The 57,671-nt window shown below is 37.9% G+C and carries 53 protein-coding genes (2 of these 53 only partly in view); 20 read left to right on the top strand and 33 right to left on the bottom strand.

Annotated elements, in window-relative coordinates; translation table 11 throughout:
* The 3 genes from AC106K_RS16550 to AC106K_RS16540 all read left to right on the top strand — a co-directional run.
* A protein-coding gene (locus AC106K_RS16550; protein WP_482446573.1) for a DUF6909 family protein crosses the window boundary here: on the top strand, positions 1–1,436 show its 3' portion. The gene continues 256 nt to the left of window position 1, outside the view; 1,436 of the gene's 1,692 nt are visible here — the last part of the coding sequence; its start codon lies off the left edge, out of view; the stop codon is at positions 1,434–1,436.
* A 78-nt stretch (positions 1,437–1,514) separates the two neighbouring features.
* Complete coding sequence (locus tag AC106K_RS16545) at positions 1,515–1,985, top strand: DUF1572 domain-containing protein (RefSeq protein ID WP_482446572.1); 471 nt, start codon at positions 1,515–1,517, stop codon at positions 1,983–1,985.
* Positions 1,986–2,214: 229 nt separating this feature from the next.
* The gene (locus AC106K_RS16540) at positions 2,215–4,053 is read left to right on the top strand and encodes a M1 family metallopeptidase (RefSeq protein ID WP_482446571.1); all 1,839 of its coding nucleotides are present in this window, start codon (positions 2,215–2,217) and stop codon (positions 4,051–4,053) included.
* Positions 4,054–4,105: 52 nt separating this feature from the next.
* Here AC106K_RS16540 and AC106K_RS16535 read toward each other — a convergent pair whose 3' ends face one another.
* The 3 genes from AC106K_RS16535 to AC106K_RS16525 all read right to left on the bottom strand — a co-directional run bounded on the left by AC106K_RS16535 (position 4,106) and on the right by AC106K_RS16525 (position 5,496).
* A complete protein-coding gene (locus tag AC106K_RS16535) occupies positions 4,106–4,288 on the bottom strand; it encodes a bacteriocin-like protein (RefSeq protein WP_482446570.1) in 183 nt (60 codons plus the stop codon).
* 67 nt (positions 4,289–4,355) lie between these two features.
* Positions 4,356–4,544, bottom strand: a complete 189-nt coding sequence (locus AC106K_RS16530; RefSeq protein ID WP_482446569.1) for a bacteriocin-like protein — start codon at positions 4,542–4,544, stop codon at positions 4,356–4,358.
* 349 nt (positions 4,545–4,893) lie between these two features.
* Entirely contained in the window at positions 4,894–5,496 is a 603-nt protein-coding gene (locus AC106K_RS16525; RefSeq protein WP_482446568.1) for a hypothetical protein, read from the bottom strand.
* A gap of 198 nt (positions 5,497–5,694) precedes the next feature.
* On the opposite strand from AC106K_RS16525, the gene AC106K_RS16520 reads away from it, so the two are divergent.
* Together AC106K_RS16520 and AC106K_RS16515 are read left to right on the top strand one after the other, a co-directional pair.
* Positions 5,695–6,453 carry a type III pantothenate kinase gene (locus AC106K_RS16520; RefSeq protein ID WP_482446567.1) on the top strand — a complete coding sequence of 253 codons (759 nt, stop codon included), beginning with the start codon at positions 5,695–5,697 and terminating at the stop codon, positions 6,451–6,453.
* A 63-nt stretch (positions 6,454–6,516) separates the two neighbouring features.
* Positions 6,517–7,053 carry a GNAT family N-acetyltransferase gene (locus AC106K_RS16515; RefSeq protein ID WP_482446566.1) on the top strand — a complete coding sequence of 179 codons (537 nt, stop codon included), beginning with the start codon at positions 6,517–6,519 and terminating at the stop codon, positions 7,051–7,053.
* Positions 7,054–7,134: 81 nt separating this feature from the next.
* Here the strand turns inward: AC106K_RS16515 and AC106K_RS16510 are convergent, their stop codons facing one another.
* The 19 genes from AC106K_RS16510 to AC106K_RS16420 all read right to left on the bottom strand — a co-directional run bounded on the left by AC106K_RS16510 (position 7,135) and on the right by AC106K_RS16420 (position 24,273).
* Positions 7,135–7,323, bottom strand: a complete 189-nt coding sequence (locus AC106K_RS16510) for a hypothetical protein (protein WP_482446565.1) — start codon at positions 7,321–7,323, stop codon at positions 7,135–7,137.
* Between the two features lie 99 nt (positions 7,324–7,422).
* Positions 7,423–7,854 carry a nucleoside deaminase gene (locus AC106K_RS16505; protein WP_185290655.1) on the bottom strand — a complete coding sequence of 144 codons (432 nt, stop codon included), beginning with the start codon at positions 7,852–7,854 and terminating at the stop codon, positions 7,423–7,425.
* Between the two features lies 1 nt (position 7,855).
* A complete protein-coding gene (locus AC106K_RS16500) occupies positions 7,856–8,455 on the bottom strand; it encodes an energy transducer TonB (RefSeq protein ID WP_482446564.1) in 600 nt (199 codons plus the stop codon).
* Positions 8,455–9,072 (bottom strand): hypothetical protein, encoded by a 618-nt coding sequence (locus tag AC106K_RS16495; protein WP_482446563.1) that lies wholly within the window; start codon positions 9,070–9,072, stop codon positions 8,455–8,457. Before AC106K_RS16495 ends, AC106K_RS16500 begins: the two co-directional genes overlap by 1 nt.
* Before the next feature lie 55 nt (positions 9,073–9,127).
* Positions 9,128–10,048, bottom strand: coding sequence for a helix-turn-helix transcriptional regulator (locus AC106K_RS16490; protein ID WP_482446562.1), 921 nt, complete (start codon positions 10,046–10,048; stop codon positions 9,128–9,130).
* 180 nt (positions 10,049–10,228) lie between these two features.
* Positions 10,229–10,624, bottom strand: coding sequence for a hypothetical protein (locus AC106K_RS16485; RefSeq protein ID WP_482446561.1), 396 nt, complete (start codon positions 10,622–10,624; stop codon positions 10,229–10,231).
* Positions 10,625–10,662: 38 nt separating this feature from the next.
* Positions 10,663–11,247, bottom strand: coding sequence for a hypothetical protein (locus tag AC106K_RS16480; RefSeq protein ID WP_482446560.1), 585 nt, complete (start codon positions 11,245–11,247; stop codon positions 10,663–10,665).
* A 26-nt stretch (positions 11,248–11,273) separates the two neighbouring features.
* Complete coding sequence (locus AC106K_RS16475) at positions 11,274–11,765, bottom strand: hypothetical protein (protein WP_482446559.1); 492 nt, start codon at positions 11,763–11,765, stop codon at positions 11,274–11,276.
* A gap of 78 nt (positions 11,766–11,843) precedes the next feature.
* Complete coding sequence (locus AC106K_RS16470; protein WP_482446558.1) at positions 11,844–12,200, bottom strand: hypothetical protein; 357 nt, start codon at positions 12,198–12,200, stop codon at positions 11,844–11,846.
* A 196-nt stretch (positions 12,201–12,396) separates the two neighbouring features.
* Positions 12,397–12,708, bottom strand: a complete 312-nt coding sequence (locus tag AC106K_RS16465) for a hypothetical protein (protein ID WP_482446557.1) — start codon at positions 12,706–12,708, stop codon at positions 12,397–12,399.
* Between the two features lie 138 nt (positions 12,709–12,846).
* On the bottom strand, positions 12,847–13,452 hold the full coding sequence (locus tag AC106K_RS16460; RefSeq protein WP_482446556.1) for a hypothetical protein: 606 nt from the start codon (positions 13,450–13,452) through the stop codon (positions 12,847–12,849).
* 85 nt (positions 13,453–13,537) lie between these two features.
* A complete protein-coding gene (locus AC106K_RS16455) occupies positions 13,538–13,999 on the bottom strand; it encodes a hypothetical protein (protein ID WP_482446555.1) in 462 nt (153 codons plus the stop codon).
* Entirely contained in the window at positions 13,999–15,060 is a 1,062-nt protein-coding gene (locus tag AC106K_RS16450) for a hypothetical protein (RefSeq protein ID WP_482446554.1), read from the bottom strand. The genes AC106K_RS16455 and AC106K_RS16450 overlap by 1 nt, the downstream gene beginning before the upstream one ends.
* Before the next feature lie 52 nt (positions 15,061–15,112).
* The gene (locus tag AC106K_RS16445) at positions 15,113–18,901 is read right to left on the bottom strand and encodes a hypothetical protein (protein ID WP_482446553.1); all 3,789 of its coding nucleotides are present in this window, start codon (positions 18,899–18,901) and stop codon (positions 15,113–15,115) included.
* A 7-nt stretch (positions 18,902–18,908) separates the two neighbouring features.
* A complete protein-coding gene (locus AC106K_RS16440) occupies positions 18,909–21,092 on the bottom strand; it encodes a hypothetical protein (protein ID WP_482446552.1) in 2,184 nt (727 codons plus the stop codon).
* 15 nt (positions 21,093–21,107) lie between these two features.
* Entirely contained in the window at positions 21,108–21,749 is a 642-nt protein-coding gene (locus AC106K_RS16435; RefSeq protein WP_482446551.1) for a leucine-rich repeat domain-containing protein, read from the bottom strand.
* Between the two features lie 250 nt (positions 21,750–21,999).
* Complete coding sequence (locus AC106K_RS16430) at positions 22,000–22,245, bottom strand: hypothetical protein (RefSeq protein ID WP_482446550.1); 246 nt, start codon at positions 22,243–22,245, stop codon at positions 22,000–22,002.
* A gap of 159 nt (positions 22,246–22,404) precedes the next feature.
* Positions 22,405–23,442 (bottom strand): patatin-like phospholipase family protein, encoded by a 1,038-nt coding sequence (locus tag AC106K_RS16425; protein WP_482446549.1) that lies wholly within the window; start codon positions 23,440–23,442, stop codon positions 22,405–22,407.
* Positions 23,443–23,772: 330 nt separating this feature from the next.
* On the bottom strand, positions 23,773–24,273 hold the full coding sequence (locus AC106K_RS16420; RefSeq protein WP_482446548.1) for a M15 family metallopeptidase: 501 nt from the start codon (positions 24,271–24,273) through the stop codon (positions 23,773–23,775).
* Between the two features lie 181 nt (positions 24,274–24,454).
* Between AC106K_RS16420 and AC106K_RS16415 the strand changes: the two genes are divergently transcribed.
* The 3 genes from AC106K_RS16415 (at position 24,455) to AC106K_RS16405 (ending at position 28,111) form a co-directional block, all read left to right on the top strand.
* Positions 24,455–26,038: a Na+/H+ antiporter gene (locus tag AC106K_RS16415; protein ID WP_482446547.1), complete on the top strand. Its 1,584-nt coding sequence runs from the start codon at positions 24,455–24,457 to the stop codon at positions 26,036–26,038.
* A gap of 182 nt (positions 26,039–26,220) precedes the next feature.
* Positions 26,221–27,492 carry a Y-family DNA polymerase gene (locus AC106K_RS16410; RefSeq protein WP_482446546.1) on the top strand — a complete coding sequence of 424 codons (1,272 nt, stop codon included), beginning with the start codon at positions 26,221–26,223 and terminating at the stop codon, positions 27,490–27,492.
* A 307-nt stretch (positions 27,493–27,799) separates the two neighbouring features.
* Positions 27,800–28,111 carry a hypothetical protein gene (locus AC106K_RS16405; protein ID WP_482446545.1) on the top strand — a complete coding sequence of 104 codons (312 nt, stop codon included), beginning with the start codon at positions 27,800–27,802 and terminating at the stop codon, positions 28,109–28,111.
* 85 nt (positions 28,112–28,196) lie between these two features.
* Here the strand turns inward: AC106K_RS16405 and AC106K_RS16400 are convergent, their stop codons facing one another.
* From AC106K_RS16400 to AC106K_RS16385, 4 genes are all read right to left on the bottom strand, one after another.
* Complete coding sequence (locus AC106K_RS16400) at positions 28,197–28,808, bottom strand: YdeI/OmpD-associated family protein (protein WP_482446544.1); 612 nt, start codon at positions 28,806–28,808, stop codon at positions 28,197–28,199.
* 5 nt (positions 28,809–28,813) lie between these two features.
* Positions 28,814–29,947, bottom strand: coding sequence for a serine hydrolase domain-containing protein (locus AC106K_RS16395; protein WP_482446543.1), 1,134 nt, complete (start codon positions 29,945–29,947; stop codon positions 28,814–28,816).
* Between the two features lie 215 nt (positions 29,948–30,162).
* Positions 30,163–30,984, bottom strand: coding sequence for a hypothetical protein (locus tag AC106K_RS16390; protein ID WP_482446542.1), 822 nt, complete (start codon positions 30,982–30,984; stop codon positions 30,163–30,165).
* 112 nt (positions 30,985–31,096) lie between these two features.
* Positions 31,097–32,638 carry a glycine--tRNA ligase gene (locus AC106K_RS16385; protein ID WP_482446541.1) on the bottom strand — a complete coding sequence of 514 codons (1,542 nt, stop codon included), beginning with the start codon at positions 32,636–32,638 and terminating at the stop codon, positions 31,097–31,099.
* 305 nt (positions 32,639–32,943) lie between these two features.
* Between AC106K_RS16385 and AC106K_RS16380 the strand changes: the two genes are divergently transcribed.
* Together AC106K_RS16380 and AC106K_RS16375 are read left to right on the top strand one after the other, a co-directional pair.
* Positions 32,944–33,660 (top strand): pseudouridine synthase, encoded by a 717-nt coding sequence (locus AC106K_RS16380; protein ID WP_482446540.1) that lies wholly within the window; start codon positions 32,944–32,946, stop codon positions 33,658–33,660.
* Between the two features lie 227 nt (positions 33,661–33,887).
* Positions 33,888–34,925: a quinone-dependent dihydroorotate dehydrogenase gene (locus AC106K_RS16375; protein WP_482446539.1), complete on the top strand. Its 1,038-nt coding sequence runs from the start codon at positions 33,888–33,890 to the stop codon at positions 34,923–34,925.
* 33 nt (positions 34,926–34,958) lie between these two features.
* Here the strand turns inward: AC106K_RS16375 and AC106K_RS16370 are convergent, their stop codons facing one another.
* Together AC106K_RS16370 and AC106K_RS16365 are read right to left on the bottom strand one after the other, a co-directional pair.
* Complete coding sequence (locus tag AC106K_RS16370; protein ID WP_482446538.1) at positions 34,959–35,849, bottom strand: hypothetical protein; 891 nt, start codon at positions 35,847–35,849, stop codon at positions 34,959–34,961.
* Positions 35,850–35,870: 21 nt separating this feature from the next.
* On the bottom strand, positions 35,871–37,115 hold the full coding sequence (locus AC106K_RS16365) for a DUF445 domain-containing protein (RefSeq protein ID WP_482446537.1): 1,245 nt from the start codon (positions 37,113–37,115) through the stop codon (positions 35,871–35,873).
* A gap of 264 nt (positions 37,116–37,379) precedes the next feature.
* Here AC106K_RS16365 and msrB point away from each other — a divergent pair, with 264 nt between their 5' ends.
* Positions 37,380–37,826 (top strand): peptide-methionine (R)-S-oxide reductase MsrB, encoded by a 447-nt coding sequence (gene msrB / locus AC106K_RS16360; RefSeq protein WP_482446536.1) that lies wholly within the window; start codon positions 37,380–37,382, stop codon positions 37,824–37,826.
* Between the two features lie 126 nt (positions 37,827–37,952).
* Positions 37,953–38,723 (top strand): murein L,D-transpeptidase catalytic domain family protein, encoded by a 771-nt coding sequence (locus AC106K_RS16355; protein ID WP_482446535.1) that lies wholly within the window; start codon positions 37,953–37,955, stop codon positions 38,721–38,723.
* Positions 38,724–38,982: 259 nt separating this feature from the next.
* Here AC106K_RS16355 and fabF read toward each other — a convergent pair whose 3' ends face one another.
* The 5 genes from fabF to AC106K_RS16330 all read right to left on the bottom strand — a co-directional run bounded on the left by fabF (position 38,983) and on the right by AC106K_RS16330 (position 43,795).
* Positions 38,983–40,224 (bottom strand): beta-ketoacyl-ACP synthase II, encoded by a 1,242-nt coding sequence (gene fabF, locus AC106K_RS16350; RefSeq protein ID WP_482446534.1) that lies wholly within the window; start codon positions 40,222–40,224, stop codon positions 38,983–38,985.
* 204 nt (positions 40,225–40,428) lie between these two features.
* Positions 40,429–41,697 (bottom strand): acetyl-CoA C-acetyltransferase, encoded by a 1,269-nt coding sequence (locus AC106K_RS16345; protein WP_482446533.1) that lies wholly within the window; start codon positions 41,695–41,697, stop codon positions 40,429–40,431.
* A 10-nt stretch (positions 41,698–41,707) separates the two neighbouring features.
* Positions 41,708–42,313: a TetR/AcrR family transcriptional regulator gene (locus AC106K_RS16340; protein WP_482446532.1), complete on the bottom strand. Its 606-nt coding sequence runs from the start codon at positions 42,311–42,313 to the stop codon at positions 41,708–41,710.
* 107 nt (positions 42,314–42,420) lie between these two features.
* Positions 42,421–42,840 carry an OsmC family protein gene (locus AC106K_RS16335; RefSeq protein WP_167027353.1) on the bottom strand — a complete coding sequence of 140 codons (420 nt, stop codon included), beginning with the start codon at positions 42,838–42,840 and terminating at the stop codon, positions 42,421–42,423.
* Between the two features lie 88 nt (positions 42,841–42,928).
* Positions 42,929–43,795, bottom strand: coding sequence for a helix-turn-helix domain-containing protein (locus AC106K_RS16330; protein WP_482446531.1), 867 nt, complete (start codon positions 43,793–43,795; stop codon positions 42,929–42,931).
* Between the two features lie 200 nt (positions 43,796–43,995).
* Between AC106K_RS16330 and AC106K_RS16325 the strand changes: the two genes are divergently transcribed.
* From AC106K_RS16325 to AC106K_RS16290, 8 genes are all read left to right on the top strand, one after another.
* Positions 43,996–44,874, top strand: coding sequence for an AraC family transcriptional regulator (locus tag AC106K_RS16325; protein WP_482446530.1), 879 nt, complete (start codon positions 43,996–43,998; stop codon positions 44,872–44,874).
* Between the two features lie 368 nt (positions 44,875–45,242).
* Positions 45,243–48,203, top strand: a complete 2,961-nt coding sequence (locus AC106K_RS16320; protein WP_482446529.1) for a SusC/RagA family TonB-linked outer membrane protein — start codon at positions 45,243–45,245, stop codon at positions 48,201–48,203.
* Positions 48,204–48,220: 17 nt separating this feature from the next.
* Positions 48,221–49,846, top strand: coding sequence for a SusD/RagB family nutrient-binding outer membrane lipoprotein (locus tag AC106K_RS16315; protein WP_482446528.1), 1,626 nt, complete (start codon positions 48,221–48,223; stop codon positions 49,844–49,846).
* A gap of 171 nt (positions 49,847–50,017) precedes the next feature.
* A complete protein-coding gene (locus AC106K_RS16310; protein WP_482446527.1) occupies positions 50,018–51,313 on the top strand; it encodes an MFS transporter in 1,296 nt (431 codons plus the stop codon).
* A 71-nt stretch (positions 51,314–51,384) separates the two neighbouring features.
* A complete protein-coding gene (locus tag AC106K_RS16305; protein ID WP_482446526.1) occupies positions 51,385–52,356 on the top strand; it encodes a glycoside hydrolase family 130 protein in 972 nt (323 codons plus the stop codon).
* A 123-nt stretch (positions 52,357–52,479) separates the two neighbouring features.
* Positions 52,480–54,711, top strand: a complete 2,232-nt coding sequence (locus AC106K_RS16300; RefSeq protein ID WP_482446525.1) for a GH92 family glycosyl hydrolase — start codon at positions 52,480–52,482, stop codon at positions 54,709–54,711.
* A 31-nt stretch (positions 54,712–54,742) separates the two neighbouring features.
* Positions 54,743–56,170 carry a glycoside hydrolase family 125 protein gene (locus AC106K_RS16295; protein ID WP_482446524.1) on the top strand — a complete coding sequence of 476 codons (1,428 nt, stop codon included), beginning with the start codon at positions 54,743–54,745 and terminating at the stop codon, positions 56,168–56,170.
* A gap of 108 nt (positions 56,171–56,278) precedes the next feature.
* A protein-coding gene (locus tag AC106K_RS16290; protein ID WP_482446523.1) for an endo-beta-N-acetylglucosaminidase H crosses the window boundary here: on the top strand, positions 56,279–57,671 show its 5' portion. It continues 764 nt past the right edge of the window; 1,393 of the gene's 2,157 nt are visible here — the first part of the coding sequence; its start codon is at positions 56,279–56,281; the stop codon falls past the right edge of the window.

The following is a 57,671-nucleotide window of genomic DNA, read 5'->3' as shown; positions in this document are numbered from 1 at the left end:
CAGATGAAGGGTTTGATAAAGGAAGTTTCGAACCTATTGTTCCAAAGAAAAGAAGAAGAAACTGTTATAGAATAGACGAACACCAGATGAATATTGAGGTTCTTTTGGGCCGTTCCGAAATTTATGACATTCTTACCCACCTTACCTTCCTATTTATAGAAGCTGATAAAATCCGCAATCTGGCTTTCATCCAGGATGAAAACTGGAAGCCGACCCGCGCCTTTAAGATTATCGAAGAGGTAGTGAAAGGAGAAAAGAAATTCAGCAGAAGAGAAAAAGAGGTGGCATTGATTCATCTTTCTTCTCTGATAGGAAGATCTTTTGACGAGACATTGAGAGCGTATAATACTTTTGGGGACGATCATAACCCTGACCGTTTGTTCAAAATCATCTACAATCTTGGAAAAGTAAGTCTTGAAGATGCTAAAAGCAGTAGAGAAAGAGAAATTCATTTCAGTGCGATTTTAAAAGAAAGAGTAGGACACCACTATTTTGGTGAGAAATGGGCGAATAAAGTAAAAGAGGTTTTATTTGAAAACAACCTGCATATGCGTCCGTTACATATTATCTCTGCCAATATGCACTCAGTAAAAAATATGCTGTATGCTAATAATGCGCTTAAAAAGAAGCAGAATAATGAGGTAGATTATACATTGTACGAAGAGATTTCTAACAAGAAAGAACTTCGTGATAAAGTGTTGAAATATGCTTTGGATGAAGGGATGATTCATATTGCAGACAAAAGTGGAAGTAATATTGATGTTCAGATCATCGACCTCAGCAAAACAGACCTGAAAAATACACCGTTTGCAGATGCCAAGTTTTCCGGAGATGATGTTGTAATGGTATTCGACTATGCCTTCGGTGAGCAGGCTTTTGAGGTAATGGATGAGCTGTTGAAGCCTTTCGAGCACAAAGGAGAAGTATATATGATGCATGTGAAATCTGTTTCCATTATGGGGAAAGCAGGGATCCTTACCGGAGAGAAAGGAGATATTATGATTCCAACCTCCCATATTTTTGAAGGAACTGCAGACAATTATCCTTTTGAAAATGCATTAAAACTTGATGATTTCAAAGATGATGAGCTGAAAGCATTTGAAGGACCTATGATTACGGTGTTAGGAACATCCCTTCAGAATAAGGATATTCTTTCTTACTTTATGAACACTTCGTGGAAGGCTATCGGTCTTGAAATGGAAGGTGCACATTATCAGAAAGCGATTCAGGTAGCTTCGAAGATCAGACATCATATTTCACCGGATCTTTTTGTATGCTATGCTTACTATGCATCGGATAATCCGCTGGAAACAGGAAGTACATTATCTTCTGGAGGTTTAGGACTTACAGGAGTAAAACCTACTTACCTGATCACGTTGAGAATCCTTGAAAAGATTTTAAGAAACGGAAAGAAAGAAGTTTCGGCAAAAAAATAAGGATAATCTAAAATTATCATATAACCTCAGGCGTATTTTGCATCTGAGGTTTTTTTTGAAAAATAAAAAAACGTGTCTATGAGTTCAGTATCAGAGTTATCGAAAAGATTTCGGGAGGTCTTATTAAATGGTCTCTGGATCGCCAACACCAATTTTAAGGACCAGCTTTCAGGTGTGAGCTGGGAGCAGGCAGTAACGAAGGTAGGTTCTTTGAATACCATTGCCATGCTTACTTTTCATATCGATTATTATATTGCAGGGATTGTGAATGTTTTTGAAGGCGGATCTCTTGATATAAAAGACCAATATAGTTTTGATCTTCCGCCCATAGAATCTCAGAAACAATGGGAAGACTTACTGAATAAACTCTGGACAGATTCTGAAAGATTTGCCGCACTATTGGAAAAGCTACCGGATTCTAAACTTGATGAGGTTTTCGTTGATGAAAAATATGGAACCTACAGAAGAAATATTGACGGAATGATCGAGCACTGCTATTATCATCTGGGTCAGATTACTTTAATCAGAAAACTGTTGAAAAATCGATAAATTGGTTGATAATAGATGATCTTAAAGAGCCTGTGCAGATCTTTTAAGGCACCTCAAATAGATAAGTAAATTGTTTGTGAAAACCGGCGGTACAAAACCATCGTATTTACCATTTAACAACTCGGAAAAAAAACCATCTAAAATCATATTAAAAAGAGAAAAACCTCAAAATAACTCCATTTTGAGGGTGTTTTTAAATTACCTACCTTTAGAAAAAATAAAATTTTAAATGAGAAAATCGGCTGCAATCATTTTTGCGTTTATCATTTCACAATTTCAGGCTCAGCAAGGAGCTTATTATCAGCAGGCTGCAAAGTACAGGATGGATATAGATGTCAATGCTGAAAAATTTACTTACCAGGGAAAACAGACTTTAGAATACACCAATAACTCACCGGATGAGTTGAATGTGGTATATTTCCACTTGTATTGGAATGCTTTCAAACCCAATTCCATGATGGATCAGAGAGTTGCCTCTCAGGGAAAAAATGGAGACTCAAGATTGCAAAAAGACGGAATCTCAAGACTGGCTTCTATTCCTAAAGATCAGGAAGGAGCTCAGAATATTCACTGGATCAGGCAGAATGGTAAAGACCTGAAATTTGAAGTTCAGGAAACCATTATGAAAGTATATCTGACAGAACCTATCAAACCGAATTCCACAACGACTTTTACAATGGATTGGGATGCTGTGATTCCACAACAGATCAGAAGAAGCGGAAGAAACAACAGAGAAGGTGTAGACATGACCATGACGCAGTGGTATCCGAAAATTGCGGAATATGACTATGATGGCTGGGCTACATTTGACTATCTTGGAAGAGAGTTCCATGCGCCGTTTTCCGATTTTGATGTTACCATTAAAATCAACAAAGATTATGTTGTAGGAGCGGGCGGTATTCTTGAAAACCCAACGGAAGTAAAAGGATATGATGCTGCGGCTAAGATCAAAACTGAAAAAGATAAAAAAGCAACATGGAAATGGACTGCTAAAAATATTCTTGACTTCGCATGGAGTGCAGACAGAGATTATTCTGTAGAAAGCTTTAATGTTCCGGAAGGTCCTCAGGTATATTTAGTGTATCAGAAAAACGATAAAACGAAGGTATGGGGAGAAGCTCAGCCTTATATTACCAAGTATTTCCAGATTATGAATTCTCATTTCGGGAAATATGTATATCCAACATATGCTTTCATTCAAGGAGGTGATGGCGGAATGGAGTACGGTATGTGTACCATGATCCTTGGAGAAGCTAAAAATATTAAAGACTTAATGGGCTTAATGGCGCATGAAGGTTCTCACTCATGGTACCAGCAGATGCTTGCTACCAATGAATCTGTTCGTCCGTGGATGGATGAAGGTTTTACAAGCTATGCAGAAGGATATACGATGTATCAGTTATTTCCTGAGCAGTTACCTAATCCTTTTGTTGAAAGACTGGATGCTTACAGAAAGTTTATTAAAAAAGGAATTGAAGAACCGGCTGTATGGTTAGGAGATCATCATGATAACGGAACAGCTTACACCTATGCTTCTTATGTGAAAGGAGAATTGTATCTGGTCCAATTGGGATACATCATGGGAGAGCAAAACCTTGCAGAAACATTAAAACAATATTACGATCAGTGGAGCATGAAGCATCCTTCAGACAGGGATTTCCTGCATATTGCTCAAAAGGTTTCCGGAATGGATCTGAAGTGGTTCCACAATTACTGGATCAATACAACTAAAACTATTGATTATGGAATTAAGGATGTAAAATATGATGAAAAATCTACGACGATTACTTTGATCAATAACGGGCAGGTTCCAATGCCGATTGATTTTAGTGTAATGACTAAGGATAAAAAAGTAGTGACTTACCAGATCCCATTGAACATGACCCATACCTGGAAAACAAAGGATGTATATGGTGAGTTTAAAACAATGCCTTACTGGCCTTGGACTCAGAAAGAATATACTCTTACGGTTCCTTACACAAAATCTCAATTGTCTGTACTGGGAATTGATTTCAGCCAGAGAATTGCTGATGTGAATATGGAAGATAACTTCGTAGAAGTAAAATAAAGAAAGAGGGGTATTTTTATACTCCTCTTTCTTTTTAATATCCCGGGAAATATTACCAGATAACCGGAGATCCGCAATCTTTAACAGAAACCCTGCAGGTAAGTACAAGACATGGATTAGGTGGACATACGGTTCCTGGACAAAGTGCATAAACTCCGCTTGGCATAGGACATCTTACATCTCCGCCTATGACAAATTTTAATGATTCTCTTGAGATTTTTTTCAAATTTTTCATGGTGATCTGATATTTTATTTTTAATTAAATAATATTCATGACAACATTTTCAGCCTGATGTTTTTAGCTACCAGGGGCTAGATGTACCACAGTCATCAGAAGATCTTAAGCATAAAGGGACCGCTTTACACGGATCATGAGGACACACGGTTCCCGGACATAATGCCGGAGTTCCGCTTGGCATAGGACAGGATACATAACCTCCTCCTTTGATGGATTTTAATCCGTTTCTTGAGAGCTTTTTTAAATTTTTCATATGAGATGAATTGATTGGTTGCCCCAAATGTAATCCGAATCTCCTATGATGGGTAGAATGAACTAATAAGTGTGATTTCTTATTTAATAAATGTGTCAGGTATACAGTTAAGTGAGATAAAGATTTGAATTCTATTTAAATTGATCTAAGTTTTTATTAAACTTTTTGGTAGGAAAGGGTTGTACACGATTTGTACCTAAGCAGAAAGACGTTATTTTAATGATTCTTTAAGCGGAATTTCAATTGTCTGCAGTCATAGAATTGCCGATGTGGAGATCGAGAGAAGCTTTACAAAATAATATACTATTCTATAAAAAATGAATCCCACAGATCAATCTGCGGGATTTTTTTATTTTATCTCAAACTGTTGTACCATCCAGTGATTAGCGTGGTTCTTTATCAGGTCATTTTTTAAAGCTTCATCTTTAGTATTTAAATAGCTATAGACTTTTAACGGAACTGAGTCCGGATATTCCTTGAGCCCTTTTGCAACGGTCAATTTTACTTCTTCTTTATTCTGGGCACCATCCAGTGCTTCTGCTTTATAAATGTATATAATAGCCGGAATTTTCCCATAAATATCTTTAGTCTCGTTCTCCAAAAGATTGATGGTTTCGATTTGAAATTTAGGATCAGGAGCCTTTTTTGAAGCAACTGTCCGGCTGAGATATTGCTGATACATCAGAAACAGCATCAGGATATGAAGATTTTTGGTATTGGGATCCGAAGCCAGCTTTTCAATCTGTTGTACAGTTTCGGGAGTCATTTCATCATTTTCAGCCTGCAGACTCTTCTGATAAAACTCGTCCAGCAAATTGTAAACGGCTTTATCATTAGGGTCAGTTTTTGATTGACTTTTTATTTTCAGAAATGTTTCTTTTACGGACGGGCCCGACTGTGCAAAAGCATGAAAGCCAAAACATAAGAACATGGCCAGAATCATTTTTTTCATAAGGGTTTCAACAGTTTATAGCTTAAATATACTCAATTGTTTTAAAAGAGAAAAAAGAAATGAGCGGGACATCGTAATTTAGCAGATAATGGCAGATTATTTTTCGCAAAATGATTAATTTTAGAGCTGCAAATTAACATAGAATTTCTTTTCTTTCTATTGTAGAAAGATCAGGAATATCTTTTGAAAAATAGGTCAATGAATTCAATTGTAATAAACGTAGGAAACAGTAATATCAGATTTGGTCTTTTTAATGGTGATAACTGTGATATTTCATGGGTGATCAATACCAAACCTTACAGAACGGCAGATGAACTGTATGTACAGATGCTGATGCTTTATCAGACGTATAAGATAGAACCTAAAGATATTGATAAGGTAATTATAGGCTCAGTAGTCCCTCAGCTTACCAAAGTAATGAGTTCGGGGATCAAAAAAATTCATGGCATTACTCCTGTGATTGTTGACCGGGCGACTCCTTCCGGGGTTCAGGCAAAATCTAAGCAGATGGGAACAGATATTTATGCGAATCTTGTAGCAGCACACAATTTATATCCGAACAGAAAGAAAATTGTCATAGACTTCGGAACGGCTCTTACGGCAAGCTGTGTGGCAGAAACAGGAGAGACATTGGGGGTAATTATTGCTCCGGGTATTGTAACTTCTCTCAACTCTCTAATCAACCAGACTGCTCAGCTTCCGGATATTGAACTGAAAAAACCAAAATCCGTACTGGGGCTTGATACCGTAACCTGTATGCAGAGTGGTATGGTATATGGTTTTCTGGGAATGGTAGAAGGCTTTATCAACCGGATCAATGATGAGGTAAATGATGATTGTTTTGTAGTGGCTACCGGCGGTGTTTCACATGTATACAAGCCTCTCACAGATAAGATTCATGTGATGGACAGACTTCATACTCTAAAAGGACTTTACTTCCTAGGAAAAGATTTATAAAAATATAATCCGGAACATCTGAGTGAAGCTTATATCTTAGTCTCAAAAAGTAGCTGAAAACCAATGAAAGAATTAAGAGAATTTCCAAGATTAGAAACCGAAAGATTGATCCTCTCCCAATTGGAAGAGAAGGATATTCCTTTTATTGTAGAGTTTCTTAAACATAGAATTTATTCAGATCTTACCTCTAATATACCTTATCCCTATACCGAAAATGATGCAAAGTTCTGGTTGAAAATATCTAAAGAAGCCTTTGAAAATAAGACGGGCTATACCTTTGGGATCCGAAATAAGGAAGAGGAACTGATTGGTGCCATAGGGCTTCATGACAGAGATGATGATAAAGCTGAACTGGGATATTGGATCGGAATTCCGTACTGGAATAAAGGTTACGTTACGGAAGCTGCAAGAGCTATTGTAGATTTCGGTTTTAAAGAATTAGAGCTCAATAAGATTTATGCAACCCATTTCCTTCATAATCCTGCTTCAGGTAAAATTATGGAGAAAATAGGAATGAAGCAGGAGGCGATCCTGAAGCAACATGCCAAAAAAGATGAAGAATATTTTGATCTTGCAATGTATTCTATCTTTAAAGATTAATCTGACGATCACTTAATAAAGCAAAACCGGAGAATAGTATCATATTCTCCGGTTTTATTATTTTCTGAATGATTATAAATTTTACATCTCTTCCGCAGTATCACATGGCGCACAGCTAATGATGGGATATACCCAGTTCCCACTCGCATCCTGAAAAGGGAGGCGTCTGCATCCGATTCTTTTTACTCCATTACTGTCAGTGTAAAAACATTGGTCAGGAGTGATTCCGCCATTAATTTTTGCGGTTTCTTTTCTTGATAATTTTCTCATGGTATTTTAGTTTTGATTTTATCAAATATAACTAATTATTCCATTGATTATATGTTTTTTATGAAAAATATTCAGGGTTTTCTGACAGCCCTGGAAAAGTTACCTTTTGCTCTTAAAAAAGTCTTTAACGATGGTAGAACATTCATTTTCCATAATCCCTGTGATAATCTCTGTTTTCGGGTGCAGGGAAAGATGCTTGTTGATAAATCCTCTCTGTTCGTCTCTGGCTCCTATCACTACTTTTGAAATCTGTGACCAGGATAGGGCACCGGAACACATGACACAAGGTTCCATCGTTACATAAAGTGTACAGTCTTTTAAATATTTACCACCAAGAAAATTGGCGGCAGAGGTTATGGCCTGCATCTCTGCATGGGCAGTCACGTCATTGAGCGTTTCGGTAAGGTTGTGGGCCCTTGCAATAATACGGTTATTGGAAACCACTACGCATCCGATAGGTACCTCATCTTTTTCTAAAGCGGCTTCTGCTTCCTGCAGGGCCATTTTCATATAATATTCGTCAGTAAACATTTTAGTCAAAATTTATTGCTACGGGAAAACTCATATAAGAAACTTCCGGTTGATTATTTTTTGTGGCCGGCTCCCATTTTTCAGGAGTAAGGAGTACCGCAAGCTCGGCCTGTCTGTTAAAAACTTCGTTTTTACCTATGGCTTTTACTGAAAGAATCCTGCCATCTTTTTCAACAACAAAATAGACTTTGCATTCAATTCTTCCTGTTCCGGAAATGATGTCTGTATAAAAATTATCTCCAATTTCACTTTTAAAAAATTCAAGACCTTTAGGGTGTATAGGAGAAGTTACAATTTCATTTTTCTGATCACCGGTTCCAGACTGAGAAAAGGAAGGTTTATAAGCTGCTTTTATTCTGTCCATTTCTTCCAGGTATTCAGTATTTCGCTTAAATTTTAAACTAGCGATATGACTGTCTTTCTTCAGTGTAATCTTGGAAAGTTTTTTAATTGAAACTTTTTTTACAGCCTCTGCATAATTATGGTGTATGGTCTGAACCTTTGCATCATATTTTTCTTTAATGAGTCTAAGGCCATCTGTTTGTTGAGAAAAATAAAAATTAAGAGTCAAAAGCAGTAAAAAACTGCAGTATTTCTTCATTATTCAGTCAAGGTTAATGTTAGTGGAATTTTAAAACGGTATACGGTGGGATCCCCTTTGAAGGTTGCCGGAGAGAATTTTTCGGCCAGAGAGTAAAGAGCAATTTCAGCCTGTCTGTTGAAAGTGAAATTATCGCCCTGTGCATGCACATTACTGATACTTCCATCTTTTTCCACAATAAAGGCAACATCGGTCTTTACCGTTTTCTGTTCAGAATATACCCCATCAATATATAACAGATCTGCCACTTCCTGTCTCAATGTATTAAGTCCGCCGGGATAATCGGCCACCTTTTCCACCTGAAAAGAATTTTCAGAAAAAGGTTCCTTTGGTTGTTTGATTTTCTGAAGATCTTCAAGATTTCTTACCCTTAGCAAAGCTCCTATCAGCGCTGTATTTTCAATGCTGTCCATCTTTTTCATGAAAAAAAGAAAATCACCCTTTATAGCATCTTTTTTTAAAACATTGGATTCTGCATCAAATTTTTTCTTAAACTCTTTATTCAGCATGCTTCTGTGCTGATTATAATAGTTTTTTACAAGTTTAAATTCTTCTTTCTGCTGTGACAGGAAAAAGGAAGAAATAAAACAGCTGAGACAAATAAATACAGTTCTCAATAGGGGTATATTTATGTAAATATAACCAAAAAATATGAGATTGAGCTATGATGAGTTAACTCTCAAGATAGCGGTTCAGAGACTCCTGCAGATGGTTGCGGATGTCATCAACTAAACATTTCGGTTCCAGAACGGTAACCTCTTTTCCGTAAGACAATATTTCCTGCATAAAGTCGTAAGTAGGATGGAGGAAGAACTCAAAATAGATCTCTTCCGGTGTTTCTTTGGTCTCCTTCTGCGACTGATGAAGCGGAAAACTTTTGATATATTCTCCCTGATGGCGACTGCATTTAAGAATGATTTTTTCAGGCTTTTGTTCAGTCAGGTTCATCACCCCGAATGCATTTTTAAAATGCTCTCTGAAATTGTATTTATATTTTTCTCTGAACTGATTCTTTGCCACATCCAGATAATTGATCCTGTCAAGACCAAATGATTTTAAAATTTTGTCTTTGGTATCGATGGCGATGAGGTACCAGCGGTCTTTAGATTCTTTCAACGCCAATGGATGTACCTTTCTGGAGGTCATCAGTTTATTCTTGTAGTTGTAATGTTCGAAAGTCACCACTCTCTTATTACGGATGGCAAAGAACAAATCATAAAAATGTTCCACTCCTGTTGGCTTTCTGCTTTCGAAGAAAATAAAATCGGAGAAATCCGGGTGAAGATTCAGGGCGTTGCTTACCTGAAAAGACTCTAGTAATTTCTGGTTGTACTCGTCCACTTCCATGATCGGGCGGCTCTCAATATAATAGCGGTTATCTCCTTTTTTCTTATTGTGAATGGAAAGATTAAAAAGATCGGAAATCTCACGAATATCTCTCTGCAGGGTACGGATAGAGTAGCTCTTGATCTCCGCATCCTGAAATTCAAAAGAGTTCAGAAGGTAATGTTCCAGCTGCGAATAGGTAGCGGGAGAACTTTCTAATCTTTTGATAATTAAGGCATATCGGGTAAGATAAAAATCTTTCTTCATTTCAATATATTTATGTTATTAATTTGGGTGTTCAGTAGCCTGAAACACCTGCTTTTCATAGTAAAGTTTTGTACCACAAATATATGTGCTTAATGCGACAAAACGTGTCGTGTTTTATTTTTTGTGATCAAAAAAGCAGACATATCTTTTTTGAGGAGTAATAAAATTCTGAAAAACAATCTATGTTTTAAAGCCTGGTATTAATCTTTCAAAATCATGTTTCTGTATCCTGTGAATCTCGTCGGCGGATCTGGTGAAAAAATAGTCGTTATGGTCGCTCTGTAATGAAAATATTGTGATCTGATCAATATTTTTATCATACAATGAAAGAACATTGTGAATATATATTGTTTCTTCCACAATGGGGATCAGATCAATATGATCAAGATAGTATTCGCCATCAATATGAAAGTGATTCTCAATTTTCAGAATATCTAAGCCTTTCTGGGTTGTCAGAAGCTGAAAAGTTTCATGGCCTTTTAAAATGATAGAATCTTCAAGAATAAAGAGATTACCGTCTTCCCATATGGAGATTCTATAGATCCCATTGAACGTTTTATTTTTTAATTGATCCATGTCTCAAAAGTTGATATAAGATTTTGGAATAAGTTGCATTATACATCTATTTTTCTCTCATAGGATTCTATACGAGGGTTGCCAGACTCGAAATCTGTGGTTGTTGTGAAAATTGTTTTTGTAAAAGGCAGAAATTCTCCGGTTTCTACATCCAGATAACGCAATTGTGAAATCCCAAAATCATGATAGTTATTTTCATATTTGGATACTTTTACTGTTAAATATCTTTTACTATTGTATTCAAAATAGTCATCAAAACAGTCAAAAATTGAAGGGAATTTGAAAAAACTAGCATGGAAATCTCTTTTCTCATACTCTTCTGATTGGATGAAATCCGGAGGTCGGATGATGAATCTTTCTGTACCATCGGGATTACAGATAATCAGCCTGGTTGTATCTTCCCTGCCAATAAAAGCAATTCCATTAAAGTCAGGAAAAGGCATGTGCCGGACCAATTCTTTGGTATACATATGTTTTCTATCATTATTCTTCCATGTAACAACAGACTGGTAGTTATAAAAATATCCTGGAAATATATGGTGATTCTTTTTAGGATTTTCATAGAAATCTCTGTTGAAGAGAAAGTAATCGTATTTTGAAGAAAAGCATTCAATATAATCCATGGTCTATATAATATGTTTAGTTATTTTTAAGATGAGTATTTTGTAATGTGTAGGGTATCAATTATTTCACCGTTTTTATAGATAAAGACACCTCCTATTTCATTCCATACTCCGTCTTTTTTATGCTCCTTATTGAAGACTCCGGATCCTATTCCATACTCCAGCTTAGGTTTTACCGGGATGCTTCTGCTGTTGAGTAACTTGTCGTTATTATCCCATTCTTTTAAAACATATCTCCCAACAGGTAAATTATTTGTATAAGTACAATAAAAAAGCGTGTCATTTTTCTCTCCGAAAATTTCAAAAACACCATTAAACTTACCTCGTTTCATAGTGTATCGGGTCTTTAAATTGGGATAAATAAAAGTTCCGGTCTTTTCATAAGCTCTGTTTTTTCGAATATCCCTTTCTATCACCCAGCTTCCCTCCGAAATAGGACTGTTGTTGACAATTGTTTTAGAAGAACAGCTTGTCAAAATAGAGAAGATGATTATAATATAAATTCTTAAACAGGTCATTGCTATGAAGGTGTTGTTATTTAATTTTATTTAGAATAAAAATTTGAAAACTGATTGAATTTTCTTTGAATTTGTCCATTATCGGCCATTCTCCTCCAAAAAATCTTTAAACTCATTCATAAACTGAATAAACCTTGGGGTTGTCCATATAATATCTGCTCTTGTTTGAGATTCATTAAGAAGATTAAATAAATGAGTTTCTTCCCTATCTACTACGATCAGTAAGTGCCCTCCTTCAACAGAGTATTTAAAATCATCATCTGGAGTGAGTGAGTTTACCTCATTAATTATATTCTGTACTTCTTCCGATGTCCAGCACCAGGATTCTATTTGCTCCAGAGCAGAAATTGAATGATAGGACGTTTCTACTCCAAATTGCCATAAAGGCTCAATATGAGAGGGACTATAGCTTATTTTTCTGAATGTATATGCCATTTTGTAGATTTAGATTACCTTTCTTTGAAGCAAATAAATGGAAATAATAAAGTTATTGTAAAAAATAGATATATTTCCATTCCAATATGCCGGGAAAATAGACATTTTTATAACTTTCCGGAAGCTCCAGTCTCAAAAATTGCTCTTTCTGAGTCCGTGATTAGTTGTTCGGTTAAAATAAAATGTTTTTTTTGTATTATTCATTTCCATAATAAGCTTCAACAGCGTCCTGAACATCACTTTTTAAAGTTACATTCTCAGGGAATCTGACCAGGATGTCTTTCAGACATTCAATAAATTTTTTATTTTGAAGTTGGTAGGAGATTTCCTCAAACCGGGAAGAGATCCATTCTAAAGAATCTTCATCAAGACTATTAATGGCAAGAATAGATTCCTCTACATTGTGCAGTATCATTTCTGTGATTTGATCTTTGTCCTCTGAAACAGTGGGATCATTCACGTGTTTATTTTTAATTCTCTGAATTATTTCTGTAATTTTTGTTTTCATGGTATTGTTTTCAGATCTATTCAGCTTCAAGGAAAACTGAATGGTCCTATCAAATATAGGCTTTATAGCGATAATAATGCCTGTATTTAAAAAATAAAAACTGCAAAACTCTGACGCTTTGCGGGGTGTGAATTTCGTTTATTGTATTTGGTATACGGTCATTTTTCCGTATGCCAGATCTTCCCGACCATTATAGGATTCGGTGAATATAAAAAGTTCAGGAATGTTGTCGTTGTTGATGTCCATACTGTTGAAGGTAATCCAATCCATAGATTCATAATGACGGACGGGTAATTTCAGGTCATTATATCCTTTTTTAGAGAGGAAATAATCTTCTCCTTTTTTTCGGATCTGATAGTCTTTGGTATCCCGGTTGACCGTTTTACTGGAATATTTTTTGAAATCCAGATTCATAAGTTCCGATTGAAACTTATATGTTCGGAACACTTTGGTTGAATCATTATTTTTAATCAAAGGAAGAATTTCTTTAGGCTCCTTCAGGGCAAAACCGTTTTTCCAGACTTTAATATGGTGATCATCAGAATAGATGCAAAATAAGCTGTCATTGGTGTAGACCATTGCAGTATCATCATGAGTGTCTTCTGAGAAAATTTTATTTATTTTCAATGGCTTGGGAGCTTCTGAAGCTTTCTCTTTCTGGCAGGAAAATAGGATGAGAAAAAGAAGACCTGATAAAATCAGATGATTCAGTTTCGATAGGGAATACTTTTTTGAAGCTGACATACACATTGAACTCAAATTTAGTTTTTTCTAAATACCAAAAGACATAAAAAAATCAGCAGCAATTTGCTGCTGACTATGAATAGTACTAATTTTTAGAATTTTCTAAGATTTTTTTACTGATGCCTGAAAGGACAATCATTACTAAGACCATTATTGACATTGGCCATAAGAAAAAGAGCTGATACATCGGAAGTGTTCCTAAACCAAGGCCTCCTATGTATAAAACCCCTAGTAGGATTACATTAATCAATAAAAAAGTAAGGATCAGCCTGAAGCATGTTTTTAAAAAGCTTTCTTTTAAAAGCCATTTATAGGAAGCTAAGAATAAAATAAAACTTATAATAGAATTGAACATAAAAACTAATAAATCTTTTATATCAAAATTATAATAGATATTCTGGTGCAAAATAAACTTTCTGAAAATACGTCCTAAAGGAGTATAAAGGTTATCATATTTTAAACCAAAAAAATTGATTAAGCACTCAAAAACAATATGATACAATATGAAATAAATGATTATATTTTTTATCAGCAATTCTTTTTTCATTATACTGTTTTAAATTGTTCTACATTTCCAACAAAGTTCACGGGCTTATCAGATCTGAATTTTTTAAAGAAAATATTAAAATTAATTCGTTTTTTTTCTGCAGGCATAATGGTTGTTTTTCCCCCGTTATCATTAATAAATTTGGATACATTTCTTATTAAATTCTCCCAGGTAGCATCTGCTATTGTTAAATAATCCAGTACAGTACATTCTTTTCCATTTACTCTGGAAATAAGATTTGCTGGCCAGATTCTATCAATAGCACGGGCATAAAATCTATAATGTCCATCTTCATCTTTATGAATACCAAACTGCCTATGACCTGAAAAAGGCTGTGTATCACTTGCTGGAGTAAATATTGTTGTAAATATCCAGCTATTTTGAGATGTTTCACTTTCTAGTACCGCTCCATGATCACCTAGTGCAGTTTCCACAAGCCCTCCTCCTGCTTTAATTTCAAAAATAGAAAAACCTGATTGTTTCTCCCATCGTTTGAGCTCTTCTTTATAATTTTTTGGATAAGGAATAAATTCCCAACTTCCTTTTACTGTATTGGAAAGGAAGCAATTGGATTCGAAAGTTACCTTTCCTTTTGAAAGAGTCAAAAAATTGTCACGGATTTTTTTATACAGCATTCCTGCATCAAACGGATACAAAGCAAAGTTAGGCATTTCATCAATACGAACAGAAAAATAATCCATATTCACATTTTTACTTTGCCTCTCATCATTACCTCTGATATACTGTACACTTCCATCTATCTCCTTCAAACGGTCAATTCCTTTTTGTGGGACCTTAAAATTCAGTAATTTTACATAAATCTGTTTAGTCTTTTCATCAACGTTCAGAAGCTCTTTATCATCCTTAATAATTTGATCATAGAATTCTTTTAAGCGGGCAGACTTTATATTAGGGTTTTCTTTTACAATGGTGTTGGCCAATTGTGAGAAAGATCTTTCAGTTCCATAGATATGATTTTCTCTCTCTTTTTCCCGTTTTTCTCTTTCCTCGTCTGCCAGTGTTTTGGCCGAATATATTCCTACTGGTGTGTAATTATACATGATTTTGGATGTGTTAAAATCAGGCGGCTATAAGTGCCGCCTAATTTTGTTATTATTTAAAAATTGATGTTAATTCTCTAGGAAGTGTCGTGGTTTCTCTTCCTCCCTGAAGCCTTGCTTTATCATCCATATCGAAACTTGTTTCAAACTCAAGTTCTGATGGGTTTTCGCAATTCTTAGGATCATTTTCCGGGAAGATTGGTAAAGGTTCTTTCACTGGAAGTCCTGTAGATTTATCCTGAAGAATCGTAAGGGTAGTAGGGATTCTGGTAATCCAGTATTTCCCCTGAGGTTCGCCTGTAGGCTGTCTCATTTCGTCTACGATACTCATGTACATTGGATCTCCGATCACAGGAACAGAACCTCCATTCCAGATCAATCCTGTTTCAAGGAAGAACTGAACGGCAGCTTCAAAGCCAGGTCTTACTGTAACGATGATTCTTGCCATACCTGCCTGAAGGAAGCTTCTGAACAAAGGATCGATACTTTCGCTCAGGTAGAACTCCTGCCAGCTCTTACGGTTTGCCCAATAATAAGGGTAGAAGGTATAATCCATGATTTCCCATTCAAATGCCTGTTCCATAAACTTGGCAAGAGCAGTATATTTATCCAGTTCATCTCTGAGATATACCTGGAAGTTATCCATCGTTGTTTTGTCATCGGCCCCATTGGTTGTTTCCTGGCCTAATGTATAAAGGTAGTCCTGCAGTAAATAGGCGATACAGTTATGCTTTAGAACATCATGTTCCATATAACGGTAGAAATTCCCTTGTCTTTCTTTAAGCTGTTCTTCTTTTTCCTTTTGCTCTGCATCCAATCTTGCCTGGTCTTCCTGGAATTTTACATAAGCAGCTTCATAGGCTTTGATGATAGCATTGAAATTCTCGGTTTTCCATTTTTGAATAAATGCATCAGAGAGTCTGCAGTGTAAGTTTAGGTTGATAGAAACCAGATTCAGATAATTTCCATTATAAGGTACTTTTACAGAATTCTCTAATAAGAATCCGGATGCTCCGATTGGCCCGTCAGGATCACTGTTGTAATAGATTGTACTGCTGTTGGTAGGGTGATACACCCAAATTTTAGCATTATGCCATCCTTTGCTACGTTCATAATGTACCCCTCCATCAAAAGAATAACAAGCATAGTTTTGCGGAACAGAATATTCAAAGACTCCGTCTTCACCACCGGATCTTGTATCTGAAACCGTTTTGTTCATTTCAGGCAATTCGGTTAAATCTACTCCGTAAATTTGTGCCCAATGCTGGATCTGCTCTATAGTTGCAGACTTTGGATCCGGCATTGTCCAGGCTCTGTCGGGTGCTGTTCTAGGATCTACAGGAGCGGTAAGTACTTGAGCTTTGGCAACATGAAGAGCCAAACGGTGCAGCCTTGAAGGTTCAGGAACCATAAATTCAAACATGGTACGTTTTCCATAGTTGTAGATCTGGTTCTTCATTTTCTTATCAATCCATCGGTAAACACCTGTAATATGCTTAGGCTGTGCTGCATCAGGATTCTCAGTGCTGGTTACTTTTCCTCTGTTATCATATTCATGAACATTCGTTTCCGTATATTCTTTGATGATTTTCTGTACCCTTTCTTCCGAAATTTTGGTAAGAACTCTTTCCATAGCTTTTTCCGTAATTTCCTGAGATTTCATTATAGCTTGCCTTGTGCTGTCATGTTGTGCCGTATTGTTAGCATAATCTGCCCCGATTTCAAATTTCATGGCGTTATCATTTCCATAGCTGAATCTTGTATAGGCGGTGATATTTTGCTGTTTTTCAATTTCTTTAGCAACCTCAGTCTGCATATCCGTTCTGGAAGTTTTTGAAGTGTCAGACATCTTCTCGGTTTCCTGGGACTTAGAGGTGGTATCTGTAACTTCAGAATATTCTCTGGCTACGGAAGATTTATGTCTCAACTCACTTGCCATAACATTTTCAATATTGGAAACCTCTCCAGGAACATAAGCATGAACACTTTGTACTACTTTGAGATAATCTGCAACTCCAAGTCTTTTTATTCCGAAATTTTTACGTTTCTGAATGGTTCCCGGTTCAGATGTCCCCGGATTTTCAACAGCACGTTTCAGGGTGAGCATTCCTGTGAGACTAATATCAGTATTCATAAACTGAACCACAGTATCTCCATATGCCTGGCTGCCATTATCAAAAATAATCTCTATTCTAAAGGTGAAATTATTCCGGAACTTATTGACTAAGCATGTTGGTAAAGTAATTTTATTATCTACAACACTCATATTGCTGTAGTTTTCTTCAATATTTCCGGCAGTATCTGTAGTCGCAATAATCTTAGCATTGGTAACACTCCATGAGACATCCTCTACCTCAAAAGAAAAATTAGCAAATCCTCTGCTTCCCCCTAATCTTGAAGATCTGTGGGCTTGTAGATTATATGCCATTGGAGTTCTGTCAGTATTTTGCATAAGAGGGACTGAAGCTCCGCCAAGATTGGCATACTGCTGCTGTTGAAGAGGGCTGCTCTGTAAAGCGGTTTCCATGGATGAAGAAACATTGTTTTGTACAATCACCAGGGCGTCAGCATAGGTTTGTATTTCATCATCAAGAACAATGGTCTCTGCACCCATTCTCAACGTAGTCTCTGAAATGACCTCAGGTACTTCTGTGGGAGCCGTTTTGGAGTTTACTTCAGTAGCCGATTCGCCGAAAAGTTCCACAAAAAGATCGAAAGATTCCGGAGAAAGCTTTGTCTGCAAATCTTGTAAATTAATTTCGTTTTTGTAAGTAAATACAAAAGTGGGTACTTCATATTCTTTTAAACTGTTATAAAGACGTTCTTTTTCTTCTTCCGTGGTTTCCGGAGTGATTTTGCTCTCTACTTCAGCCAGCTTTCTGTCGTAGAGGGCAATACGCTCTCTATTTTCATTCATATACTTTGAGTAGGACTCCTGATATGTCTGATAACGTGATTTATGGTATTTTTTCTGAAGCTTTTCCAGCTCAGCATTCAGTTTTTCCAAAGCTTCTTTCTTTTGAATTGCTTTGTTGGTAACCAATGCAACTCTTGCTTCTGCTTCCAACCTTTGAATGGTTTTTGTACTCAGAGTAGGTTCAGAAGCTTCAGCGGCTCTGGAGGATACTGAAGAAACCGTTTCTACACTCTCAGAGAATAGAGTGGGTGGCAAGATGATCTTTCCATCCAATGCTTTTTCTAATGGCTTTTCACCATTGATCCTGATGATTTCCTGATCAGTAAGGTCCTGAACACTGGCAAAACCAAGCTGGATAGCCATCAGTACGTGGCTGATCGCCTCTTTGGTATAGAAATCTCCCTGAGTAACGACCTGATAAATAAAGTTATTCCAAAGAAGGGAAAATGTTGCAATCCCTTGTGGATTAAGTTGTTTGTTGGAGTTGATAAGACTTTTGTAATATTCTGTAACGTAAGTCCAGTCATTATTTTCTAAGGCCTCTTTCTTAGAAACTTTTCTTCCGATGGTAAGAAGATCTTTGAAGGCTCCTTCTTCAATCTTCTTTTCAGTTTCGAATCCCGCATTGCTAAACTCACCGGCAGCCCTTTTCATTGCTGCAAATTTTAATGTTTTGGCAGGTCTTCCGTTAACTGCATTATCAAAAACACCCGTTACGCCTTGAGGCCTGTGGATAAATCCTAAATTTTTATCTTTAGTTTCTGTTAATTGTGGGTTTCTTAAACTCACAAATCTGAATAATGATTGTGCAGCATTGCTTGTTGTACTCATGGAATTTGTTTCTTTATAGTTAATAATACCTTCTCCTACTAAGGATTTTCCGACCGTAAATGCGGATTTTGTTGTTGTATTGTTTGTTGGCATTTTGTATTTATTTTTTTGTGTACTCAAGAGTAAGAGTAAATGAGTTGATAAGAGAATAATCATAATCAGGAACATTCATCAGCTCTATTCTGGCCATGTCTCTTTCGATGGTGATGTAGGCCTTAGTACGCCATTGATTGCCTGCAAATGCAGCTTTCAGATCATACCATTCTGTAAACATCTCGTTGGAAATAATGGTCTCAAGTTCCGGGAATTCCGGTCTTAGATCAATTTCCCCTGTTCTTGGAATCTGGTTTAAATACAGTGTCTTTTTGTAAACAGGCTTACCGTCGATCCAGGTTCCTCCTGTTAGTTCTTCTTTGGTCGTATAAGAATGCTGCCTGTCAGCATACTTTTTCTGGATATAATCATTTTCCTGGGCATAATCTCCAAAATACGTTTCAGAGCTTAAACCTCTTGCGTTGGGTGATTGGTGCTCAACCATAACTGGTTCATCAGAATGGTTGCTGACACTAATTCCTTTCCTTGTCGCACGATCTGAAAAATTCATTAAAGAAGCCTCCGTATTGTTTAAACTCAGTTTTGCACCATAAGCTGACGCCAATACCCCGGTATCATTGCTCACATCAACAGTTGACCGTATGGAATGGTCTAAAGTACTTGATGTAATCAAAACACCACCCGGGAAAAAGCCTACCTGGTTTTGAATTCCGTCTACTGTATTGGTTTTGTACAATAGGGATTCAAATTCTTCTCCTTCAGCATGCTCAAACTGAATATGTCCTGAAAAAGGTTTGTTGACTTCTGTCCCTGTAATAGGAAGATAATTCTGAAAATCAGAAAGGTTTTTGTAACCAATCGTATTATTGGCATTCATTACGGCTACCTTCGAATAAGTTCCATCTGCCAGAGGGGTTCTTTTGGCACTGATTACAGCATCAAAATTCAAAGTCCTTGCAGCAAAATCACCCAGAATAAAAGGAGTTACCTGATCATGTCTTTGAGGAGTTGTATAAGAATCAATAACCAGCTTATTGAATGTAGAACCTCCTAATGGAGCGTTACAGCCGATAACGACGTTATTGTCTCCCCAGACTCCCATAGCATGGGTCGTTGAGGCCGCATTATACCCTACAAAAGTATTGTAACCCCATGCTCCTGATCCTGTTGCCTTACCATGAATATTTCCGGCAAAAGCTCCCAGGAAAGTATTTTTAGTCCCGTTTGTTAAAGAATATCCTGCTCCAATACCAAGAGCGGTATTATGAGTTCCTGTGATATTTTTATTCCCGGATTCATCTCCGATGTAAGTATTTCCGATTCCGGTTGTTGTTTCAGTTCCTGCCTGGGTTCCGAAAAAAGCATTGAAATCTCCGGTTGTTAGTTTGGTTCCACTTGAAACACCGGTTGCCGTATTCCATCTTCCTGTGGTTGTTTCATTTAAGGCATAAGAACCCACTGCAACATTATTTGAACCTGTGGTGAGCTTTGATAAGGCATTATAACCGATTCCTAAAGCATAATCTCCGGTATGAGCATTATTTAGATTTCCCCAATAATATGAATAGGTACTTTTGTTAAAACCCAATTCACCGGCTCTGCCTTCAGAAGGGCTGAATACAATAGGTTTGGTAGTCGAGTTGCCTCTGTCAATAACAGTCTGTAAAGTATCATTACCTGTAAAAGAAGGCTTGTCTTTCAGATCATTGTAACTTCCGGAAACAGCCACTTTGTGTAAGATCACTTTATCCTGGCCTTCCTGAGCCAATGTCACACTTCCGTCAGCATTGGTGGTTGAAATAATACTGAATTCCGAAAGATTAATATGAAAGGCAGATCCGTTAGTCTGGGTAATTGTAATAATATTCTGAGAAGCATCATATACTGCATTTTCAATGCTGATGTCCCGGGTAACCAGATTGCTGAGGTCTATCGATTTGCTTTGCTGAACTCCATTCTCACCTGTATAAAATACGGTTAGGATATTTCCATTCAGTTGAGGATTCTGAATAGAGGTCTGAGTTTCGATTTTATCTTTCCAAAGCTGTACATTTTGCGGATTCAAATTCGATGCATTGGTATTGGCCTTTTGGGAAAAATCATAATCGATATTGTCCAGAGGAAGTTTTTCGCCCTTATGCCAATAGGACTCCTGCCACTCCCAGAATTCTTCCTGTACCGGGATGTCTCCGTTTTCGAAATAAGTTCTTAGTTCTTGTTTTGTTTTCATTTGTTGGATTTAGATTTACATGTCAGCGATAAGAGTTCCTCCGGTAACCTGTGTGCCGGGATCAAATGCATCTGCATAATATTGGGTATACTTGTCCAGTTTTACGGCTGTCAGATTCGGATTATGGCTGAATGCCTTAGGGTAGATTTTTGAAACGGTAGGCGGAATGTACAATGACGTAATCTGGTTGTATTCGAAAGCTGAGTCTTTGATTTCTTTCACACCGTCAGGAATGACCACCGAAGACAGGTTGTTGACCATGAAAGCACGCTCGCTGATCGTTTTCAATTGCTTGGGAAGCGTAATGTTTTTTATGACATTGTTGCTGAAAGCATCTATACCTATGCTAATGATACTGTCTACCAGATATACTTCAGACATATACATATTGAAGGCAAAGCGCTCCGGAATATATAATGTTCCGGCTTGAATAAATATTTTTTTGATCTGTAAATGTGCAAAAGAGGCATTTCCAGCTTCATCTATTCCTGCATAAAAGTCATTAAAACGGGGAAGTCCATTCTCCAGGCCGGCAATTTTCGTCATCTCAATTTTTTCGTCTTTATGCCAGTACGAATTCTGCCATTCCCAGAAATCTTCCTGTGTTGGGGTATCTCCATTTTCAAAAAGGAGTTTTAATTCTTCTTTTGTTTTCATAAAAGGTTGTGATTAATAATAAGTTAATAGCTGAAGCTTGATAAGACCGCTTCTTTAGTCTTTTAAAAGAAAAGTATAGTGTGTTGTGATTGGATCCGGGATTTTTAAACACAGTTCTGGCTGTCCAACATTTTGTGAATGGTGAATTCAAAGGATTTGAGAAAGGATAATGAGACTGCGGTATGCAGATTATGGAAATGTCATGGTTATTAGATGGACAGCCAGAACGTGTTGTGTTTAAAGTTTTATTTTAAAATGAGTCTTCTTCAAGGATGTCGTCTTCAAAATCCTCTCGGAAGAAATTTTCAATATCATCGAGATAGTTTTCATAGTCTATCTCTGCATGTTCAATGTCGCTCCATTCTATCGTATAGAGATCTTCATTGAAGACTGGGTCTATGTTGTGATGGGTTGCTTCCATGTTTTGTGAGGTAAGGTTTTGGTGATATTGTGAACATATTTCGGGCTGTTCAGCACGGACGAATGTTGAATTCAAAGGCTTTTTAAAGTTTTATGGGTTACTGTTTTGTTGCTTTGTTTTATACTCCAAAAGTAGTGGGGCGAAGCGACAAAACTTGACGTGTTATAAAAATATTTTTACTTTTTTTCGATATAATCTCACAAGCTTATATGAGCTGATTATAAGGTTAAAAGCTTATATTTTGTTTTTAATAAGTTTCTGAACAATCTGGTTCAGAGTTTCTCTGTTATCATCAATATAGCTCAGTCCGGCCTGGATCAGATTCTCAATATTGGATCTTTTTACATTATCCATTGCCGGTGAAGCGTTTTTCAGTGACGGATTCAGGCGGTAATAGTTTTTTTGATTTCTTAATCCTAAAGTCTGGAACATCTGGCAGAGCTGATAATCTACAGTTTCTGCATTGGCAGACATCAGAATGTCGATAATAGGGCTTACCCAGCCTATTTTTCCTGCTTTTTCAAGCTTTCTGAACGGATAAGGTCGAGCTTCAATTCCTGTTCCGATCGAAATAATGATCATATCATTCACCGCAGGATGATTGGCTTTCTGATGATTTTTCAAAACCTCTGCAAAAGGAATTTTTCTGGCTTCTGCATATGCACAAAGGGCCGGGTTATTGGCAAACATTCCGCCATCGATCAGGCTGAAGATCTGTCCATACATCGATTTAATCTGTACGGGACTGAAATAGGTAGGGGCCGCGGAAGTTGCTCTGCAGACATCTTTCACATAGAAATTATCCGTGCTGAGGTGCGCTTCCCACGAATTGAAAAGTTTTGCCCTTCTGTTTTCTATATCATAACTTGTTATTAAACATGGTTTTATTAATTCTTTTAACTCTAAATTTCCAAAAAAATCATTCAAATTTTTCTCAAGCGCTTCCTGAGAAATTCTTTCATTCAATAATCCAAAAGGATTCACCAGTTTTTCCCAAAAGGAAACCTGGAAGATGTCTCCGCCCTTTTCAGCATACAATTCCAATCCTTTCCGAATAGAATATTTTGCTTTCCGGGTTTCATCGGGGCATAGAATAATAGAAGCAATCAGACCTCCTGTGCTGCTGCCTGCCACCAGATCAAAATAATCTCCGAGTTTTGCGCCCGGTTTATCATAATGCTGTAGCTGCTCTTCTATGTAGCGTAGAATAATACAGGTGATGATTCCTCTTATTCCGCCCCCGTCCAAAGAAAGAATGGTTGTTTTTTTCATGTGATATTTTTAAGTTTTTTTTTAAAAGGACACATGCAATCTTAAATCTGCGGAACCATTTGTTTTTGTAAGAAAACCGGGTGTTCCGTATTTAGATTTTACTGCTTTTTCGTTGTTTTCTTGTAAAGTAAAGGTAGGGCGGAGAAGCGACAGAACTTGTCGTATTATAATTATTTCGATCAATTTTAATGAAAAAATACAATTGTAAATCAGTGGGTTGTAAGTTTTTTTAAGAATGGTATTTTGAGAGTATTATTAAAAAATCAAGTGGTTTTTCTTCAGAATTTTTGTGAAATTTACATGCTGATGATGTTAAAATAGTTTTATCATTTACAGTTTAACATAGCCCTCCTTATCTCTCGGCATTTTTAAAAGCGTTCTCCAGCTGGTTTTAATGGATCCTTTTTCCGACGGAATTTCCTTCTTTTCGAAGTGAGGAAGGTCTTTAAAGGTTTTCCAGTTTCCGCCCCAGTCCCAGCCGTGTCTGGCAAAGATTTTTACACATTCGTACCAATCGGCAACTTTATCATTGTCCCAGTCTTTTGCCGTGTCCCAGCTTGCAGTTTTTCTATCGATGATCAGGCATATATCTACCGCAAGGCCATAATTGTGAATACTTTGTCCCGCCTTGGCATTTGTCACTTTTTTTCCTGAAGTAAGCCTTCCGATAGCATAGAGCCTTTCCTGTTCCTCGAATGATCTCAGTCCCTGGGTAATTCTTATTCTGGCTCTTCCTGTAAGTGCTTCGTCACATTCTTTAATAATCTGTTTCACTTCATCTCTTACCAACGGGTGAAGTTTCTGAATTCGATCTGATGTTACTTTATCCATAATATTTTTCTTCTGTATAACAAAAGTATAGCACAGATGCGACGAAACTTGACGTATTTTAATTAAAATTTTAAAGTAGTACAGAGTGGTGTTTCATTAAAAAAATAATAAAAAAGTGGCTTTAAATTTTTAAAAATCAAATAGAAGTAGTAAATATGATTGATAAAAAACACATGATTAAATGCATACGATTTTACCTTTCTTTCTGGCAATGATAGCGGCCATTGTGCTCCTGAATATGTGGGCTACCAAATTGAAAATTGCTTACCCTATTTTATTGGTTGTATTTGGACTGCTTGTGAGCTTTGTTCCCGGCCTTCCAACAGTAAAGATCAACCCTGATCTTATCTTTTTTATCTTTTTGCCTCCCTTATTATTTGAAGCTGCATGGTCTATTTCTTTTAAGGAAATGAAGAGATGGTGGCGCATTATTGGAAGTTTTGCCTTTTTGGTAGTCTTTTTTACAGCGCTGGCTGTTGCGGTAACGGCCAATTACTTTATTCCCGGATTTACTATTGCATTAGGATTTCTGTTGGGTGGAATTGTCTCTCCTCCAGATGCGGTAAGTACGGGAGCCATTATGAAATTTGTCAAGATCCCGGCAACCACATCTGCCATTCTTGAAGGAGAAAGTTTACTGAATGATGCCTCTTCACTGATCATTTTTCGTTTTGCCCTGATTGCGGTGGGAACCGGACAGTTTGTGTGGCAGGAAGCCTCCTTGAATTTCTTATGGATGATCATTGGGGGCGCCGGAATAGGTTTCTTGCTTGCCTGGATTTTCGTACAGGCTCATAAACGCCTGCCTACGGATGCTTCTTCAGATATTGCTCTGACGCTCATTGAGCCTTATCTGATGTATTGGGTGGCAGAGCAGTTTCATTGCTCCGGGGTATTGGCGGTTGTATTTGGCGGTTTATACATGTCGAATAAACGGATGATTTTTTTAAACAGCACTAGCCGTATAAGAGGATATAGCGTTTGGGAGAGTTTTGTATTTATCCTGAATGGAATTGTATTTCTGATCATCGGTCTGGAACTTCCTGAGATTGTAGGCGGATTACGTTCGGAAGGTATTCCTCTGGGGACGGCCATCCGGTATGGAGTCTGGGTAACGGTTATTCTCATTGCTGCAAGAATCGTGAGCTCATATGCGGCGATGATCGCAACGATTGTCTTCCGTCCAACCGTAGCGCCCAGGGCTTCTTCAACGAGGAGGCGCCTTATGATGCCGCTATTGCTTGGATGGACAGGTATGAGGGGTGTGGTGTCATTGGCTGCGGCATTAGCGATTCCCGTAACCCTTGAAAATGGAAATCCTTTTCCCTACAGGAATCTTATCTTGTTTATTACTTTTGTGGTCATTCTGCTTACTCTTTTGGTACAGGGACTTACGTTGCCTTATTTTATAAAATATGGGCATGCATTTGATGATTTTATAGACGAAGAAAGTGACCAGAAGGCAAGACAGGAAGTTAAGCAGAAGTTGAAACAGCATGTTTATCATTTTCTAAAAAGCAAACACGAAAGTGAGCGGCACAGCCATGCAGGGATTGAAAGGATATTGAAACATTGGGAAGAAAAAAATCAGGATAATAATACAGACTGGATGGATGACAAGATTAAAGCCGTTCTTTTTGAAATGCTGGAAAGCCAGCGGCAGTTCCTTACAGATCTTAATAAAGATATTTCGGTCAATGAAGAGATTATACGACACCAGCTGTACCAGATCGACCTGGAAGAAGAGCGTTTAAGGATGATTTGAGAGCATTCATAAAATGTTTTTGAAAACAAAGTTACCAGCCTGATGCGACAAAACGTGTCGTATTAAAAAAATATTATTTATTTGTTTTTCAGAATGTTAAATATGGTGTTAATTCTAGTCTAAAAGATTATTTTATTCTTTAAAAACAATAATTTTGTGTAGATATTTACTATACAATTGCTATGTATGCGCTGGTAGATTGCAATAATTTTTTTGTTTCCTGCGAGAGGACTTTAGATCCCGATCTTGAAGGCAAACCCGTTGTGGTTCTTTCCAACAACGATGGATGTGTTGTATCCCGCAGCAAAGAAGCAAAAGATTTGGGCATTCCTATGGCTGCTCCGGCATTCAAATATAAAGAGCTGTTTCAAAAACATGATGTAAAGAGTTTTTCTGCAAAATTTGAATTGTATAATTACAAAAGCCAGCAGGTCATCAACATTGCAAGTTCATATGTTTTGGAATATGAGGTCTACAGTATTGATGAACTGTTTTTGGATCTGACAGGTTTTAAATATATTGATATTCACGAATATTGCCTTAAAATCAAAGTAGAGATCCAGGAGAGAGAAAATATTCCTGTAAGTATCGGTATTGCTCCAAGCAAGACCTTATGTAAAGTGGCCAACAGGATCGTAAAAGAATTCCCGGAGAAATTTAATGGAGTTTATATTATGGATACTCCTGAAAAAATAGAAAAAGCATTGAAATGGCTTAATATAGGAGACGTTTGGGGAATAGGAAGAAAGCTGGCTGCCAAAATGAATGACAGCGGAGTCTACAAAGCCTGGGATCTTCTTCAGAAACCCGAAATGTGGGTTCGGAAAGTGATGGGCATTCATGGAGTAAGGATGATCAATGAACTGAGAGGGATTCGACAATTGGAACTGGATGCTCCTTCACCCAAAAAATCTATAGCAGTTACCAGAAGCTTTATGCAGATGCTGACGAAAAAAGAAGAGATCCGGGAACGGGTGGAAACCTTTGGAATGTATTGTTCAGAAAGACTGAGGAAGCAAAATACCTGCTGCAAAATGATTACCGTATTTGTGCAGACGAACCGTTTCAGAAAAGATCTCCCTGAGTACAGAAATGCAATGACCCAGATCCTTCCCAATCCTACCAATTCTTCCATATTGATAGGAAGAGTGGTGAATGAGCTTTTTGAAGCTATTTACAGAGACGGATTTCATTATAAAAGAGCAGGCGTGATGGTGAATGACTTTGTTCCTGAAGATCAGAGACAGATCAGCCTTTTCGAAGAAGATATACAGAATCAGCATCTTCCCGTGATGAAAGCAATGGATGCCATGAACAGAAAATTCGGGAAAGATAAGGTACGCCTTGGAAGCATGAGTGGAGAAAATACTTTTGGCCGTGCCAAGCTGTCTCCGGAATACGAGGCATTTCTAAAAAAGAATACATTGCCGGAAGCGAATTTCAGGTTTCATTAAACTTTCAACATTATAAAGCTATCTACTACGGTTTTGATAATCGCAGGTTTCTAATATGAGAAATATTTTAAATGCAACTTGTTTTATATCAGTGTTTTGCGTGTATGACCATGAAGTCTTTAAGTTTTAGAAGATAAAAACTAAAATTCGGAATGTGATAAAATTCACATTATTCCTAAGGGGTAAATTTTCTTATGAGGAGATAAAAAGAATACTTTTGCACTCATTTTAATAAGAATAGCTCAAAAACAACACCCAGTAACACCTGTTTTTGTGAGAATTGATGACAATATAATATATAATCAATATGGAATACATACATAAAAATAAGACCTATATCCTGTTAAAAGCAATACTATACACCATAGGATTCCTAAGTTTATTATTATTGTCAAATCTTTGGATGGGTACGGCAGAAAACTGGGATGAAATTGTTAAAGATGAATTTATTCCTGCTCTTATTACAAGGACTATTTTTTCAACAGTTATAGGATTATTGTTTTTAGGACTATCTTTTGGTGTAGATTATAGGTATAAAAAGAAGACTAACTTTTCAAGAGAATTATTTTTTTTAATAATATTTTCTCTTCTTCTGAATTTAATCATGATGTTGAGGTAATTGGTGAATTCTTACAGGAAAATAATATAATGAGTCATCCTAAAATAGACCGTTATCTCAATGAGTTTCGGTTACTTCTCAAATATTATTTTCTCTCATACTTCCAGTTTCTCCCTTTCCCCTCTGCAATCCACTCCAGAGCCTGTTCCATTCGCTTATTGCGGGTCGTCTCAGTTTTGGCATCTGTGATCCAGCTGATATATTCCTTTCTGAATGACGGGGATGCTTTTTCAAACACCTCCAAAGCCTTTACATTGGCATCTAAGGCCGCTTGAAAATAATCAGGAACCTCCATTTCCGTTTTGGAAGGAGCTGCTTTCTTCATAGTAACCCCCATATCGGTAAGGTCCATTGCTTCTTTAATCGCTTTTTTAAGCTGAGGTTTAGATGGAAGATCTTCAATTCGGGTAATTTTTCCTAAACTGAACATGGCATTTTTTTCAATATCCTGGGTGATTTCCTGCATGGTTTTCATTTCCTTTTCCAGCCAGAATCCAAAAGTACAATGCTGTTTGAAAGAAGCCATAGCACAAAGATTTTTTCCTTTGTAAATGAAATGGGGAAAACTCCACTTCATGGTTTCTTCTGCATCAGGACAGTATTCATGGACCATTTCACGGATATAGTTAAGAATAGGTTTTGCAAAATCCTGGGATTTTTCAATATAAGCATCAATTTTCGGACTGTATTTCTCCATCGTTTTTATTGGAATAACTGGGTGATTTCATTGACAAGGAATTTTACCTGATCCGGCCTTCCTCTGTCATTTTTAGGGTTATTAGAATAGCTTCCCGTTTTTACAATAACCATATCATATTCTGGGACCATGATGATATACTGACCCTGCAGCCCAAGGAAATAATAATGTTGAATTGGATTGTCATGATTGATCCAAAGGCCCATTCCATAGATGTTGTCAGATTTTTCGGTAGGAGTTCTCATCAGTTCGATAAAATCGGAATTGAGAAGCTGCTGATCTCCTATTTTGCCATCATTAAGGAATAAAAGGCCCAGTTTGGCAAAGTCTCTGGCATTAGAATGAATACAGCAATAGGTTTTTTCCATTCCGTGATCATCTGTGCTCCATTTGGCATTCTGTTCCATTCCCAGCGGAACCCAGAATTTTTCAGACAGATAACTGGCCAGCGGTTGATTCAAAGCTTTTCTTATACCAAAACCCAAAAGCTGGGTGGCACCGCTTTGGTATTCGAATCTTGTTCCCGGCTCTTCTTTAAACTTTCTTGAGAATACTGCTTTTACCAGACTTTTTCCATAATAGGCTTTAGCATTCGGTAAAAACGGATTGTTGTAGTTTTCGTCCCAATCCAGACCAGATTCCATTTGAGCTAAATTTTTAAGCGTAACATGATCTCCGAAAGGCTTTTCTTTAAACTCAGCATAAAAATCTGAAAGCCTGTCGTCTATTGACGAAATGATACCTTCTTCCAGGGCTTTACCTAAAAGCATTACCGTGACCGCTTTTGCCATAGAAAAAGAATTGGTCTGGGAAAGCTGGTTATAACCGTTCCAATATTGCTCATGAAGGATTTTTCCATTTCGGACGACTACTAAAGCAGCTGTTCGGGAATGGGTTAAATCATCAACTAAATGTTTAGGTAATTCTTTTTTGTTGTATTCAGAATCTTCTTCCCATAGTTTAGGTTCCTCTGTAGCAATGGGATTGCTAGGGAAAAGATCTCCGTCATCAATATAAGCGCTTGATTTTCCCTTAAGGTAAGTTTTGGAGATGCCGCTAAATAAATAATCGTATCCCAGAAAATAAGCAGCGGCTGCACCTACCACAGCTCCGCCTATCATATACTTTAATATTCTCATTGTTTTATGAATCGGTCTCTGACAAATTTAGAATAATTTGAGTATAAAAATTAACATAAAGGAGCAAATAAGCTATTTTTATATTTATTCATGAAAAATATATCTGAAAATCTGTTTCAGTACAGGGTTTTTTACCCATTTTTTTCAATCCGATCATTAAAATATAAAAGCCCCGAATCAAAATTCAAGGCTTAATTTATAAAATAGGGTTATGGCTAATAATACTCGTAAAGTGCCGTATTGGTACTCGTTCCATAAGATGAAATATCATAAGTTTGAACAGTCTTGGTAGGATAGTTGTCACTCCCGATCGTATGAACTGCCGTAAGTTTGTTGATCCCATTCGTTGTCCCCGAATATTTTTCGGTCTGGTTTAATAAATTATTAAAGGAGATCTGACCATCACTCGTATTAAGCATATTGATCTGTATATAACCTTTTGCCCCTTTCATCGGATGGTTGGAATTATCATAAGAATTGGTAATATTATAGGTCGTTCCTCCGTAAGTGTAATTGGCCGAAGCAACATTCCCGTTATTGGTTAAATAGGCATCCACCTGGGCAAATAAAAGATTGGAATACGTTCCTGTTGCTGGATTGTACGTTGCATCTCTATATTCATTAAACTTAATATGAGTATCGCTCACGTACTGGTAATTCTGGGTGTAAACAAGGGTTCCTTTCTTCTTGTCCGTTACCTTTTCTGCAATAAGTTTTCCATTAGAATAAGAGAATTCTCTTGTAAGGATCAGTACACCGCCGAGATATTCCTCCGTTTTGGCAATATAATCTCCATTATAGGTGAAAATGATTTTTTCATCATCCATTGCACTATAGGACTCTGTTATTTTGTCTCCGTTATATTTGAAATCTACCACATAAGGCGGATCGCCTTGTACAAGTAGGGTTGCTTTTTTGAGAAGGTGGGAAGAACCGTTGTTTTTTTTAGTATTGTCTCTGTGGTCCGCAGGATTATCATTGGATACACAACTCACGATCGTTGCCATCGCCAGTGAGGCAATAAATATTTTTTTCATGGTTATTATTATTTTAGTTTTTAAATTTTGCTAAAAATAATAATTTCTATACTATATTTATGTATAATCGATAAAAAATAAAAAAGCCCTGAGTTTTTCAGGGCTTTTTGCATTATATCTTAGAAAGTAGATTTCTGAAGTTGGTCTTTTCATCGATAATTCTTCTCAACTCTGAAACAGGAACTCTTTCCTGCTGCATCGTATCTCTGTCTCTGATGGTTACTGTATGATCAGTAAGAGAATCGTGGTCAACGGTGATACAGTAAGGAGTACCAATAGCATCCTGTCTTCTGTAACGCTTTCCGATCGCATCTTTTTCCTCATAGAATAAGTTGAAATCGTACTTCAGGTCGTTGAAGATCTTCTCCGCATACTCTGCTAAACCATCTTTTTTCATTAATGGAAGGATCGCAGCTTTAATCGGAGCCAATGCCGGAGGTAAAGATAATACTGTTCTTTCTGAACCGTCTTCCAATACTTCGTCTCTTAAACAATGTGAGAAGATAGAAAGGAATAATCTGTCTAAACCTACTGAAGTTTCCACTACATAAGGAACATAGTTTTCATTTCTTTCAGGATCGAAGAACTGAAGCTTTCTTCCCGAATGCTCTTCGTGAGCTTTTAAATCGAAATCTGTTCTTGAGTGAATACCCTCCAATTCTTTAAATCCGAATGGGAAGTTGAATTCAATATCAGCCGCAGCATTCGCATAGTGAGCTAACTTTTCGTGATCGTGGAATCTGTAGTTCTCATCTCCTAAACCTAAAGCTCTGTGCCAGTTCAGACGCTTTTGCTTCCACTGCTCGTAGAACTCAAGTTCCGTTCCCGGAGCTACGAAAAACTGCATTTCCATCTGTTCGAATTCACGCATTCTGAAGATAAACTGTCTTGCAACAATCTCATTTCTGAATGCTTTACCGATCTGTGCAATCCCGAAAGGAAGCCTATGACGAGAAGTTTTTTGTACATTTAAGAAGTTTACAAAGATTCCCTGAGCCGTTTCCGGTCTAAGGTAAAGATCCATTGCACTGTCAGCAGAAGCTCCCAGTTTAGTTCCGAACATCAGGTTGAATTGTCTTACCTCTGTCCAGTTTTTAGAACCCGTATCAGGATCAGCAATTTCAAGCTCTTCAATCAAAGCTTTTACATCAGCAAGATCTTCATTCTCTAAAGACTTGGCCAATCTTGAAAGAATAGCTTCTCTTTTTGCTCTGTATTCAAGGATTTTAGGATTTGTAGCTACAAACTGATCTTTATCAAAAGCCTCACCGAATCTCTTCGCTGCTTTTTCGATCTCTTTGTTCTCTTTATCTTCAATTTTAGCACAATAGTCTTCTACCAAAACGTCTGCTCTGAAACGTTTTTTAGAATCTTTATTGTCAATCAATGGATCGTTGAAAGCGTCTACGTGGCCTGATGCTTTCCATGTCGTTGGGTGCATCAGAATTGCCGAATCAATACCCACAATATTCTCGTTAAGCTGTACCATCGCTTTCCACCAGTATTGTTTGATATTATTTTTTAGTTCGGCTCCGTTCTGTCCATAATCATAAACAGCGGATAAACCATCATAGATCTCACTGGAAGGGAAAATAAACCCGTATTCTTTAGCGTGAGAAATTACTTTCTTGAAAACATCTTCTTGCTTTGCCATAATTTTTTTACGTCTGAGGTGCAAAAATAGTGAAAATGTGGGAAGATGGAAGCGTGAAGATGGAAGTTTTTATAATGCAGCAATTTAGGAGCCGGGAACCTGCTTTCGCTACTCGCTTTTTTTATTTTCGGCGGCGGCAAAGCCGCCGCCGAAACCAAAAAAGAGCTCAGACATGCCGCTCAATCAGGGCTAATAAAACCTAACGGGTTTCAAAAAACCATTAGGGTTAGAAAATAACTCCCGGTTAAAACATTAACGTTCCGGACCTGAGAGAAGAATCAGCAGAAAATCTTTACTTTTGCCCCATGTTAGAAATTCTTTATCGTGACGAGCATATTATTGCGATCAACAAACCCAGCGGACTGTTGGTTCATAAATCTTTTTATGCCGGAGAAGCCGATACTTATGCTATTCAGGAGTTGAAGAAACAGATTGGGCAAAAAGTATATCCTGTACATCGGTTGGACCGAAAAACTTCAGGAGTTCTTATGTTTACTTTAGATAAAGATACCCTTAGAATCATGAGTGAGCAGTTTGCATCGCGTGAAGTGGAGAAGAAATATCTGGCAATTCTTCGGGGTTGGGCAAAAGAAGAAGAAACGATCGATTATGATTTGATCAATGAAAATGAAGTCAAGCAAAATGCTGTTACAAACTATCGCCGTTTGCAGACTTCGGAAATAGATTTACCTTTTTTAAAACATCAGACTTCGAGATATTGCCTAGTGGAAGCGATTCCTGAAACGGGAAGATTTCATCAGTTGAGAAAGCATTTTAAACATATTTTGCACCCTATTTTAGGTTGTAGAAAACATGGTTGTAATAAACAGAATAAGTTGTGGCTTCAAACATTTGGCATCAATAAAATGACGCTCCATGCACATCAGTTGATTTTCAATCATCCTGTTTCTAACGAAAGAATTACGATAAATGCAACGATAGATGATGAGTTTAAAAGAGTAGGAGATATTCTGAAATTTGATCTGAGCCAGTATCATTCTTCTCAAGGCTTAAAACCTTGACAAGGATGATAGCGCTCCCTTCGCTTAGTGAAACGCCCTTGCGAACAAAAATATTTTCAGGATGATCATATTTCTCTGCGATCGTAGCGTTAAAATAGCTCACTCGTTTGCAGCGTATACAAATTCTTACTGGCTTATAGATACTATATATCAGGCATTTTGATAAAATATCATAGGTTAACGAGAGATTAATTTTAAAATGAGTAATTTTGTAAAACTTTTTTTCAATGTACAAATCGCTCATTCGTCCGATTCTTTTCAAATTTGATCCTGAAGAAGTACATCACTTTACTTTTTCAATGCTCAAGAATTTTGGATTTCTTACCAGATTATTTTTCCCAAAACCTGTTGAAGACAAACGTCTGGAAAGAGAAGTTTTCGGATTAAAATTTAAAAATCCTGTAGGACTGGCTGCCGGTTTTGATAAAAACGCTGTTTTGTTCAACGAATTGGGAGACTTAGGTTTCGGGTTTGTTGAAATTGGGACAGTAACTCCGAGAGCTCAGGCTGGTAATCCTAAGAAAAGACTGTTTCGTCTTATAGAAGATGGAGGAATCATCAACAGAATGGGATTCAACAACGATGGTCTTGAGGCTGCTATTGAAAAGCTGAAATCAAACAAAGGAAAAATAATCATCGGTGGGAACATCGGGAAAAATACCGATACAAAACCTGAAAACTATACCCAGGATTATCTGGATTGTTTTGAAGGCCTTCATCCGCATGTAGATTACTTTGTACTGAATGTAAGCTGTCCGAATGTGGGAAGCCACGCCAAGCTTGAAGATGTGGAATACCTGCGCGAGTTGATTACGGAAGTAAAGAAAATAAACGAAACAAAAGCGGTTCGCAAGCCGATATTACTTAAAATAGCACCGGATCTTAATAACACTCAGCTGGATGAGATTATAGAACTGATGGCAGAAACAAAGATCGATGGAGTGATTGTTTCCAACACATCCGTCAACAGAGAAGGATTAAAGACTTCACCGGAAGTTCTGGAACAAATAGGAAACGGAGGTTTAAGCGGAAAACCGATTCGTGAGCGAAGCACAAAAATGATCAAATATCTTTCCGACAAAAGTAACAGAGCTTTCCCTATCATTGGGGTGGGAGGAATACACTCAGCAAAAGATGCTATGGAAAAACTGGATGCCGGAGCAAGTCTGATCCAGCTATACACCGGATTTATCTACGAAGGCCCGGAATTGATCAACGAAATCAATAAAGAACTTCTGAAAAGAGCAAGCAGACTACCAAGATAAAAGCAAACAGAGAGTTCAGTAACGGACTCTCTTTTATTTTGATTTTACAATGGATGCATTTTTTATATCTACCGTAAAGGTATATGCCGGTGTAGAATCAGATTTACCTACTTTATACTGTATGGTGCTTTTGTCTTTAGATTTTGTTTCTGTAGTATCATAAATATTATCCCAACAGCTTTCGGTCAGAAATTCTTCATATTTTTTATAATTCCAGTCTTTGGTAAAATAAAGAACACGGTAGCCTTTCTCACCGTCACTCGCTCCACACTGGCCGCAGGCGTTAAAATTTGAAGTTTGTTCAAAATAAAGCAGCACCCGGTTTCCGTTTTCTCCAGAAGAATATGAAATCAGTTCATTCCCCCCGGCTTTGTTGATAAAGTCATAAGTATTGATTTTTTTGTTATTGGGTAAGAACAGGTAATTGTTGTAACGGTATATGATAACATCACCGGTAAACAGTTTTATAGGCAGAACTTTTTTATCCCGGTAAAAATGTCCCGGAATAGGATTTTTATTGAGGCTGGGCTTTTCAAATATTATAGATTCCTGTGGCGACAGCTTCTGTGCGATTTCATTTGTTTTCTCTATATTCTGCAGGGAAGTGATCTGTTCTTTTAGATTTTTGGATTTCTGTTTTTGCTTGCTCCCGAAATTGTACAATGACAGGTTTCCATAATAATCATAAATTCCGGTGAGCGGAATCTTCTTTTGATATTTATCATAATAGTACCATCCATCAACGTAATGCTGGTACAGATTGCAGTCTACAACACCCGTGTAATTTAAATGAATTGTGATGGGAAACCCTCCGATCTCCCCGATAAAGGTTTGTGAAGAATCTGTTACTTTCTTTAATTCAACCTTTTGACAGAAGAAAAATGTGAGGGATAGGAAGAAGAATACGGTAAAGCTTTTTTTCATGGTGATTAGTGTGGTTAGTTTTTAAAGAAAGAAGTGAGCAATGGTATAGATAATGAGCCCTACCAGTCCTCCTACCAATGTTCCGTTGACCCTTATAAACTGAAGATCTTTCCCTACTTCCAATTCCAGTTTTTCACTTAATTCCTTGCCTTGCCAGTTGCCGACAGTATTACTGATGAGGTTTCCAAACTGATGGGTATTTTTTAAGATATATTTGTATGCTGTTACACGAACCCAATGATCAATTTTATTCTGAAGATTTTCATCGGTCTTTAAATTCTGGGCAAACTCATTCAGATTTTTAGAAAGATAGTTTTTCAAGGCAGAATGCTCTTCCTGTAATTCTTTCATCAATGTTTTTTTGATAGAAACCCAGATGTCATTGGAGTATTCTTCCAGTTTTTCGTTTTTCAGAAGTCCGTTTTTGATGGTTTTAAATTCCTCGTCCCATTTCGGATCCTCTTTAAGGTCAACAGAGAATTCGTGGATTTTCTGAGTAATCAAAGTTCTGACCTCGTGTTGCGGGTTTTCTTCTATTTCTTTGAAAAAATCAGAGAGTCCGTCTGCAATTTTATCTGCAATTTTATTGTCTACAAAAGAAGGGATGAAAGAGTAGCTGCCTTTCTTTACCCGATCTTGAATCATTTCATCATTCTCTGTAATATATTCTTTGATCTGCTTAGAAAGGTTGGTAATGATTCTCTGGTGATCATTCTTCTCCAGAATATATCCGATCCCGTTTCCTACCACTTTATTGAGTTTTATATCGCCTGTCATTTCAGAAACCTTTTTGCTGATAAACTGGCTTACGGTAGAATCGTCCAGCTTATTCAGGATGTCCAGAACAATATCCGATAAATTTTTGATCAGAATATCCTGATTTTTCTCTTTAGCCAGCCATTCTCCTACGAAATTCGAGACTTTGAGCTTTTGAATATAAGGACGTATATTCTGAGGCGAAAGAAAATTGCTGACCACAAAACTTCCCAGATTATCTCCCAATCTTTGTTTGCTGTTTTCAATCAAATTGGTATGGGGAATAGGAAGTCCGAGAGGATGACGGAACAGAGCTGTTACTGCAAACCAGTCGGCCAAAGCACCTACCATGGCAGCCTCTGCAAAAGCACGTACATAGCCTATCCAGTGAGAATTGTTAGATTTCTGTAAAATGGTCGTAACAATGAAAATAACGGCCATCAGGACAAATAATCCTGTAGCAAACGCTTTGTATTTTCTGAGCTGTTTTCTTTTTGCTTCGTCATTCATATTCTCAAATTTACTAAATTTGGTTATCAAATCATCCAATATTTGAACCACAAAAGACACAAGAGTTTTATTTGAAACACTTTAAGGAAGTTTAATAGGATGTTTCATAAGTTACTTCTTAAACTTAAGTATTTTAATATGCTATTACTTTTGTGGTTAAGAAATAAATAATTAAAATTTACGATGAAATTTTTAATTTCAGCCATTATATTAATTGTTCTGCAATCATGCACGCAGAAATATCAACCTATTAAAACCTCTTCTATGGAAAATACAGAAGCAAAAAACAATCCATACTATTCCAGAACAGACACTGCCAAACTCAACATTTCCAATGAAGAATGGAAAAAAATCCTGGCGCCGGATCTTTATGCAATATCCAGAGAAGCTGCAACAGAAAGAGCTTTTACCGGGAAATACAATGAATTTGATGAGGTAGGCGATTATTATTGTGCCGTTTGCGGAAATCACCTATTCCGCTCTACTTCAAAATTTGCAAGCAGTTGTGGCTGGCCGAGTTTCTTTGAAGCTGATAAAGAAGGTGTTTATTATAAAAGAGATACCACTTATGGCATGGAAAGAGTAGAAGTTCTTTGCAAAAGGTGTGATTCCCATCTGGGACATGTCTTCGATGACGGTCCGAAGCCTACAGGATTGAGATATTGCATGAATTCGATTAGCCTGGAATTTGTTCCGGATGCGCAAAAATAAGCGTTTAATTCACAGAATCAGGACGTTAAAGTTTCTTAAATAGCGTTAAACTTTTTTCGTTTTTACCCTGTGCGTAATGATGTTTTTATAATTTTGCCCCACTAATTTGGAATTATATATTATTGAATGAAAGGATTTTATAGCGTAATAGGCCTTGTTTACATGGTTACGACCTCATTCTACATTTCTCCAAGAGGGGCGGAAAAGAATGAAAATTTCAAGACAGCAAAGACTGAAAAAGTAACTGTAGCTGACGACACGAAATCTGAGAAGAATACCACAACCGTATCTTCATCAGAAGCATTATACCAATCGATTGCATTTGATCCGGAACATGAACTGAACTATGAGGTATTCTCAAAGGCACTGACAGGTTACGAAAACTTAAAGAAAGCTGGATTGCTTACTCAGGATTCGCATTTATTGACTATCTGCGATTTTTCTATGTCTTCCAATACCAAAAGATTGTGGATCATTGATCTTAATGACAAAAAAGTACTGTTCAACTCATTGGTTGCCCACGGTAAAAATACAGGCGAAGAATTTGCCACGAATTTTTCTAACACGGAAAGTTCGCGACAGAGCAGCTTAGGATTTTATATCACAGATGCAACTTATCAGGGAGATAACGGATACTCATTGAGGTTACTGGGGATGGATAAAGGATTCAATGATGCAGCCTATAGAAGAGCTATTGTAATGCATGGAGCAGATTACGTAAGCGATTCGTTTGCCGCAATGCATAAGAGAATCGGGAGAAGCTGGGGATGTCCCGCAGTGCCCAGAGAACTATCACAATCCATGATCAATACGATAAAAGGAAGAAATTTACTATTCATCTATTATCCTGATCAGAATTACCTTTCCTCCTCAGAGTGGTTGAAAGCACAAGTATAAGATAGAAGCAGTCAGTTTTGGCTGCTTTTTTTATTTAAGTACTACCTCCTTCTATGATCAGAGTACCTCCATCAATTGACAAAAATCGTTGATTATGGGAAACTAAAGAAATAAACAGTGTCTTTGCCATTCTGGAAGAATCTCAACATCATTTATTGAATTTAGCACACTGAATTATATTAATTATGAAATTTATTTGAAGGTAAAACCCCTGTATGTTTTTCATACAGGGGTTGTATTATCTTTATTTCCGCTCTGATTAGCTAAACTTTTTGAAAACTAATGTCGCATTGTGCCCACCAAATCCGAAGGCGTTACTCAATGCAAAATTAATTTCCTTCTCCTTAGCTTCTCCAAAGACGATATTAATATCCTTAGGAATACTTTCATCAATACTGTGAAGATTGATGGTAGGCGGAATAATACTGTTTTGAATTGCTTTGATGGAAAGAATGGCTTCAACAGCTCCGGCTGCCCCCAATAAATGCCCGGTCATAGACTTTGTGGCACTGATGTCAAGGTTTTTACTTCCTTTAAATGCATTATTGATGGCTTTTAGCTCGATCAGATCTCCCAGTGGAGTAGAAGTAGCATGTGGATTAATATAATCAATATCTTCCATATTGGCTCCTGCTTCCTTCACTGCCAACTGCATGGCTTTGATAGCGCCTACACCTTCAGGGTGCGGTGCCGTCATATGATAAGCATCTGCTGTCATTGCTGCTCCTGCCAGTTCTGCATAAATTTTTGCTCCTCTGGCAACGGCATGCTCATATTCTTCCAATACCAAAGCTCCTGCCCCTTCACCCATTACAAATCCGTCTCTTTCCGCATCGTAAGGACGGCTGGCTGTAGCAAAATCATCATTTCTGGTAGACATGGCTTTCATAATAGAAAAACCTCCTATAGAAGCCGGAGTAATAGCCGCTTCAGAACCACCGCTGATGATTACTTTTGCCTTTCCGAGACGAATATAATTGAAAGCATCCATCAATGCTGTATTTCCTGTTGCACAAGCCGAAACAGTAGTATAATTGATTCCTTGCAGTCCGTATTTCATGGAAATCATTCCCGAAGCCATGTTGGCAATAAACTTAGGCACAAAGAACGGATTGAAACGTGGAGTACCATCACCCTGGGCGAAATCCATTACTTCCTTTTCAAAAGTCCACATTCCGCCTTGTCCTGTTCCCCAGATTACTCCGGTATCAAACGGATCCATATTCTCCAGTTCCAGCCCGGAATCCTGAATGGCTTCTGCCGATGCATACATGGCATATTGGGTAAACAGATCACTTCTTTTGATTTCATTATGATTCAGATATACTTTAGGATCAAAATTTTTGACCTCACAGGCAAAGTGTACCTTAAATTTTTCTGTATCGAAGTGGGTGATTAATCCTGCACCGCTGATCCCTTTAATACTGTTTTGCCAAAAATCTTCAACATTGTTTCCCAAAGGTGTCACAGCACCTAATCCTGTAATGACAACTCTCTTCATATTGTACTTACTAATTTAAATCGATTAGACTTTCATGAGATAAACCCGGTTTATCTATGCTTCATTTTGCTCTTTTCTTTTGATCATCTGAATTTTCGTCTGCAATATTATCGATTTTCTTTCGCTGCAGACGAATAATCAATCATATTATTTGATGCATAATAAAAGATTTTACTTTTTGAAGCTGTTTTTTCTTTATACTATTTACTTCTCTAAAATCATGGTAACACCCTGTCCACGGGCTGCACAGATTGAAATAAAGCCTTTTCCGCTGCCTTTTTCATGGAGTAACTTCGCCAGGGTAGCAATAATTCTTCCGCCGGTGGCCGCAAAAGGATGGGCTGCAGCGAGGCTTCCCCCTTTCACATTCAGTTTGTTTCGGTCTATTTTTCCCAGTGCCTTTTCAAGGCCAAACTTTTTAGCAAGGTCATCGTTTTCCCAGATTTTTATTGTGGCTAAAACCTGTGCGGCAAAAGCTTCATGAATTTCATAATAATCGAAATCTTCCAGATTCATGCCTGCCTTTTTAAGCATTCTTTCAGCTGCAACAACGGGGGCCAGAAGTAAATTTTGTTTGTTTTCAACATACTCTATTCCTGCCAGCTCTGAAAAAGTGATATAGGCCAGCACCGGAAGATCATGAGCTTTTGCCCATTCTTCACTGGCGAGCAGAACCGCTGATGCTCCATCCGTAAAAGGAGTAGAGTTTCCTGCCGTTAAAGTTCCGTTTTGTTTATCAAAGGCGGGTTTCAGTTGTGATAATTTTTCTAAACTGGTGTCTCTTCGCAGATTGTTGTCTTTATCCAGACCAAAGGCAGGTGTAATCAAATCATCAAAAAAGCCTTCATCATAAGCTTTGGCCATATTCTGATGACTTCTGAAGGCCAGTTCATCCTGTTCTGCTCTTGAGATGTTGTAATATTTTGCAGTGATCTCAGTATGTTCACCCATTACCAGTCCTGTTTTCGGTTCCTGCCCTTTGTAAGGGATAGGCATCCAGTCTTTCAATCTCGGACTTAGCAAGTGTTTCAGTTTTCCAAAAGCAGATTTCTCTTTATTGGCTTTTAAAAGAGCTTTTCTTAATCGGGGTGAAGACTCAAAAGGAATATTGCTCATGGCTTCCACGCCACAGGCGATGCCGCTTTCGATCTGGCCCAATGCAATTTTATTTCCGATATAAATAGCCGCCTCAATACCTGTATCGCAAGCCTGCTGAAGATCACAGGCCGGAGTAGCAGGATCAAGAGAAGTATTCATTACAGTTTCTCTGATGAGGTTGCTTTCGGAAATATGTTTGATGACGGCTCCGCCGGCCACTTCACCAAGTCGTTGTCCTTTCAGGTGATAACGATCTATCAACCCGTTAAGGGCTGCCAGTAAAAGGTGTTGGTTTCCTTGTTCTGTGTAAGCAGTGTTCATTCTGGCAAATGGGATTCTGTTGTATCCTATAATAGCCACTCTTTTTGTTTCCATATTATGAAATTTATGATGGAAGAATAGTTAATTCAGTATCAATCATTTTCCTGACCCTGTCTAAAGCCTGATTCAGAAATTTTTCATCATCCATAGTTTTTGAAAGTAGGATTCCGCCTTCTATAAGCATGACAAAAAGTGATGCATATTCTTCCGCATTGATCTTGCTGTTCAGTTCTTCATTTTCCTGCCCTTTTTGGATGACTGCCGTTATTTTGGCGGTCCATAGCTCAAAAGATATTTTTACCTGCTTTTTAAGAACAGGGAAGGAGTCATCAGCTTCTGTTGCTGCATTCATCAGCGGACAGCCTCCGTTTGAAAAGACCGAGCGCCAGTTTTTTCTGTAGAAATCCGCAAAAGCGTGGAGCTTATCGATAGAGGTTGGGTATTGATCTCCAAAAGAACGGCTCATGACCTGGCTCAGCAATCCTGCGTTGTATTTGTATACTTCTATCGCTACCTGATCTTTATTTTCAAAATTTCCATAGATACTGCCCTTTGTCAATCCTGTTGCCTGAGTAATGTCTGACAATGAGGTTGATAAGTAGCCTTTGGTATTGAATAAAGTGGCTGTTTTTTCAATGATAAACTGCTTGGTTTTTTCGGCCTTTGACATTTTAATAATTGTGTATCTGATGCAAAGATACAAAAATATACCAATTGGTATATTTTATTTGAAAATTAAATCTGAGCAGGATAGCGCTCAGATTTAATGATGAATTTTTATTGTTCTAAAGTAGCATTCAAGGTGATCTCAAAGTTGAATGCCGCACTTACCGGGCATCCTTCTTCAGCAATCTTAGCATATTTCTGGAACTCTTCTTCAGAGATTCCTGGAACTTTAGCCGTTAAAGTAAGCTCAGATTTTGTTATTTTTCCAATATTGGGATCAAGAGTGATGACAGAAGTCGTTTTCAGCTCTTCCGGATTGTAGCCTGCCTGAGAAAGCTCTGCATCCAGTTTCATGGTAAAGCATCCTGCATGAGCTGCTGCCAGCAATTCCTCAGGATTGGTTCCCACGCCATCAGCAAAACGGCTGTTGAAAGAATATTGGGTATTGTTCAGGGTTGTACTTTGTGTAGTCAGATGCCCTTTACCTTCTTTAATAGTACCGTTCCAAACGGCTGTTGCGTTACGTCTCATAATGTTTGTTTTTTTGTTTTAATATTGTTTGATTTTTGATGTTACAAAGATAGATCGGTGAGAAAGTTGATTCAATAGATAAAAAGACTTAAATATTGTACTTTTTTCCCGACAGGTAATTTTTCTTGAAATTGGCAGGAGTACTTCCGGTTTTACTGGTAAAAAGCCGGTTAAAATAGGCCGGATCTTCATAGCCCAGGTCATAAGCGATTTCTTTGACAGGTTTGTCGGTGTAAAAGAGAAGCCTTTTAGCCTCCAGTAAAATTCTGTTGATGATAAACTGGTTGGGAGAGTCAAGATTTAAACTTTTAAACTTATGCGTTAACGTTTTCGGGGCAAGATGAAGCAATTCTGCATAATCTGCTACATGGTGCTTCTCTCTGAAATGAATTTCCAGATGCCTGCTGAAATCCCTGAAAATATCAAGTTCGTTGCCGGGTATTCTGACCATATCATTATCCAGATTCTTTTTTTTCCATTTTCTGGTGGCCCGGATGATGATCTGTTTCACATAGGTTCTTATCATTTCTTCTGCTGAAGAATCCCTGGCTTCCAACTCGCTTTGAATATGCTGAAACAGACTTTTAATAAGGATGGCCTCGGCATCATCAAGCTCTACGAAAGGAATTTCAAATACATTATGGAAGAGAAGCCCGTCACAGGCAACCTCTTTATCATGAATCTGAATACAGTAGAAATCACGGTTATAATGAAGAAGCACAGACTCTTCTTTTCCATTTTCTATATTCAGATGCTGATTGGTAAGAAAAAACAGGGAAGGTCTTTCTGTTTTATACTGATTAAAATCTACGGCAAGTTCATACCCTGAAGGAACAAAAAATACTTTGATCTCCGTTTTAAACTGATTATTATTGAAGTTCTTCAGATTTTCTTCTGAAAAAAATTCCAGTCCGAGTCTTTTATACTGATCTTCAAAAATAAGGGGTTGCGGCATCTTTTAACTTTAGCTTAAAGATACAAAAAAGCATGATTTCAAACAGATTAAATTAAGGTAACTCCGGTTTCTGATGGATGGCATGCAGAATTGATGGAAAATAAATTGAAAATTTGTTTTTACATTGGTATTATTTTATCAATTTTACAAATATTTGTACTGCTAACCCCTATTTTTAAATCTTTTCTAAAACTACCTGTATGAGCGAACTGGAAAATATTCTCAGAGAAATAACTCCACTATCTCCTGAAGACAGTTTTCTGGTATTTGACAGAATTAAAGCTTCCTTTGATTTTCCGTATCACTATCACCCGGAAATTGAAATTAACTTCGTATACAAAGGAAAAGGGTACCGCAGAATGATCGGAGACCATACAGGAGAGATCGGAAATATAGAACTGGTGCTGGTAGGACCTAATCTTCCGCATTGCTGGGCCAATTACAGATGTAAGAACAGAAAGACGCACGAAATTACCATACAGTTTAATCAGGATTTCTTTACCCAGTCGATGATGCAGAAGAATATCCTGAAACCGATCAGCAATCTGATGAAAGATTCTATCCGGGGAATTCTTTTTTCTACAGAAACTGCCGAAAAATTAAAAGATTCTTTTCTTAATCTGTCGAAGATGAACAGTTTTGAATCTTTCATTGAGATCATGAAGATTTTGAATGAACTGGCTATCGCAGAGGATAAAACCCTTTTGTCATCCTACAGCATAGAGCTTGAAACCTTTGCTGATAATGATAAAATGAAAACGATTCATGACTTTGTACACAAGAATTTTGAAAACAAAATCACGCTGGACAAAGTGGCTTCACTGGTGAATATGAGCAATGTAACCTTCAATCGGTTTATTAAGAAAAGAACGGGCAAAACTTTTATCAACTATCTTAATGAAATAAGAATCAGCTATGCTGCCCGCTGGCTGATGGAAAAAAACCTTACCGTCTTTGAAATTGCTTTTGAAGCGGGTTTCAACAATATTGCCAATTTCAACAAAGTTTTTAAATCGATCAAGAAAACCACTCCTACAGAATTCAGAGAACAGTTCAAGGGAGTGAAAAAGATTGAGTAATTATACTTCACCTTTCTTTATTGTTATAAAATAAATTCTGAACAATACTTCTTATTCATTTTTAACAGAATTGGAAGATAAATCCCTTTTTTTTAAATGTTTTAAATTGATTTATTTTATTGATAAATAGTATGTTGTGTATTGTTTGTTTAATCTACTGAAAAAATAATATCGTTTTATGATAAAATAGTATTATATCAGACTGGTTACAAAATTTAGATTTGTTAATGTGAATTAAATTTTAACAAAACTTTAAATAATTTAATACATAAGCAGCAAAATATTGCTGAAAAAACAATAAACTCTATGTATTGAAAATATAAAGTAATGTCATTGATTCTCAATTAAATCTAACTAATCTAAACCTTATGAGAAAAGCAGTTATACCGGTTCTGTTTGTTTTTTCACTTTCTGCCAATGCACAGGAGAAAAAAGCGGCCGACACTACGAAGACAACCAACATTCAGGAGGTCGTAGTCACCTCTTTGGGGATCAAAAGACAGGCTCGCTCCCTGACATATTCCAGCCAGCAGATTGGAGGCGATGAGCTTACAGAAGTGAAAACGCCCAATCTTTTAAACTCGATCAACGGAAAAGTTTCCAATGTACAGATCAACAGAACCAATGGCGTAGGAAGCTCCGTAAGGGTGATTATGAGGGGGAATAAATCAGTAAATAATACTCAGCCACTTTATGTCATCGATGGAATTCCTATTATCAACGGAACAGGTAAGTCAGCAGATATAGGGCAGTATTCAAATATGCCGGATCCTGGAGATGTTTTAAGCTCTATCAACCCGGATGATATTGAAAGCATTAACTTTCTGAAAGGTGCTTCTGCTTCAGCGCTGTATGGTTCTGCTGGAGGAAACGGAGCTATTTTGGTTACTACTAAAAAAGGACGTGCAGGTAAAAGTATAGTTACTTACAGCTCCAGCCTTACAACAGAAAGAGCATATGGTTTACCAAAATTACAGCACAGCTATTTGTCTTATGATCCTAATGTATCAGGACAGGCACCTGGCCAGTCTGTATATAGCTGGGGAGCAAAAGGGTCTTCTAAAGATTATCTTAATGACTTTCTGCAAACCGGTACAACTTGGGTAAACAGCCTTTCATTCCAGTCTGGAAATGATAAATCAACCAATTATTTTTCTATAGGAAATACGACGAACAAAGGAGTCGTTCCACTTTCTTATTTTGACCAGTATAATATTTCTTTCAGGAATTCAAGTAAATTTCTTGATGACAAATTAACGTTAGATGCTAACTTCATTGGTTCCCTACAGGAAAGTAAGAACAGACAAACTCCGGGAGCATCTTTTTCTCCTTTGACCAGTTTATACTGGTTGCCAAGAGGTGTTGATTTTGATCAATATGGTCCTAATAGTTACTCTTACTTAGATAAAACCAGATTTTTACCCGCTCAAAACTGGTGGGAAGTAAATCCGGATGGAAGCTTCAAAGGTAATCCTGTTACACAAAATCCTTACTGGATCTTAAATAGAAATCCGGTTACAGTATCCAATAAAAATGCCTATGGTGCCCTTGCACTTTCTTATCAGATTAACCCATGGTTGTCTGCGAGAGTAAGAGGAAACTACAGCTGGAATATCTCAGATAGCCAGCGTGAAATATCTGCCTTTTCAGCGCCAAGTTTAGCGGCTAATGGTATTAATGGCAGGCTGCTTAAGAATACTTATGAAAATTCTTCCACATATGGCGATGTTTTGCTTATTGGTAGTCCTAAAATCAGCGAGACTATTTCTTTAGACTTTACGGTAGGAGGAAGTATCAATACAACAAGAAATAAAATAACGCAGATTGATAACGCTTATCTGGCAAATCCTAACCTTTTTACATTGAATAACCTTCAGTGGAATATCAACAGGGCACCGGGAGATGGGTATCATAATACCTATACGAATATGAAGAAGCAGGTACAATCTGTGTTTGCAAGTGCTTCCATAGGATATAAAAATATGTTTTATGTTGATATGACCTTCAGAAACGACTGGGATTCCAGTTTAGCTTTAACCGGGAGAACAGGATTTGATTATGAATCTGTAGGTGCCAATGCCATATTGTCTTCTGTATTCAAACTTCCGGAGGTTATTAATTTCTGGAAAGTAAGAGGATCTTATGCAACAGTGGGATTGGGGCTTCCTACCAACATAACGAATGCAATGATCGAATATAATAAAGGCTATGTGTATGAAGTAGATGCAGGTACGATTGTATATCCTAAGAGTAATTTTATTATAGATCCAGACTATAAAGAATTGTTTCCAAAACCGGAATTTAACAGAACTTTTGAAGTCGGTACCGAATTAAGAATGTTGAACAACAAGCTAACTTTCGATATAACATACTATAATTCGAATACGAGTAACCAATTACTGGAAACAAAGATTGATTCCTATTTTGGAGGACTGAAACCAGGATCGTATTACGTTAACGCCGGGAAAATCCGAAATATAGGGTTTGAATCTTCACTATCTTATAAAATCTTTGGATCAGAAAAATTCGGATGGACAGCTACAGTGAATGCTTCAGCCAACAAAAATAAAATTGTTGAATTATTCCCGAGCAGACTTCCTATTCCGGAACAGCAACTGTTCTCATTATCGGGAGGTGGTGACTATACCAGACTTAAATTGGGAGGGTCATTTGGAGATCTTTATGGAATCAAATTTAAGAGAGATGATCAGGGACATATTTTAGTGAATGAAAAAGGAATCCCATTAGCAGATAATATTCCCACTTATCTAGGTAATCCGAACCCTAAATTTATTATGGGTTTCAATAACTCCTTTAATATTGGGAAACTAGGGGTATCTTTCCTTATAGATGGGAAGTTTGGAGGAAAAGTACTTTCTCTTACTGAAAAAGCAAATGATCTTTATGGAGTAAGCCAGGCGACAGCTGAAGCAAGAGATAGAGGTGGAGTGTCTGTTCCGAATGCAGTGTATGCACCAGGAACTCCAAATGCAGGCCAGGCTTATACCGGATTGACTAATCCTCAGGATTATTATAAAGCAGTAGGAACTACAGAAGGCTATGGAAAAGGAATTGACGAAGCTTATTTGTATAGCGCTACAACGGTGCGTTTACGCCAGGCTGCTGTTTCATATACTTTTGATATTAATTCAAAATATATGAAAAATGCAACCGTAAGTCTAGTAGGAACCAATCTGTTTTTCTTCTATAAAAAAGCGCCGTTTGATCCTGAACAGGTGTCAGGAAATACGCCTGGAGGGGTAGGGGTAGATTCATTTGGACTTCCGGTTACCCGATCTCTTGGATTATCACTAAAAGCAAACTTCTAACTTTTACAATTACTAAAATGAAAATCAATCATATTAAAACATTAGTATTCGGAGCTGCAGTGCTGCTTTCTTCCTCAGGATGTACTAATGACTTTGAACAGTTTAATCAGGAAAAACTGGGCGGGCCTGAAAATTTTTATGCAGACTTTATCGCTGTTGTGAATCCTATGAAGTCTATGCAGAGAGGGTTGCAGTCTGATTATCAGCTGTATCCCAATCTTAGTGCAGATATGTATAGTGGGATGTTCAGTACAGCTACCCAATTTAATGGAGGAGTAAACAATCTTACTTATTCTATGATGGATGGGTGGAATAACAGAATTATTGCAAGGCAACAGGATATTTTCAACTATTCTCTCATTATTGATAATGCTGCTAAAGGTAATTATCCGGGAGTAGATTTTACAGGAACATTTGCTGTTAAGAAAATATTGAAAGTTATAACGGCAGCAAGAGTTGCTGATAGTCATGGACCTGTAGTCTACAGTAAATATGAAAAACCGAATCCTAACGGAACCACTGATTTTGATTCGCAACAAGATGCCTATAATTATTTTGTAGCTGATCTTACGTCTGCTATTACTGATTTGCAAAAAGTAATTGCAACTTCCGCAAATCAGAATGTTGAAGATAAAACGTCATTGAAAAATGCTGACTTAGTTTATGGCGGAAATATGGCTCAGTGGGCAAAGCTGGCAAATTCTCTGAAGTTGAGGCTAGCCATGAGAATGAGTTATGCTGATCCTGCAAAATCAAAACAATATGCAGAAGAGGCTTTGGCATCACCAGCCGGACTAATTACTGATAATGCCGATAATGCTTTGATTAGCGTAGGACAGTCTGAATTGAGTTTTATCATCTATTCGTGGGGAGACTGCTTGATAGGAGCACCGTTGATGGCTTATATGAACGGATACAATGATCCAAGACTTCCTGCATATGCTATTCCTGCAAAAGATGTTGATGTTCAGGGAAAATATATAGGAGTCCGTCAGGGAATTGATTTACTAAATGGTAAATCAACCTATGGTGCATTTTCACAGCCACAGGCAAAATCAGCAACTGGTGATTATTTTTCTGGTACCGATGGTAAAATGAAACTATTCACTGCTGCAGAAACATGGTTTCTGAAAGCGGAGGCTGCATTAAGAGGATATTCAGGAGCGGGAGATATTCAGACCAATTATACAACCGGAGTTCAGCAGTCTTTCGGCGAATGGGGGAAAAGTGCTAATGTTGGGGCTTATCTTGCTGACAATACTTCTACGGAGGCACCTTATGTAGATCCTAAGAATGCAGAGAATAATATCCTGACTGGAAATCCCCAGTTAAGTACCATTACCATTGCATGGAATAACAGCGATACCAATGAAAGAAAATTAGAAAGAATCATTACTCAAAAATGGCTTTCCCTTTATCCGAATGGTCCCGAAGCATGGGCAGAGCAAAGAAGAACAGGTTATCCTGTTTTGTTCAAGATAAGAAAAAATGATAGTGGGGGAGCGATCAGTACAGAAGCAATGATCAGAAGAATACCTTTCACCATTGATACCAAAACCTCATTGTACAATTATCAACAGGCTGTACAAACACTTAACGGTCCAGATACCGGAGGAACCAAGTTATGGTGGGATAAAAAATAATAACCCAAACAATTTTTAATATATTACAGAGACATCTCAGAAGTCAGATTTTATCAGATGTGTTCATAAGGGACAGGAGTGTAAAACCTCCTGAAAAATTTATAGTTTCGTTTATTCCCGGATGAAATTTTGAGATGTTCTCTTTTTCTTTAGAATCTTATTTTTTTAAATATGGGAAACAACAGCTCCGGAGTACGTCGGATTCAGCCAATTCTTTGGATTTCTACATTATATTTTGCAATGGGGGTTCCCTTTGTGACCATTAATGCAGTTTCCGGAATCATGTATAAGGATATGGGTGTTTCGGATTCGAAGATTACTTTCTGGACGGCCTTTATCATGTTTTCCTGGACCCTGAAGCCTCTTTGGAGTCCTTTTCTGGAAATCTATAAAACCAAAAAATTCTTTGTTGTTTTTACCCAGTTTGCCATAGGAATTCTGTTTGCTTTAATTGCATTAAGTCTTCCTTTGCACGACTTTTTCAAATACAGTATTGCACTTTTTGCGGTAGTAGCATTTTGCGGAGCCACTCATGATGTGGTGGCAGACGGAACGTATATTGGGTTTCTTTCCAATAAAGAACAGGCGAAATACATTGGCTGGCAGGGCGCTTTTTACAATCTGGCAAAGATTATAAGCAGTGGTGCACTGGTCTATTTTGCAGGCGTTTTAGAAAAGACAAAAGGGGTGACCAATGCCTGGATGATCATTATGGTGATCTATGCTTTGTTGTTTTTCGCGCTGGCTGTCTATCATTATTTCATCCTTCCGAAAGAAGAGAGAAATGAGGTTCCGAAACAGGAAAAAACAGCCGGAAACGTACGTAAAGAACTGTTGGAAGTGATTACCTCTTTCTTTACCAAAAAGAGCATTCTGTGGTCGGTACTTTTCATTATCCTATACCGCTTTGCAGAAGGTTTTGCCATTAAAATTGCACCGCTATTTTTTAAAGCTCCAAGAACGTCAGGAGGATTAGGATTATCAACATCCGATATAGGATTGATCTACGGAACGTATGGTTCTGCAGCATTCATTTTAGGATCTGTTCTGGCAGGTTATTTTATCTCGGCCAGAGGCTTGAAAAAATCATTGATATGGTTGTGCTGCGCTTTTAATATTCCGTTTGTGGTCTATGCATTACTGGCCCATTACCAGCCGGCAGATCTTCTGCCTGTAGGGATTGCCGTTGTAGTAGAATACTTTGGCTATGGATTCGGTTTTGTAGGGTTGATGCTGTATATGATGCAGCAGATTGCTCCCGGAAAACATAAAACAGCCCACTATGCCTTTGCGACAGGAATTATGAACCTGGGGGTGATGATCCCCGGAATGTTCAGCGGAATGATCAGTGACTGGGTAGGATACAAAATATTCTTTATCTGGGTACTGGTTGCTACAATTCCTGCATTTCTCGTCACCCTATTCGTTCCTTTCCCTTATTCAGAAAATAAACAAGAACAACATTAAAAAGTACCAAACCTGCAAGGTTTAAATACAAAATAAAACAATTAAATAAAATAAAAAGTAAAAACTACTTTATGACAGCTCAATCAGTAATGATCCCTTGGCAGGATCGCCCGGAAGGTTGCAATGATATTATGTGGAGGTTTTCCGAAAACCCGATCATTAACAGATACGCAATACCTACATCCAACAGTATATTCAACAGTGCCGTAATTCCTTTTGAAGACGGATTTGCAGGAGTATTCCGTTGTGATAATAAAGCGGTGCAGATGAATATTTTTGCCGGTTTTAGTAAAGACGGAATCAATTGGGATATTAACCATGATCCTATTGAAATGAAGGCGGGAAATACAGACATGATCGAATCTGATTACAAATATGATCCCCGTGTTACCTTCATCGAAGACCGCTACTGGATCACATGGTGCAACGGGTACAACGGGCCTACCATCGGAATCGGGTATACTTTTGATTTTAAAGAGTTTTTCCAGTGCGAGAATGCATTTCTTCCTTTCAACAGAAACGGAGTTCTTTTTCCTGAAAAGATCAATGGTAAATATGCGATGTTGAGCCGTCCGAGTGACAACGGGCATACACCTTTCGGAGATATTTATATCAGCTATAGTCCTGATATGAAATACTGGGGAGAGCACCGTTGTGTAATGAAAGCAACACCGTTTGAAGACAGTGCATGGCAGTGTACCAAGATCGGTGGTGGGCCGGTTCCTATTAAAACGGAAGAAGGATGGCTGCTTTTCTATCACGGAGTGATCAATACCTGCAGAGGGTTCAGATATTCTATGGGAGCTGCTTTGCTGGACCTTGAAGACCCTACGAAAGTATTGTACAGAACGAAACCTTATCTGCTGGCTCCTGCTGAAGTGTATGAGCTGACAGGAGATGTTCCGAATGTGGTTTTCCCTTGTGCCGCCCTTACAGAAGGTGACAAGGTAACCGTATATTATGGGGCTGCCGATACGGTGGTTGCGATTGCCTTCGGGTATATCTCAGAAATTATTGATTTTATGAAAAAAAATTCAATCTAAGTAATGATAAAGTTTTTAAAAAATAGGATCATTAGCTTAATTCCCTTTATTATTGGGATTTTTGTAATGGTTTTCCTATTTTTAAACCAACTTTTAAATTAAAAAATCCTGATACCTCTTATCATGAAAAAAGAATTGCTCATCTGCTTTTTTACCACTTTGGTTTCCCTGTCTCATGCTCAGCAAAATAAGAATGATGTTCTTTCCTGGGTAGACCCGTTTATCGGAACAGGCGGTCACGGTCATACCTTTCCGGGAGCTACCACACCATTTGGAATGATTCAGCTAAGTCCGGATCAGAATACTAAGAGTGGCGACTGGGACTGGTGTTCCGGCTATCATTACAGCAGTAAAACGATCATGGGATTCAGTCACAATCACCTTAGCGGAACAGGTTGGGCAGACCTTGGAGATATTCTGGTAATGCCAACAGTGGGCCAGGTAAAAATGGTTCCGGGGCAGGAAGATAAGCCGGAAACAGGCTATCGTTCAACATTCAGTCATGATAAAGAAACAGCATCTCCGGGATATTATTCTGTAATGCTGGACAGCTATGGAGTAAAAGCGGAGCTTACTGCTTCTCCGAGAGTAGGATTTCATAAATATACCTTCCCGAAATCTGATGAAGCCAATATCATTATTGATCCTACCAATAAGATCTTCGGAAATATTTACCACACTTTGGTAAGCATAGAAGGGAACAATAAGATAAAAGGCTATTGCTACAGCAACGGCTGGGGTGGAAAACGATTCGCCTATTTTGTAATGGAATTTTCCAAACCGTTTAAATCCTATGGAGTTTATGCTGAAGGAAAAATCAAAAACAATGAAAAAATTGCGTTGGCCAAAGATGCAAAAGCCTTTGTAAGATTTGCAACAGAAGCCAATGAAAGCATTGAGGTAAAAGTGTCTTTATCTCCGGTAAGCACAGAAAACGCACAGGAAAACTTCGATACAGAAGCTAAAAATGTGGACTTTGCACAAGCAAGGGAAGCAGCCCAAAAAACATGGCGTGACCTTATCGGCAGATTCCAGGTAACGGGAGGTACGGATAACCAGAGAAAGATTTTCTATACAGGAGTATATCATACCTTCATTGCACCTAATCTTTATATGGATGTGAACGGTGATTATGTTGCTGCTCAGGAAAATATGAATACCAAATGGTTTACCAACTACAGTACTTATTCTTACTGGGATGGTTTCAGAGCAACACACCCGTTACTGACCATTATGGATCAGAAGCATACGAAAGAATTTGCTAATTCTTTAATCAGCAGGTATACAGATCGTAAGGATCATATGCCGATCTGGGAACTTTGCGGATACGATAACTTCTGTATGCTGGGGTACCACAGTGTATCGGTTATCTGGGATGCTATTTCCAAAGGAGTACCCGGAATAGATGCAGAAAAAGCTTTTGCCGCAATGAAAGATGCCTCTCTGACAGATAAAATGAGCAGCAGTGATGGCGGTGGCGGTCTTAATGACTATATTAAATTAGGATACAGCCCGTCAGAAAATGGAGCTTCTGTTTCTGCCACCTTAGAATATGCTTATGACGATTGGTGTATTCAGCAGCTTGCCGAAAAATTAGGGAAGAAGGACGAAGCGGAAGTGTATAAAAAACGTTCCATGAACTTCCTGAATACCTTTAACAAAGAAAATAACCACTTCTGGCCAAGACAGAAAGACGGAAAATTCTTAGCAGATTTCCCTCTTAATGATTGGAAAAAGTTACAGCCACACTGGGTTTCCGGAAATATCTGGGCTTATGATTTCTTTGTGCCGCATCAGATTGATGAAATGATGAATCTTTACGGTGGAAAAAAAGGATTTGAAGAAAAACTGGATAAAACGTTCACTGAAGCATTGAATATGCAGGGAGAACAGCACGTGGATATTTCAGGATTCATCGGTTCTCTGGGCTTTGGAGATGAGCCGGGACATCATGTACCGTATTTATACAATTATGCAGGAAGTCCTTCTAAAACTCAAAAAATGGTAAAATATATCAGAGACAATATGTACGCTGCAAAACCTGACGGAATTGTCAACAACGAAGACTGCGGACAAATGTCAGCATGGTATATTTTCTCTTCACTAGGATTCTATCAGGTGACTCCAGGGAAACCAGTGTATGCCATAGGAGCTCCTCAGTTTCCAAAAGCTTCTTTACAGCTGGAAAATGGGAAAACCTTCACAGTGATTGCCGATAAAATTTCAGATAAAAATATCTATGTACAGAAAATGTTCCTGAACGGCAAAGAGTACAAAAGCTGGGAACTGAGCCACAGTGACATCATGAACGGTGGGGAACTGAGATTTGTAATGGGAAGTAAACCTGTAAAATAAGACTAATAAAAATAACGAAATAAAAGTATCAATGGAAAGGAGAAATTTTATTAAAACAAGTGCACTGGCAGGAGCCGGATTGCTGTTTACTCAAAATGTTTTTGCTAAAAGCCTGGTCGGCGGAGATTTTCCGGTTGTCCGTGTTCCAAAAGAGAAAAGACATTTTACCAGTGAGTCCGTAGAAAGTGCCATCGCCGCTTTTAAGAAGAAAGTGAACAATAAAGAACTGTCCTGGCTCTTTGAAAACTGCTTTCCGAATACATTAGATACCACCGTTTTCTATAGCGAAACCAACGGTACTCCTGATACTTACGTCATCACGGGAGATATTGATGCCATGTGGCTTCGTGACAGTTCTGCACAGGTTTTCCCTTATCTGCAGTTCTCCAAGAAAGATGAAAAGCTTCACAAACTGATTTCAGGGGTGATTCATAAACAGACCACATTTATTCTTAAAGATCCTTATGCCAATGCTTTCTATAATGATGACCAAAAGATCAGCAAGTGGAAAGAATATGATCACACCGATATGAAACCGGGTACCCATGAGAGAAAATGGGAAATCGATTCATTATGCTATCCTATCCGTCTGGCTTATCATTTCTGGAAAACAACAGGAGATACCAAACCTTTCGATGCCAATTGGTTGAAAGGAATAAAGCTGACCCTACAGACTTTCACGGAACAACAGAGAAAGAAAGATCTTGGGCCTTACAAATTTGAGCGCACAACTGCATGGGCTACCGATGGAGTTCCTATGGGAGGTTACGGGTATCCTACAAAGCCTGTGGGACTGATCAGCTCCATGTTCCGTCCGAGTGATGATGCCACTATTTATGGATTCCTGATTCCTTCAAATCTGTTTGCTGTAGTAAGTTTACGCCAGGCAGCAGAAATGGTTTCTCAGATCAAAAATGAAAAAACTTTGGCTCAACAGCTTACCAGCCTTGCTGATGAGGTGGAGGCTGCCATTAAAAAATACGGAATTTACAATCATCCTGAATTTGGGAAAATATATGCTTTTGAAGTAAATGGCTTCGGAAGTTATAACCTGATGGATGATGCAAATTGCCCAAGCTTGCTGGGATTACCTTACCTGGATGCAGTGAAAGCGGATGATCCTGTTTATCTGAATACAAGAAAATTTGTATGGTCAGAAAACAACCCATTCTTTTTCAAAGGTAAACTGGCAGAAGGAATAGGAGGTCCGCATATCGGACTGGATATGATCTGGCCAATGAGTATCATTATGAAAGCGCTCACTACAAAAGATAAGAGTGAGATCAGATGGTGTATCGATACCTTACAGAAAACGCACGGTGGGACAGGCTTTATGCATGAATCCTTCCATAAAGACAACGACAAAAAGTTCACCAGAGAATGGTTTGCATGGGCCAATACGTTATTTGGCGAACTGTTGTGGAAAACCTTTAACGAAAATCCTGAGCTACTGACATAGCCTACCTTTTTATATGATGTATTGATTTGAGGTATTTTCCTAAAAAGAAAGTACCAGGGGATTGCTATATAAAATTCAGATACCAAAACACCTTAAAAAATTTATACAATGAAAAAAAAATCCATCTTTACCGCACTGGCGGCAGTGATGCTTCAGTCTGGTTCTCTGCTCAATGCACAGCAGCTTAATCCTACAGGAATATGCTATGTGGAAGTGAACAACAACAACATCCTGAATGCAGGAGCGTACAAACTGCAGACATCAAACAGCTACCTGTTTAATGTTGTCAATATTTTTGCGGCGAATATCAATTATGATACGAGCCGTGGAAGGGCTTATCTGTATTCTAATAACAATGTGACCAAAGTTCTTACCAATGCAGATACTTACATAAAACCCCTTCAGCAAAAAGGGATGAAAGTAGTATTGACCATTCTGGGAAATCACCAGGGAGCAGGAATCTGTAATTTTCCTACCCGTGAAGCAGCCAGAGATTTTGCCCAGCAGCTTGCCAATACCGTCAATACGTACGGTTTGGATGGAATTGATTTTGATGATGAATATTCTGAGTATGGGAAAAATGGTACAGGGCAGCCTAATGACAGCTCTTTTGTAATGCTTGTTCAGGAACTAAAAGCCCTCCTGCCGGATAAGATCATTTCATTTTATTATTATGGTGATGCCGCTTCAAGGCTTTCATGGAACGGATTCAGAGTGGGAGATTATGTCAATTACAGCTGGAATGCCATGTATGGAACATTTTCCGCTCCCAATGTCCCTCCGCTTACCAAAGCACAGATCTCTCCCGCAGCAGTCTGGATGGGAAATACATCCAATTCTACCACAACAAGTTTAGCAACACAGACCAAAAATGGCGGCTATGGAGTATTCATGTGGTATGATCTCCACGGAACCAATGAAACAGCCCAGCTTTCAGCAGGTACTCAGACTTTATATGGACAACCCACAGTTTTAAGTGGAACTTTACAATCATGGACACAGGGGACCAATTGTGATGCCCCTATCGGATTATTTACCAGCAATCTTACAGGAACAAGTGCAAAACTAAACTGGTCAGCAGTTGGAACGAATACCTACGATATTGATTATAAGCCGGCTTCTTCCACTACATGGACCAGTGCTGCTACCGCTTTGAACGCTACATCGGCTACCATAACAGGATTAACCGCCAATACAGATTACGACTGGAGAATAAGAACCAATTGCAGCGTAAAAAGTACCTATATGTTTGCTCCAAGATTTAACAGTGGTTCCGGGACAACCAATCCTACAGGCTCTTATGCCCTGTCATTAGACGGAAGCACAGAATCAGGAGCAGCAGGAAATCTTAATCTGGGTGGTTCCGCATTATCTTTTGAAGGCTGGATTAAACCTTCATCTTTCAAATCAGCCTCTCCGTATATCTCTGCAATTATGGGAACAGAGGTTAGTGACAGTAATTCTGCATTTTTACGATTGGGAGATGCCAATGTAGCCAACA

The organism is Chryseobacterium sp. FR048 (genome assembly GCF_056844665.1).
Note: the sequence above shows the minus strand (reverse complement) of the source record. Positions and strands in the feature narration are given on the sequence as shown.

Bases quoted from the DNA above. Each gene is read 5' to 3' on its own strand.
- AC106K_RS16395 (WP_482446543.1), bottom strand. From the start codon at position 29,947: ATGAGAATATTAAAGTATATGATAGGCGGAGCTGTGGTAGGTGCAGCC.
- AC106K_RS16365 (WP_482446537.1), bottom strand. From the start codon at position 37,115: ATGAATGACGAAGCAAAAAGAAAACAGCTCAGAAAATACAAAGCGTTT.
- AC106K_RS16540 (WP_482446571.1), top strand. From the start codon at position 2,215: ATGAGAAAATCGGCTGCAATCATTTTTGCGTTTATCATTTCACAATTT.
- msrB (WP_482446536.1), top strand. From the start codon at position 37,380: ATGGAAAATACAGAAGCAAAAAACAATCCATACTATTCCAGAACAGAC.
- fabF (WP_482446534.1), bottom strand. From the start codon at position 40,224: ATGAAGAGAGTTGTCATTACAGGATTAGGTGCTGTGACACCTTTGGGA.
- AC106K_RS16330 (WP_482446531.1), bottom strand. From the start codon at position 43,795: ATGCCGCAACCCCTTATTTTTGAAGATCAGTATAAAAGACTCGGACTG.
- AC106K_RS16450 (WP_482446554.1), bottom strand. From the start codon at position 15,060: ATGTATAATTACACACCAGTAGGAATATATTCGGCCAAAACACTGGCA.
- AC106K_RS16310 (WP_482446527.1), top strand. From the start codon at position 50,018: ATGGGAAACAACAGCTCCGGAGTACGTCGGATTCAGCCAATTCTTTGG.
- AC106K_RS16510 (WP_482446565.1), bottom strand. From the start codon at position 7,323: ATGAGAAAATTATCAAGAAAAGAAACCGCAAAAATTAATGGCGGAATC.
- AC106K_RS16345 (WP_482446533.1), bottom strand. From the start codon at position 41,697: ATGGAAACAAAAAGAGTGGCTATTATAGGATACAACAGAATCCCATTT.
- AC106K_RS16515 (WP_482446566.1), top strand. From the start codon at position 6,517: ATGAAAGAATTAAGAGAATTTCCAAGATTAGAAACCGAAAGATTGATC.
- AC106K_RS16410 (WP_482446546.1), top strand. From the start codon at position 26,221: ATGTATGCGCTGGTAGATTGCAATAATTTTTTTGTTTCCTGCGAGAGG.
- AC106K_RS16535 (WP_482446570.1), bottom strand. From the start codon at position 4,288: ATGAAAAATTTGAAAAAAATCTCAAGAGAATCATTAAAATTTGTCATA.
- AC106K_RS16445 (WP_482446553.1), bottom strand. From the start codon at position 18,901: ATGCCAACAAACAATACAACAACAAAATCCGCATTTACGGTCGGAAAA.
- AC106K_RS16530 (WP_482446569.1), bottom strand. From the start codon at position 4,544: ATGAAAAATTTAAAAAAGCTCTCAAGAAACGGATTAAAATCCATCAAA.
- AC106K_RS16520 (WP_482446567.1), top strand. From the start codon at position 5,695: ATGAATTCAATTGTAATAAACGTAGGAAACAGTAATATCAGATTTGGT.
- AC106K_RS16380 (WP_482446540.1), top strand. From the start codon at position 32,944: ATGTTAGAAATTCTTTATCGTGACGAGCATATTATTGCGATCAACAAA.
- AC106K_RS16505 (WP_185290655.1), bottom strand. From the start codon at position 7,854: ATGTTTACTGACGAATATTATATGAAAATGGCCCTGCAGGAAGCAGAA.
- AC106K_RS16455 (WP_482446555.1), bottom strand. From the start codon at position 13,999: ATGAAAAAAGAATTGCTGATAAAAAATATAATCATTTATTTCATATTG.
- AC106K_RS16405 (WP_482446545.1), top strand. From the start codon at position 27,800: ATGGAATACATACATAAAAATAAGACCTATATCCTGTTAAAAGCAATA.
- AC106K_RS16295 (WP_482446524.1), top strand. From the start codon at position 54,743: ATGGAAAGGAGAAATTTTATTAAAACAAGTGCACTGGCAGGAGCCGGA.
- AC106K_RS16355 (WP_482446535.1), top strand. From the start codon at position 37,953: ATGAAAGGATTTTATAGCGTAATAGGCCTTGTTTACATGGTTACGACC.
- AC106K_RS16440 (WP_482446552.1), bottom strand. From the start codon at position 21,092: ATGAAAACAAAACAAGAACTAAGAACTTATTTCGAAAACGGAGACATC.
- AC106K_RS16335 (WP_167027353.1), bottom strand. From the start codon at position 42,840: ATGAGACGTAACGCAACAGCCGTTTGGAACGGTACTATTAAAGAAGGT.
- AC106K_RS16480 (WP_482446560.1), bottom strand. From the start codon at position 11,247: ATGGATTATATTGAATGCTTTTCTTCAAAATACGATTACTTTCTCTTC.
- AC106K_RS16385 (WP_482446541.1), bottom strand. From the start codon at position 32,638: ATGGCAAAGCAAGAAGATGTTTTCAAGAAAGTAATTTCTCACGCTAAA.
- AC106K_RS16490 (WP_482446562.1), bottom strand. From the start codon at position 10,048: ATGAAGAAAGATTTTTATCTTACCCGATATGCCTTAATTATCAAAAGA.
- AC106K_RS16300 (WP_482446525.1), top strand. From the start codon at position 52,480: ATGAAAAAAGAATTGCTCATCTGCTTTTTTACCACTTTGGTTTCCCTG.
- AC106K_RS16415 (WP_482446547.1), top strand. From the start codon at position 24,455: ATGCATACGATTTTACCTTTCTTTCTGGCAATGATAGCGGCCATTGTG.
- AC106K_RS16340 (WP_482446532.1), bottom strand. From the start codon at position 42,313: ATGTCAAAGGCCGAAAAAACCAAGCAGTTTATCATTGAAAAAACAGCC.
- AC106K_RS16500 (WP_482446564.1), bottom strand. From the start codon at position 8,455: ATGAAGAAATACTGCAGTTTTTTACTGCTTTTGACTCTTAATTTTTAT.
- AC106K_RS16420 (WP_482446548.1), bottom strand. From the start codon at position 24,273: ATGGATAAAGTAACATCAGATCGAATTCAGAAACTTCACCCGTTGGTA.
- AC106K_RS16460 (WP_482446556.1), bottom strand. From the start codon at position 13,452: ATGTCAGCTTCAAAAAAGTATTCCCTATCGAAACTGAATCATCTGATT.
- AC106K_RS16545 (WP_482446572.1), top strand. From the start codon at position 1,515: ATGAGTTCAGTATCAGAGTTATCGAAAAGATTTCGGGAGGTCTTATTA.
- AC106K_RS16325 (WP_482446530.1), top strand. From the start codon at position 43,996: ATGAGCGAACTGGAAAATATTCTCAGAGAAATAACTCCACTATCTCCT.
- AC106K_RS16525 (WP_482446568.1), bottom strand. From the start codon at position 5,496: ATGAAAAAAATGATTCTGGCCATGTTCTTATGTTTTGGCTTTCATGCT.
- AC106K_RS16475 (WP_482446559.1), bottom strand. From the start codon at position 11,765: ATGACCTGTTTAAGAATTTATATTATAATCATCTTCTCTATTTTGACA.
- AC106K_RS16465 (WP_482446557.1), bottom strand. From the start codon at position 12,708: ATGAAAACAAAAATTACAGAAATAATTCAGAGAATTAAAAATAAACAC.
- AC106K_RS16425 (WP_482446549.1), bottom strand. From the start codon at position 23,442: ATGAAAAAAACAACCATTCTTTCTTTGGACGGGGGCGGAATAAGAGGA.
- AC106K_RS16315 (WP_482446528.1), top strand. From the start codon at position 48,221: ATGAAAATCAATCATATTAAAACATTAGTATTCGGAGCTGCAGTGCTG.
- AC106K_RS16400 (WP_482446544.1), bottom strand. From the start codon at position 28,808: ATGGAGAAATACAGTCCGAAAATTGATGCTTATATTGAAAAATCCCAG.
- AC106K_RS16305 (WP_482446526.1), top strand. From the start codon at position 51,385: ATGACAGCTCAATCAGTAATGATCCCTTGGCAGGATCGCCCGGAAGGT.
- AC106K_RS16435 (WP_482446551.1), bottom strand. From the start codon at position 21,749: ATGAAAACAAAAGAAGAATTAAAACTCCTTTTTGAAAATGGAGATACC.
- AC106K_RS16470 (WP_482446558.1), bottom strand. From the start codon at position 12,200: ATGGCATATACATTCAGAAAAATAAGCTATAGTCCCTCTCATATTGAG.
- AC106K_RS16375 (WP_482446539.1), top strand. From the start codon at position 33,888: ATGTACAAATCGCTCATTCGTCCGATTCTTTTCAAATTTGATCCTGAA.
- AC106K_RS16390 (WP_482446542.1), bottom strand. From the start codon at position 30,984: ATGAAAAAAATATTTATTGCCTCACTGGCGATGGCAACGATCGTGAGT.
- AC106K_RS16485 (WP_482446561.1), bottom strand. From the start codon at position 10,624: ATGGATCAATTAAAAAATAAAACGTTCAATGGGATCTATAGAATCTCC.
- AC106K_RS16320 (WP_482446529.1), top strand. From the start codon at position 45,243: ATGAGAAAAGCAGTTATACCGGTTCTGTTTGTTTTTTCACTTTCTGCC.
- AC106K_RS16370 (WP_482446538.1), bottom strand. From the start codon at position 35,849: ATGAAAAAAAGCTTTACCGTATTCTTCTTCCTATCCCTCACATTTTTC.